56 protein-coding genes and 1 tRNA gene (2 of these 57 cut by a window edge) are annotated in these 55,111 nt (G+C 60.7%); 40 read left to right on the top strand and 17 right to left on the bottom strand.

Annotated elements, in window-relative coordinates:
- Both QMZ29_RS19415 and QMZ29_RS19410 read left to right on the top strand, forming a co-directional pair.
- Positions 1-243: the end of a DMT family transporter gene (locus tag QMZ29_RS19415; RefSeq protein WP_197834040.1), read on the top strand. The gene continues 681 nt to the left of window position 1, outside the view; the window shows 243 of its 924 coding nt (coding positions 682-924); its start codon lies off the left edge, out of view; it ends in the stop codon at positions 241-243.
- Positions 244-246: 3 nt separating this feature from the next.
- Positions 247-549 carry a hypothetical protein gene (locus QMZ29_RS19410; protein WP_141967486.1) on the top strand — a complete coding sequence of 101 codons (303 nt, stop codon included), beginning with the start codon at positions 247-249 and terminating at the stop codon, positions 547-549.
- An 11-nt stretch (positions 550-560) separates the two neighbouring features.
- Here the strand turns inward: QMZ29_RS19410 and dsdC are convergent, their stop codons facing one another.
- The 3 genes from dsdC to QMZ29_RS19395 all read right to left on the bottom strand — a co-directional run bounded on the left by dsdC (position 561) and on the right by QMZ29_RS19395 (position 3,814).
- Entirely contained in the window at positions 561-1,490 is a 930-nt protein-coding gene (dsdC, locus tag QMZ29_RS19405; RefSeq protein ID WP_173889255.1) for a DNA-binding transcriptional regulator DsdC, read from the bottom strand.
- 441 nt (positions 1,491-1,931) lie between these two features.
- Positions 1,932-2,183, bottom strand: a complete 252-nt coding sequence (locus QMZ29_RS19400) for a CsbD family protein (protein WP_261426147.1) — start codon at positions 2,181-2,183, stop codon at positions 1,932-1,934.
- A 134-nt stretch (positions 2,184-2,317) separates the two neighbouring features.
- Positions 2,318-3,814 carry a helix-turn-helix transcriptional regulator gene (locus tag QMZ29_RS19395; protein ID WP_261426149.1) on the bottom strand — a complete coding sequence of 499 codons (1,497 nt, stop codon included), beginning with the start codon at positions 3,812-3,814 and terminating at the stop codon, positions 2,318-2,320.
- A gap of 228 nt (positions 3,815-4,042) precedes the next feature.
- On the opposite strand from QMZ29_RS19395, the gene QMZ29_RS19390 reads away from it, so the two are divergent.
- From QMZ29_RS19390 to QMZ29_RS19375, 4 genes are all read left to right on the top strand, one after another.
- A complete protein-coding gene (locus QMZ29_RS19390) occupies positions 4,043-5,014 on the top strand; it encodes a TIGR04086 family membrane protein (RefSeq protein ID WP_261426152.1) in 972 nt (323 codons plus the stop codon).
- Between the two features lies 1 nt (position 5,015).
- A complete protein-coding gene (locus QMZ29_RS19385) occupies positions 5,016-5,237 on the top strand; it encodes a hypothetical protein (RefSeq protein ID WP_043140211.1) in 222 nt (73 codons plus the stop codon).
- A gap of 684 nt (positions 5,238-5,921) precedes the next feature.
- Positions 5,922-6,722: a helix-turn-helix domain-containing protein gene (locus tag QMZ29_RS19380; RefSeq protein ID WP_049207364.1), complete on the top strand. Its 801-nt coding sequence runs from the start codon at positions 5,922-5,924 to the stop codon at positions 6,720-6,722.
- A gap of 20 nt (positions 6,723-6,742) precedes the next feature.
- Positions 6,743-8,017 carry a lactonase family protein gene (locus tag QMZ29_RS19375; RefSeq protein ID WP_254599072.1) on the top strand — a complete coding sequence of 425 codons (1,275 nt, stop codon included), beginning with the start codon at positions 6,743-6,745 and terminating at the stop codon, positions 8,015-8,017.
- Positions 8,018-8,110: 93 nt separating this feature from the next.
- Here QMZ29_RS19375 and QMZ29_RS19370 read toward each other — a convergent pair.
- Both QMZ29_RS19370 and QMZ29_RS19365 read right to left on the bottom strand, forming a co-directional pair.
- A tRNA-Arg gene (locus QMZ29_RS19370) sits at positions 8,111-8,185 on the bottom strand.
- Between the two features lie 129 nt (positions 8,186-8,314).
- Complete coding sequence (locus tag QMZ29_RS19365) at positions 8,315-9,241, bottom strand: formate/nitrite transporter family protein (protein ID WP_049294898.1); 927 nt, start codon at positions 9,239-9,241, stop codon at positions 8,315-8,317.
- 229 nt (positions 9,242-9,470) lie between these two features.
- On the opposite strand from QMZ29_RS19365, the gene ccmA reads away from it, so the two are divergent.
- The 10 genes from ccmA to mlaA all read left to right on the top strand — a co-directional run bounded on the left by ccmA (position 9,471) and on the right by mlaA (position 17,324).
- The gene (gene ccmA / locus QMZ29_RS19360) at positions 9,471-10,103 is read left to right on the top strand and encodes a cytochrome c biogenesis heme-transporting ATPase CcmA (RefSeq protein ID WP_015378626.1); all 633 of its coding nucleotides are present in this window, start codon (positions 9,471-9,473) and stop codon (positions 10,101-10,103) included.
- Positions 10,103-10,762 carry a heme exporter protein CcmB gene (gene ccmB, locus QMZ29_RS19355; RefSeq protein ID WP_025303731.1) on the top strand — a complete coding sequence of 220 codons (660 nt, stop codon included), beginning with the start codon at positions 10,103-10,105 and terminating at the stop codon, positions 10,760-10,762. Before ccmA ends, ccmB begins: the two co-directional genes overlap by 1 nt.
- 120 nt (positions 10,763-10,882) lie before the next feature.
- On the top strand, positions 10,883-11,620 hold the full coding sequence (locus tag QMZ29_RS19350; RefSeq protein WP_261426163.1) for a heme ABC transporter permease: 738 nt from the start codon (positions 10,883-10,885) through the stop codon (positions 11,618-11,620).
- Positions 11,617-11,853: a heme exporter protein CcmD gene (gene ccmD, locus QMZ29_RS19345; RefSeq protein ID WP_025303729.1), complete on the top strand. Its 237-nt coding sequence runs from the start codon at positions 11,617-11,619 to the stop codon at positions 11,851-11,853. The genes QMZ29_RS19350 and ccmD overlap by 4 nt, the downstream gene beginning before the upstream one ends.
- The gene (gene ccmE / locus QMZ29_RS19340; RefSeq protein WP_004936264.1) at positions 11,850-12,344 is read left to right on the top strand and encodes a cytochrome c maturation protein CcmE; all 495 of its coding nucleotides are present in this window, start codon (positions 11,850-11,852) and stop codon (positions 12,342-12,344) included. Before ccmD ends, ccmE begins: the two co-directional genes overlap by 4 nt.
- Positions 12,341-14,311: a heme lyase CcmF/NrfE family subunit gene (locus QMZ29_RS19335; protein ID WP_025303728.1), complete on the top strand. Its 1,971-nt coding sequence runs from the start codon at positions 12,341-12,343 to the stop codon at positions 14,309-14,311. The genes ccmE and QMZ29_RS19335 overlap by 4 nt, the downstream gene beginning before the upstream one ends.
- A complete protein-coding gene (locus QMZ29_RS19330) occupies positions 14,308-14,859 on the top strand; it encodes a DsbE family thiol:disulfide interchange protein (RefSeq protein ID WP_015378623.1) in 552 nt (183 codons plus the stop codon). The genes QMZ29_RS19335 and QMZ29_RS19330 overlap by 4 nt, the downstream gene beginning before the upstream one ends.
- Positions 14,856-15,323, top strand: coding sequence for a cytochrome c-type biogenesis protein (locus QMZ29_RS19325; RefSeq protein ID WP_025303727.1), 468 nt, complete (start codon positions 14,856-14,858; stop codon positions 15,321-15,323). The genes QMZ29_RS19330 and QMZ29_RS19325 overlap by 4 nt, the downstream gene beginning before the upstream one ends.
- Complete coding sequence (gene ccmI / locus QMZ29_RS19320) at positions 15,323-16,537, top strand: c-type cytochrome biogenesis protein CcmI (RefSeq protein WP_043140192.1); 1,215 nt, start codon at positions 15,323-15,325, stop codon at positions 16,535-16,537. The genes QMZ29_RS19325 and ccmI overlap by 1 nt, the downstream gene beginning before the upstream one ends.
- A gap of 28 nt (positions 16,538-16,565) precedes the next feature.
- Positions 16,566-17,324, top strand: a complete 759-nt coding sequence (gene mlaA, locus QMZ29_RS19315; protein ID WP_025303725.1) for a phospholipid-binding lipoprotein MlaA — start codon at positions 16,566-16,568, stop codon at positions 17,322-17,324.
- A 116-nt stretch (positions 17,325-17,440) separates the two neighbouring features.
- Here mlaA and fadL read toward each other — a convergent pair whose 3' ends face one another.
- Positions 17,441-18,763 (bottom strand): long-chain fatty acid transporter FadL, encoded by a 1,323-nt coding sequence (fadL, locus tag QMZ29_RS19310; protein ID WP_004936243.1) that lies wholly within the window; start codon positions 18,761-18,763, stop codon positions 17,441-17,443.
- A 405-nt stretch (positions 18,764-19,168) separates the two neighbouring features.
- Between fadL and QMZ29_RS19305 the strand changes: the two genes are divergently transcribed.
- The 4 genes from QMZ29_RS19305 (at position 19,169) to sixA (ending at position 24,007) form a co-directional block, all read left to right on the top strand.
- On the top strand, positions 19,169-19,465 hold the full coding sequence (locus tag QMZ29_RS19305; RefSeq protein WP_072145088.1) for a YfcZ/YiiS family protein: 297 nt from the start codon (positions 19,169-19,171) through the stop codon (positions 19,463-19,465).
- A gap of 195 nt (positions 19,466-19,660) precedes the next feature.
- A complete protein-coding gene (gene fadI / locus QMZ29_RS19300) occupies positions 19,661-20,971 on the top strand; it encodes an acetyl-CoA C-acyltransferase FadI (RefSeq protein ID WP_025303722.1) in 1,311 nt (436 codons plus the stop codon).
- Positions 20,971-23,136: a fatty acid oxidation complex subunit alpha FadJ gene (fadJ, locus tag QMZ29_RS19295; protein WP_025303721.1), complete on the top strand. Its 2,166-nt coding sequence runs from the start codon at positions 20,971-20,973 to the stop codon at positions 23,134-23,136. Before fadI ends, fadJ begins: the two co-directional genes overlap by 1 nt.
- A gap of 388 nt (positions 23,137-23,524) precedes the next feature.
- Positions 23,525-24,007, top strand: coding sequence for a phosphohistidine phosphatase SixA (sixA, locus tag QMZ29_RS19290; protein ID WP_004936230.1), 483 nt, complete (start codon positions 23,525-23,527; stop codon positions 24,005-24,007).
- A 69-nt stretch (positions 24,008-24,076) separates the two neighbouring features.
- Here the strand turns inward: sixA and smrB are convergent, their stop codons facing one another.
- Positions 24,077-24,607 (bottom strand): endonuclease SmrB, encoded by a 531-nt coding sequence (gene smrB, locus QMZ29_RS19285; protein ID WP_025303720.1) that lies wholly within the window; start codon positions 24,605-24,607, stop codon positions 24,077-24,079.
- 170 nt (positions 24,608-24,777) lie between these two features.
- Between smrB and prmB the strand changes: the two genes are divergently transcribed.
- The 6 genes from prmB to QMZ29_RS19255 all read left to right on the top strand — a co-directional run bounded on the left by prmB (position 24,778) and on the right by QMZ29_RS19255 (position 29,456).
- Positions 24,778-25,710, top strand: coding sequence for a 50S ribosomal protein L3 N(5)-glutamine methyltransferase (gene prmB / locus QMZ29_RS19280; RefSeq protein ID WP_028127753.1), 933 nt, complete (start codon positions 24,778-24,780; stop codon positions 25,708-25,710).
- Positions 25,711-25,775: 65 nt separating this feature from the next.
- On the top strand, positions 25,776-26,861 hold the full coding sequence (gene aroC / locus QMZ29_RS19275) for a chorismate synthase (RefSeq protein WP_004936219.1): 1,086 nt from the start codon (positions 25,776-25,778) through the stop codon (positions 26,859-26,861).
- Positions 26,862-26,866: 5 nt separating this feature from the next.
- Positions 26,867-27,694, top strand: a complete 828-nt coding sequence (gene mepA / locus QMZ29_RS19270; protein WP_043140182.1) for a penicillin-insensitive murein endopeptidase — start codon at positions 26,867-26,869, stop codon at positions 27,692-27,694.
- A 3-nt stretch (positions 27,695-27,697) separates the two neighbouring features.
- A complete protein-coding gene (locus QMZ29_RS19265; protein WP_025303718.1) occupies positions 27,698-28,504 on the top strand; it encodes a sulfite exporter TauE/SafE family protein in 807 nt (268 codons plus the stop codon).
- An 80-nt stretch (positions 28,505-28,584) separates the two neighbouring features.
- Positions 28,585-29,142: an elongation factor P hydroxylase gene (locus QMZ29_RS19260; protein ID WP_043140178.1), complete on the top strand. Its 558-nt coding sequence runs from the start codon at positions 28,585-28,587 to the stop codon at positions 29,140-29,142.
- A gap of 32 nt (positions 29,143-29,174) precedes the next feature.
- A complete protein-coding gene (locus QMZ29_RS19255; RefSeq protein ID WP_016926855.1) occupies positions 29,175-29,456 on the top strand; it encodes a YfcL family protein in 282 nt (93 codons plus the stop codon).
- Between the two features lie 41 nt (positions 29,457-29,497).
- Here the strand turns inward: QMZ29_RS19255 and mnmC are convergent, their stop codons facing one another.
- Positions 29,498-31,519: a bifunctional tRNA (5-methylaminomethyl-2-thiouridine)(34)-methyltransferase MnmC2/FAD-dependent 5-carboxymethylaminomethyl-2-thiouridine(34) oxidoreductase MnmC1 gene (mnmC, locus tag QMZ29_RS19250; RefSeq protein WP_197770107.1), complete on the bottom strand. Its 2,022-nt coding sequence runs from the start codon at positions 31,517-31,519 to the stop codon at positions 29,498-29,500.
- Positions 31,520-31,689: 170 nt separating this feature from the next.
- Here mnmC and fabB point away from each other — a divergent pair, with 170 nt between their 5' ends.
- Both fabB and QMZ29_RS19240 read left to right on the top strand, forming a co-directional pair.
- Positions 31,690-32,910: a beta-ketoacyl-ACP synthase I gene (fabB, locus tag QMZ29_RS19245; protein ID WP_016926857.1), complete on the top strand. Its 1,221-nt coding sequence runs from the start codon at positions 31,690-31,692 to the stop codon at positions 32,908-32,910.
- A gap of 212 nt (positions 32,911-33,122) precedes the next feature.
- Entirely contained in the window at positions 33,123-33,344 is a 222-nt protein-coding gene (locus QMZ29_RS19240) for a putative periplasmic lipoprotein (RefSeq protein WP_004936201.1), read from the top strand.
- A 51-nt stretch (positions 33,345-33,395) separates the two neighbouring features.
- On the opposite strand, the gene apbE is transcribed toward QMZ29_RS19240, so the two are convergent.
- Positions 33,396-34,427 (bottom strand): FAD:protein FMN transferase ApbE, encoded by a 1,032-nt coding sequence (gene apbE / locus QMZ29_RS19235; protein ID WP_261426172.1) that lies wholly within the window; start codon positions 34,425-34,427, stop codon positions 33,396-33,398.
- Between the two features lie 154 nt (positions 34,428-34,581).
- Between apbE and QMZ29_RS19230 the strand changes: the two genes are divergently transcribed.
- A complete protein-coding gene (locus tag QMZ29_RS19230) occupies positions 34,582-35,694 on the top strand; it encodes an SLC13 family permease (protein ID WP_147824073.1) in 1,113 nt (370 codons plus the stop codon).
- Here QMZ29_RS19230 and pepT read toward each other — a convergent pair.
- Complete coding sequence (gene pepT / locus QMZ29_RS19225; RefSeq protein ID WP_261426176.1) at positions 35,691-36,938, bottom strand: peptidase T; 1,248 nt, start codon at positions 36,936-36,938, stop codon at positions 35,691-35,693. The two genes, QMZ29_RS19230 and pepT, sit on opposite strands and share 4 nt — an antisense overlap.
- A gap of 217 nt (positions 36,939-37,155) precedes the next feature.
- Here pepT and QMZ29_RS19220 point away from each other — a divergent pair, with 217 nt between their 5' ends.
- A complete protein-coding gene (locus QMZ29_RS19220) occupies positions 37,156-38,052 on the top strand; it encodes an endonuclease/exonuclease/phosphatase family protein (protein ID WP_261426177.1) in 897 nt (298 codons plus the stop codon).
- Between the two features lie 27 nt (positions 38,053-38,079).
- Here QMZ29_RS19220 and pdxR (QMZ29_RS19215) read toward each other — a convergent pair whose 3' ends face one another.
- Positions 38,080-39,513 carry a MocR-like pyridoxine biosynthesis transcription factor PdxR gene (gene pdxR / locus QMZ29_RS19215; RefSeq protein WP_261426179.1) on the bottom strand — a complete coding sequence of 478 codons (1,434 nt, stop codon included), beginning with the start codon at positions 39,511-39,513 and terminating at the stop codon, positions 38,080-38,082.
- A gap of 93 nt (positions 39,514-39,606) precedes the next feature.
- Between pdxR (QMZ29_RS19215) and QMZ29_RS19210 the strand changes: the two genes are divergently transcribed.
- Entirely contained in the window at positions 39,607-40,062 is a 456-nt protein-coding gene (locus QMZ29_RS19210; protein WP_147824069.1) for a rhodanese-like domain-containing protein, read from the top strand.
- A gap of 4 nt (positions 40,063-40,066) precedes the next feature.
- Here QMZ29_RS19210 and flk read toward each other — a convergent pair whose 3' ends face one another.
- Positions 40,067-41,095, bottom strand: coding sequence for a flagella biosynthesis regulator Flk (gene flk / locus QMZ29_RS19205; RefSeq protein ID WP_261426182.1), 1,029 nt, complete (start codon positions 41,093-41,095; stop codon positions 40,067-40,069).
- A gap of 205 nt (positions 41,096-41,300) precedes the next feature.
- Between flk and QMZ29_RS19200 the strand changes: the two genes are divergently transcribed.
- The 4 genes from QMZ29_RS19200 to QMZ29_RS19185 are packed head-to-tail and all read left to right on the top strand — an operon-like array spanning position 41,301 to position 44,955.
- Entirely contained in the window at positions 41,301-41,663 is a 363-nt protein-coding gene (locus QMZ29_RS19200) for a hypothetical protein (RefSeq protein ID WP_033639760.1), read from the top strand.
- Positions 41,664-41,712: 49 nt separating this feature from the next.
- Positions 41,713-43,749: a protein-disulfide reductase DsbD family protein gene (locus QMZ29_RS19195; protein WP_043140150.1), complete on the top strand. Its 2,037-nt coding sequence runs from the start codon at positions 41,713-41,715 to the stop codon at positions 43,747-43,749.
- On the top strand, positions 43,746-44,462 hold the full coding sequence (locus QMZ29_RS19190; protein WP_025303706.1) for a DsbA family protein: 717 nt from the start codon (positions 43,746-43,748) through the stop codon (positions 44,460-44,462). Before QMZ29_RS19195 ends, QMZ29_RS19190 begins: the two co-directional genes overlap by 4 nt.
- On the top strand, positions 44,455-44,955 hold the full coding sequence (locus QMZ29_RS19185; protein WP_173889226.1) for a protein disulfide oxidoreductase: 501 nt from the start codon (positions 44,455-44,457) through the stop codon (positions 44,953-44,955). Before QMZ29_RS19190 ends, QMZ29_RS19185 begins: the two co-directional genes overlap by 8 nt.
- On the opposite strand, the gene pdxR (QMZ29_RS19180) is transcribed toward QMZ29_RS19185, so the two are convergent.
- Positions 44,952-46,418, bottom strand: coding sequence for a MocR-like pyridoxine biosynthesis transcription factor PdxR (gene pdxR / locus QMZ29_RS19180; protein WP_197770116.1), 1,467 nt, complete (start codon positions 46,416-46,418; stop codon positions 44,952-44,954). The two genes, QMZ29_RS19185 and pdxR (QMZ29_RS19180), sit on opposite strands and share 4 nt — an antisense overlap.
- Positions 46,419-46,590: 172 nt before the next feature.
- Here pdxR (QMZ29_RS19180) and QMZ29_RS19175 point away from each other — a divergent pair, with 172 nt between their 5' ends.
- Together QMZ29_RS19175 and QMZ29_RS19170 are read left to right on the top strand one after the other, a co-directional pair.
- The gene (locus QMZ29_RS19175; protein WP_197759461.1) at positions 46,591-47,586 is read left to right on the top strand and encodes a DMT family transporter; all 996 of its coding nucleotides are present in this window, start codon (positions 46,591-46,593) and stop codon (positions 47,584-47,586) included.
- A 156-nt stretch (positions 47,587-47,742) separates the two neighbouring features.
- Complete coding sequence (locus QMZ29_RS19170) at positions 47,743-48,372, top strand: CatB-related O-acetyltransferase (protein ID WP_261426184.1); 630 nt, start codon at positions 47,743-47,745, stop codon at positions 48,370-48,372.
- A gap of 34 nt (positions 48,373-48,406) precedes the next feature.
- Here QMZ29_RS19170 and QMZ29_RS19165 read toward each other — a convergent pair whose 3' ends face one another.
- From QMZ29_RS19165 to QMZ29_RS19155, 3 genes are read right to left on the bottom strand one after another with little or no spacing between them, the layout of a single operon-like run.
- Positions 48,407-49,924 (bottom strand): tripartite tricarboxylate transporter permease, encoded by a 1,518-nt coding sequence (locus QMZ29_RS19165; RefSeq protein ID WP_016926872.1) that lies wholly within the window; start codon positions 49,922-49,924, stop codon positions 48,407-48,409.
- A gap of 11 nt (positions 49,925-49,935) precedes the next feature.
- Positions 49,936-50,367 (bottom strand): tripartite tricarboxylate transporter TctB family protein, encoded by a 432-nt coding sequence (locus tag QMZ29_RS19160; protein WP_025303701.1) that lies wholly within the window; start codon positions 50,365-50,367, stop codon positions 49,936-49,938.
- A 15-nt stretch (positions 50,368-50,382) separates the two neighbouring features.
- On the bottom strand, positions 50,383-51,363 hold the full coding sequence (locus QMZ29_RS19155; RefSeq protein ID WP_049203699.1) for a Bug family tripartite tricarboxylate transporter substrate binding protein: 981 nt from the start codon (positions 51,361-51,363) through the stop codon (positions 50,383-50,385).
- Between the two features lie 386 nt (positions 51,364-51,749).
- Between QMZ29_RS19155 and QMZ29_RS19150 the strand changes: the two genes are divergently transcribed.
- From QMZ29_RS19150 to QMZ29_RS19140, 3 genes are all read left to right on the top strand, one after another.
- Positions 51,750-51,968 (top strand): hypothetical protein, encoded by a 219-nt coding sequence (locus QMZ29_RS19150; RefSeq protein ID WP_230201402.1) that lies wholly within the window; start codon positions 51,750-51,752, stop codon positions 51,966-51,968.
- 167 nt (positions 51,969-52,135) lie between these two features.
- Positions 52,136-52,810 carry a transcriptional regulator TctD gene (gene tctD, locus QMZ29_RS19145; protein WP_025303698.1) on the top strand — a complete coding sequence of 225 codons (675 nt, stop codon included), beginning with the start codon at positions 52,136-52,138 and terminating at the stop codon, positions 52,808-52,810.
- Complete coding sequence (locus QMZ29_RS19140) at positions 52,797-54,215, top strand: sensor histidine kinase (protein ID WP_043140131.1); 1,419 nt, start codon at positions 52,797-52,799, stop codon at positions 54,213-54,215. Before tctD ends, QMZ29_RS19140 begins: the two co-directional genes overlap by 14 nt.
- Here the strand turns inward: QMZ29_RS19140 and QMZ29_RS19135 are convergent.
- On the bottom strand, positions 54,212-55,111 hold the 3' portion of the coding sequence (locus tag QMZ29_RS19135; RefSeq protein ID WP_049207333.1) for a DMT family transporter. It continues 21 nt past the right edge of the window; the window shows 900 of its 921 coding nt (coding positions 22-921); its start codon lies beyond the right edge, outside the window; it ends in the stop codon at positions 54,212-54,214. The two genes, QMZ29_RS19140 and QMZ29_RS19135, sit on opposite strands and share 4 nt — an antisense overlap.

The following is a 55,111-nucleotide window of genomic DNA, read 5'->3' as shown; positions in this document are numbered from 1 at the left end:
GTGATCGTGTCGTTTTTCAGCTACCTGATCTGGTTTTCACTGCTGCGCCGTTATCAGGCCTCCTCGCTGGGCATTCTCACCTTTATGACGCCGGTATTCGGCATCCTGGCGGGGGTCGTCATTCTCGGCGAACCGCTGCAAATTGAGTTTGTATTGGGGGCCGTGCTGATCGTGCTGGGGTTAATCGTGGTGAGTTGTTCATATCTTATTTATTTTGACCGAAGGGTGGCACCAAAAATATAAATTATGGATGTTGATGTACAGAACTACCAAATAAGCTGCGAAAGCCAATTCATTATTCAGTTGCAAATATCCCGCTATGCCTGGGGCGTGCCGCTGATTACGCTCAGCGATAACGGTGATTTTACCGTGATAAGAAGCCGAGGCTGGTCGAGGTTGGCGAATGGGATGCAATTGGAGGTTTATTATTTTGCCAATAACTCCCTGCTGGCTTGGGATAAAAGCCGCAAATACATCTCTTATTCAAAGGCCGGCCGGCTCTACGCCTGCGCGCTGCATTTTTCTTATTCCCCCAAAGTAGAGCGCTAACCCTCTGGCCATCAGACCAGAGGGGAGATTTTCATGATCCACTGCTTAAATGCGAGGATCTTGGGCCACTGCCGCTCGGAAATGGTCGAGGTAAAATAGCAGTGCTCGCAGGGCACGGTCATATCGGTGAACGGAATGATCAGCTCGCCGCTTTTGATCCAGTCCTGCACCAGATTAAGCCGCCCCATGGCGACGCCAAGGTGCCGCGTGGCGGCCAGCACCGCGAGATCGGAACGGTCGAACTCCATGCTTTTACTGTCGGTATCCAGCCCCAGCGCAAAGTGTTGCGACCAGGTTTGCCACTCATCTTCGCCCGAGTTGTAGCGATCGTGCAGCAGCGTGCAGTGGGCCAGGTTTTCCGGCGCATCGTACAGGTTATGTGCGGCGGCGTACTGCGGCGTGCAAATCGGCACCATCGATTCCTGCATAAAGGCCTCGTCCAGATGCCGTCCCGAGGGCAGTTTGCCGAAGTACATCGCCAGATCCACGCCGCGGTTGGCCAGGTTGATGATTTCCTGCCCGGTCAAAATGTTGAGGTGAATGGTGGGGTGCTGGGCGATAAAGTCACCGATGCGCGGCAACAACAGACATTGCACCAGAGACGGGTGCGAGTAGAGGGTCAATGTCCCCGTCAACTCGCGATTTTTGATGTCCAGAATTTCCTGGTTCAAGGTGTTGAACGAGCTGTTCAGCGCCCATTGCATGCGCTCGCCCTCCGGCGTCAGGGTAATTCTGCGATGAAAGCGCTGGAATAGCAGAAAGCCCAATTCTTTTTCGAGCAAATTAATGCGGTGGCTTACGGCGCTCGGGGTGATCGACAATTCTTGCGCCGCCAGCGCAAAAGATAAATGGCGGGCGACGCATTCGAAAGTATGCAGCCGAGAAAATTGATAGCTGGTGAGCGGGGTGGCCCGCTGTGAATGTTTTTTACTGGGGAACATGCTATTTCTCCGTGCGCACAATCTGGCAATATTAACATTTAATGGCGCGGAGGATAAACCCAGCCTGATTGATCTATTCGGTTTTTATACCGAGGGATTTCGATATGTTGAAGAGAATTGCATAACAACCGGAAATAACAGACGGTGGGGGCGATGATAATCAGCAATAGGACGAATATAATAAAAAGAGGTGCCGTTAAGCAGCGAGTAAAGGCGGTGTACCGCAGCCTGAACGATAAAAGCTCATATTCCCTGCGGGATATAACGGTTTCGCCATAATCATCCGTCGCATGGCGACGTTGAGTACGCGTTAAGCCCGGATGCCAACGAGATGGAGGTAGCAATCGATAACGCTGAGCCCCGCCTGGCCAGAGAACCGTGCCCAGTGGTTACCCACTGGGCACAACATTCAGGGAAAAGCAGGTTGATCGTCGGCGCTAATCAACGGCGACGCAGCAGCAGGCCGGCCAACAAACCTGCGCCGGCAACGAGTGCCAACGCGGCGAGGGGGGTTTTCTTCATCATACTGCCGGCGCAGCTCAGGGCGTCGCCGTATTTTTCTTGCAGCGCGCCCACTGCCTGGCGCGTGACGCCTTCGGCCTGCCAACGTTCGTTACCGCTGACGTCGCCTGCGATTTCCTGCGCTTTGCCCGCCACTTTGTCCATCATGCCATTGGCTTTTTCGCTGTTCATTATGATGTGCTCCTAAGGTTCGATCCGTTTGGCGTTCGCACAGAGCGAAAGCCTGCATTTGCACCGCCATGTTATGCACTTCACTCTGCGCTCATAAGGGGCGTTTGCATCGGTGCGGGTAGTGCATTTGCAGGCTACTTGCCGTTCCTGGAGGCCGCTCCGCCGGTAAACAGCCCGCGCTCTCTGGCCCAGACGATGGCTTCGCTGCGGCTGTGCACGCCGAGTTTGGAATAGACCGTCGCGACATGATTGCGGATGGTGTTGAGCGCCAGATTGAGACGCGCCGCGATTTTCTTGTCCGGCAGCCCCTCGCAAATCAATTCCAGCACATCGCGCTCGCGCGGCGTGAGATCGCTGGCGGCAAACCCGGCCTGGTCGGGCCGGTTGATGCTTTTCACGTTGGCCAGTTTTTCGATCAGGGTTTGGCTGAACCACGAGGCATCCTGCATCACTTCTTCGATGGCATTCACCAGCTCCAGCTCCGATCGTTTACGCTCAGTAATGTCCATGAGCACCAACAGGTAGCAGGGCGCATTATGGATACTGACGGCATCCGCCGAGGCCACGCAGTCGATTAGCTCGCTCCCTTTCTTTCGCACCTGGATATCCAACCCTTCGACGTTGCCGCTTTTTTCCAGTGCGGCAAACAAACGGCGGTTCGCCTCGGGATCGTCAATAAACTGGATCTCATCGACCGTTTTGCCGATCAACACTTCGGCGTCGTACTCGGTGGTGCGGGTGAACGCTTCGTTGACGTCCAGCACGTGCCGCTCGTCTGCGGTACACACCAACGTCGGCACCGGGCTCAGGCGAAATGCCTTGGCGAACCGCTCTTCACTTTCTCGTAGCGCCGATTCCGCCAGGCGCCGGGGTTCGAGATCGGTAAACGTGAACAGCATGCAGTCGTCTTCATTGATATCCAGCGGTTGACCGGCAACCACCACCAACTTGCTTCCTCCGCCGGGCAGTTTCAGCTCGGCCTCCATCTGCGGAATGGTGGCGCCTTCCCCTAGGCGCTGAACCGCCAGCTCTTTGTGCTCTGCCTGTTCCAAGACGTCGAGTTCATAAACCGAACGCCCCATGACCTGTTCACGCTGGTAACCGGTCATATCGAGGAACCCCTGGTTGACCTTGACGTAACGCAGGTCGCTTAGCCGACAAATGACCGCCGGCGCCGGATTGGCGTTGAAGGTTTTTTCAAAGCGCTGTTCGGCGCTGGCCCACTCCGTTGCGTCGCTCAGGATCAGCGCCAGCAGCTCCGGCTGCCCCTGCGCATCGGTGATGATCAGGCTCCGCAGGCGGTGCACCCAGAAGCTCTCCGGATCGTCGACCTGCCGAACCTCCACCACCACATCGGTGAAGGTTTCGCCATCGGCAACCCGGCTCAGCGGGTACTGTTCCAGCGCCAGCGGGTGGTTGTTGCGATAACGCAGTGCAAAACGCGCCGCGTACTCGCCGGCATCAGCCCCCAGGGCTTTCTGGTGGCTCACGCCGTGCATGGCCAACGCGGCTTCGTTAGCCCAGAGAAGCGTTTGATCGGTATCCGTCAGGATCACGCCGTCGGACAAGCCGGAGATGATTTGCTGCAGGTGGCCGCGGTGGGTTTCGCTGGCCAGGACGGATGGGTTCATGTGCTCTCCGCTAGACAGAAGGGGAGCGGCCTCTGATCGAGGCCGCGGGTTACGCTACTCGCTGAGCAGCTTAGTGCATAACGTGCGTATTCGCAGGGTGTGAATGCACTAGGCATTCTGGCGCAAATGAACTGGGACGGCCGACGCCGCCGCGCGGCAGACTGAATTTGTCTGCGCGGTTATCCACCGTGCGTGCAATCACTTGTCCAGAAAATATAAGGAACAACGATGACCACTGTCTATGAATCAAATCGCTTTGCGTTTCAGGTGTCATGGGGCTCGATATTGGCCGGGAGTGCCGTGGCGCTGGTGACTTATCTTATCTTCAGCGTGCTGGGTACGGCTATCGGTGCCCAGGCCGTGGATATGATGCAAAAGGGCAATCCGCTGAGCGGTTTTGGCACCGGCACCGGGATCTGGCTGCTGGTTTCCACGCTGGCATCGCTGGCCGCCGGTGCGTTCGTCGCCGGACGCACTGCGCCGAACCGCGGCGGTTTGCATGGCCTGCTGAGCTGGGCGATCACCACCTTGCTGACCACCTGGCTGATGGTTTCATTAGCAAGCGGCGTGGTGGGGCTGGCGGGCAGCGCGGTGGGTAAAGGGCTCTCGCTGGCGGGCAGCGGCCTGGCGGCGGCAGCGCCAAACGTGGGTGAAGGCCTCAAGCAACAGCTGGATAAAAAGGGTATCAGCCTGGACTGGGGAAGCCTGGAGAATCAGTTGAACGCCACGCTCAAGCAGACCGGCAAGCCGGAATTGGATCCGGCTCGGTTGGAACAGAAGGCCGATAGGGCGACCGCCGACGGCAAGCAATCAGCCATGGACGCGGCTGCCGATCCGGCGCAGGCCGCTACCGAGCTTAAGCAGTGGTTCGAACGCGTCAAGCAGTCCGGTGAGCCGACGTTGAGTGCGGCCGACAAGGATGCGTTGGTGAATATCGTTGCGGCACGCACCGGCAAGAGCCGTGATGAAGCGAGCCAAATCGTCGATAACTACGCCCAGGCTTATCAGCAGGCGGTGCAGAAGGTGGAAAAACTCAAGGCCGAGGCCGAGCAGAAAGCGCGCGAAGCGGCTGATGAAGCGGCCAAACAACTGTCTCGCGCCGCATGGGGCTCACTACTGATACTGCTGTTGGGCGCTGCGCTGAGCGCCGGCGTGGGGCGGATTGCCGAATCAACCCGCTGTACCGTCGCGGTAAGTTGAGATGAGAAAAAACCTGTCGTGCATCTCGCTGAACTATCGAAAAGTGGCGGGAGCGTCTGCTCCCGTGCTCGTCATCGATTTTTGCAACGAGAACAACGAGCGCTACACCTTGCGCTACAACCTGCCGCCGGATACCCCGGAACGCACCGAGCGGCGGGTATCTTTGCTGCTGTATCTGTTGCGCAAGCACCGATCGGCAGAGATCGACAACCTGGCTGATTAATCAGTCCGTTAATGAAAAGCCCGGCCTGGCGAGCCGGGCTTTTTGCCGTGCTGTGGCAACAAAGCACAGCGTATGCAGACATGGCACTGTTACGAGGGAAGAGCGAGGCATAAATGGCGCCCCAATTGGCGTGGAGGGTAACGTAGGGCATCGAACAAGGTTTGTTGAAACATCGATTCTGCTTTGTATGGGAAAAGATAAAAAAGAAACGCACTATGAAGCTCTGCGATTATCTGGCCCGAGGTTAAGGCCTTGCGTTTATCCACCGCATCCTCCCTCGACATTGTTCCTACTTCTTCGCATTAGGTTCAATAATTTTATCAGCCGACCAAACAATAAATTCACGATTTAATTTGTGATGATGAAATTCCTATTCGGCCATGCCAGTGGAGTATAAAAAAACACGTTAAGATAAAACAATTGGCAAAAAGTGTGATTCTCCCTAGAGATGTAAATGCATCTTTGACGGGAACATTTTATGTGGGTTGTTTTTGTTTTGCCGTTTTTTTGCGGGTGGATTTATATAACATGATCATTTTCAGTTATTTAAGTAATGGCTTTTCCTATGCCGCAAAAATGGCGCTGCCAAGGTGATTTTTTTTAGGATTAATCTTAATGACTTGGTTTGGTTGGTTAACGATTTTAATGAAAAGGACACAATTTTTATAAAGGCAGGGAGCGCACATGGACTATCGGAAAGATATTCTTTTACAGGTATTAGAGTATATGGAGAAGAATATTATAGAGGGGCTTTCCGTCGAGAAAGTGTCTATTATCTCAGGGTATTCTAAATGGCATTTGCAACGGCTGTTTAAACATTATTTTGGTATGACGCTCGGAACTTATATCAGGCACAGAAAGCTGAGCCGATCCGCAATTTTGCTTAAACAACATCAAGGGAACATACTGGATGTCGCCTTGGCATCGGGCTTTGCCTCTCAGCAATGTTACACGCGGGCATTCAAACGTTTCTTTGGCGAAACGCCCAACAGCTTTAGAAACAGCCGGGGATGGGATTTCTCCATCCAGATCCCACCGTATGGCAATGACAATAAGCCCTATTTTTATCACACGGTCATGCCGGATGATATTGAGTTGTTAAAGCAGTACAAAGCATTGATTTTCCATTCCATAAGGAAATACAGAGATGCCAGTGACATTACGCAGACTAATGAAAAATGGTTAAGCAAGAATGGAAAAGCTTATGGTGTGGAAAAAACCAGAGCGGGTAAATGGCATTCAAATGGTAAGGAACAAGAGGTTTTCCACTCTATTTTTAACTTCTACATACCCAGAGGGAAATATATTGTTATTCCCTTTATGGGAGCGTTGCCCGAGTACATTGATTTTTTTGAAAGCATCTATGACGCTTACCTGCCGGCCATTAATGTCAAGATGAGGGAAAGCTTTTTTATTGAGCTATATAGAAACGAGCATTTAAACAGCGAAGTTGTTAATGTCGATATACTGATTCCTGTGGTGTAGCGTTGAGAAAAGGAGACATCATGAGTGTAGAGAAATCCCCCGGTTCAATGAATAAACACCATTACGCTTTCGGTATGCTACCTTTAACGTTGTCTGTGTCTGGCAGGGTGAACGTTGCCGGTTTAGGCTGGCAGGTCATTCAATTAATGCTGGCATTAACTCTCTTCATGTTTTCAGGAAATGCGATGGCCAATAATCGGGAGCATCAACAAATAGCGTTAGTCGGTACCTGGACCCATATTCCGGATGCGCCCGCGGTGCAGAAACCGGCGTTCCCCAGTGAAGGGCTCTATCGTCTGAGGGTAAATGTCGACGGCACGTTAACGCTGCTCAATGTCATCAAGATGAAAAGCCCGTCATGGATCGCAAAATCTCGCGATGGTCGTTTCGCCTATGTCACCAATGAAGAGGATGCGGGAACGGTGACCGCCTTGGCAATAGACGACGCAGGCAGCGTGCGGGTGCTGAATACGGTGAGCAGTGCGGGCCAGCAGCCGACGCATGCCACACTCAGCCCGGACGGTAAGTTTCTGTTTGTCGCCAACTACTCCGTCGCCAAAGGCGGCGCGGGGGTGACGGTATTGCCGATTCGCAGCGACGGCACACTGGGTGAACGAGTGCAGCATTACCCGTTTATACCCGGCTCCGGCATCGTGCAGGGGCGCCAGGAAGGCGGGCATGCGCACTCCACCACCTTCAGCCGCGATGGCCAATACCTGTACGCGGCGGATCTCGGCGGCGATAAGTTGCACGCCTACCGCTATCGCCCGGATAACGCGCAGCCGCTGCAGGCGGATGCTTCGCGCGATGTCGGCTTTGCGCCCGGCGCCGGTCCACGGCACATGGTGTTCTCGCCAGAAGGCGAATATGCGTATGTCATCACTGAAATGGCGGGCGAGATCGAGGCGTTTGCCGTTAACGACAATCGATTGACTCTGAGAGGGAAAGTGAAACTGAACGGCGGCCTCGATTCGGCGGAGGAGAGAAGCGGCGGGGCTATTATCCTGAGCCCGAGCGGCAGATATCTTATTGCCACCCATCGCGGTACCGATAACCACCTGCTGGTATTTAAAATAGGCAGGGACGGTCTGCCAGGCGTGCCGACGCGCTATGAGGCCGGCGGCATTGAACCGCGGGCGCTCGCTTTTGATGCCGACGGCAACCGCCTCTATGTCACGAATGTGTTCACCAATAGCGTTACGCTGTTCGATTTCGATGATGAGAAGGGTGAGTTGCAGGCCAGAGGTGAAGCGGCGGCGATTTCAACGCCGACGGATATCAAGTTTTTCAATTAATGCCCATCATAAGGCGCGGGAGAAACCGGGTCTGAACAGGGGAAAAGGGGAATTGCGGGTGCAGATGATGGGGAATGGCTTGATGAGAAAGAATGGTGTCCCCGACTGGAATCGAACCAGTAACTAGCCCTTAGGAGGGGCTTGTTATATCCGTTTAACTACGGGGACGCTGCGGACCGGCAACCGAAGCTGCCGGGGCATTATACCTTTTTTTACCCGCAGAATAAGCGCTTAGCGGCGCGTTTGCTCAATACCTCGCCAGTTCGCGCCGAAATTTCCTCGGCTAACCGACCGCGATCACGGTTTTTCTCCGTCGTGGCGCCGTTTTTCCTCTTGCAGCCGCGCTGCCTTATTTTTGGCGCTCAAATCGTTGCGGATTTGCGCGTGGCTGATCAGCGCAAAGATAAAGGTGCCGCCGATGATGTTACCCGCCAGCGTCGGCAGGGCGAACGGATAAACGAATGCTTGCCAGCCAATCGCGCCGTTGAACACCAGATACAGGATCTCCACCGAGCCGACCACGATATGCGTCAAATCGCAAATCGCCACCAGGTAGGTCATCAACACGATCACCCAAATTTTCGCCGCGCCGGCGGCCGGGAACATCCATACCATGGTGGCGATGATCCAGCCGGCCAGGATGCCGTTGGCGAACATTTCTCCCGGCGTATGGCGCATCACCTCTTCGCCCAGGCTGATGAAGGCGCGGCGCGTTTCGGCGTCGAACAGCGGCATATGGGTAAACGCCAGCGCCGCCAGCGCGGTGCCGATCAGATTGCCGAGCAGCACCACGCCCCACAGGCGCAGCAGGATAAGCAGGTTGCGCGGCGTGGGTTTATGCATAATGGGCAGCACCGCCGTGACGGTGTTTTCGGTAAACAGCTGCTGGCGCGCCATGATGACAATGATAAAACCGAAGGTGTAGCCGAGGTTCTCAATGAAAAAGCGGCTGGGATCGTCCGGCAAGCGGGCGTGGAAAATGCCTTTCGCCGCCAGCGAGGCGCCCATCGACAGCCCGGCGGCAATCGCCGACCACAGCAGCGCCAGCCCGTCGCGCTCCAGCTCTTTTTCGCCTTCCATTCGGATCTGTTCATGCACCGCCGCCGCGCGTGACGGCAGATTCTCTTCCCTGACTTCGATTTCGCGTTTGCCCTGTTCCTGCTCTTCGCTCTCTACCTGCATTGTCTCATCCGGCTCGTGCTGCTGGCGTTGCTGGTCGTTCATGCTGTCGCTCCTGCTCAATAAGGGTGAGGTCACGTCATTAAGCGTAGTTGCCCGGCCAAAATGCGGCGAAATACAGAAAAAGGTAACAAGAGTTAAAATCCGCCGATTTTTTCCACGCATTCTTGATCCTGCTCGCCATATTGGCCCCTCGGCGCGCCCGCCGCAGGCTGCGTGTGGGGAAAGGCTTATGCTATGATTCGCTATCCCAAAGAAAAATATGAGTTCCCTGATGCTGGAAGCCAAAAGTCTGAGTTGCGTGCGCGATGAGCGCATCCTGTTTAGCGAGCTAAGCTTTTCAGTTCAGCCGGGCGATATCATTCAGGTAGAAGGGCCGAACGGCGCGGGCAAGACCAGTTTGCTGCGCATCCTCGCCGGTCTGGCGCGGCCGGACGGTGGTGAGGTGTGCTGGCGCGGGCGCAACACGCTGCGCGATCGCGCGGCGTATCAGCAAGATTTGCTGTTTATCGGCCATCAACCTGGCATCAAAGCCGTATTGACACCCTTCGAAAATCTGCAGTTTTATCAGGCGGTGCGCGGCGCGGCCGAGCATCAGGCCATCTGGCGCGCGCTGGAGCAGGTCGGGTTGGTGGGGTACGAGGATCTGCCGGTGGCGCAGCTTTCGGCCGGGCAGCAGCGGCGGGTGGCGCTGGCGCGATTGTGGCTCAGCGCGGCGCCGCTGTGGATCCTCGATGAACCCTTGACGGCGATCGATAAACAGGGCGTGGCCGAGTTGATTAGCCTTTTTGAACAACATGCGCAGCGGGGCGGCATGGTATTGTTGACCACGCATCAGGATTTGGCCGGCGTCAGCCAAACGGTGGGCAAAATTCGTTTGGCGGAACACGACGCGGGGAGTTTGTGATGTTTTTGACTCTGGTGCGTCGCGAATTGAAGATCGCCTGCCGTAAAGGGTCGGAGATCGTCAACCCGCTGTGGTTTTTCCTGATTGTGATCACGCTGTTCCCGCTGGGGATTGGCCCTGAACCGCAGCTGCTGGCGCGCATTGCGCCGGGCATCGTGTGGGTGGCGGCGCTGCTGGCCTCGCTGCTGTCGCTGGAGCGGCTGTTTCGCGACGACTTTCTCGACGGTTCGCTGGAGCAGCTGTTGCTGCTGCCGACGCCGCTGCCGATGACGGTGCTGGGCAAAGTGTGTGCTCACTGGGTCGTGACGGGATTGCCGCTGCTGATCCTGTCGCCGCTGGTGGCGCTGCTGTTGTCGCTCGATATGCAAACCTGGCTGGCGGTGGCGGGTACGCTGCTGCTCGGCACGCCGACGCTGAGCCTGATCGGCGCTATCGGCGTGGGGTTGACCGTCGGCTTGCGCAAAGGGGGCGTGCTGCTCAGCCTGCTGGTGCTGCCGCTGTATATCCCGGTGCTGATCTTCGCCACCGGCGCGATCGACGCCGCCTCGATGGGCATGCCGATCGACGGTTACCTGGCGATACTCGGTGCGATGCTGGCGGGCAGCGTGACATTGGCACCGTTTGCCACCGCAGCGGCGCTGCGAGTGAGCGTGCACTAGCTAACGTATTGAATGAACAGACGGGGCAAGGCCGACAAGAGCGTACCCTGCAGAAGATTTTCGCCGTTTCGATCGCTCGGGGCGGCCGAGGCATAAAAATTACCGTGAGCACTGACGACAATGTGGAAATGGTTACATCAACTGGCGCGGCCTGAACGGCTGTATCACGTCTGCGGCCGCTTTACCCCCTGGCTGGGGCTGGCGGCGGCGGCCTGCCTGCTGCTTGGCTGGGCATGGGGCTTTGGTTTCGCGCCGAAGGATTATCAGCAGGGCGACAGCTTCCGCATCATTTATATTCACGTGCCGGCGGCCATGTGGTCGATGGGCATCTATGCCTCGATGGCGGTGGCGGCGTTTATCGGCCTGGTGTGGCAGATGAAAATGTCCGATACCGTGGTGGCGGCAATGGCGCCGATCGGCGCGGTGTTCACCTTTATCGCGCTGGTGACCGGCTCCGCCTGGGGCAAGCCGATGTGGGGCACCTGGTGGGTATGGGACGCGCGTCTGACCTCCGAGCTGGTGCTGCTGTTCCTCTATATGGGCGTCATCGCGCTGTACAACGCCTTTGAAGACCGCCGCCTGGCGGGCCGCGCCGCCGGGATTCTGGTGCTGGTGGGCGTGGTGAATATCCCGATCATTCATTTCTCTGTCGAATGGTGGAATACGCTGCATCAGGGCTCGACCAACATGCAGCAATCCATCGCGCCAAGCATGCGCACCCCGCTGCGCTGGGCGATCCTCGGTTACCTGTTGTTGTTCATTACGCTGACGCTGATGCGCCTGCGCAATCTGATCCTGTTCCAGGAGCGCCAGCGCCCGTGGGTCGCCGGGCTGGTGAATAAGGAGCGTCAGTCATGAATGCCGCGTTCGATTCCTGGCCGGCGTTTTTCGCCATGGGCGGTTATGCCTTCTATGTTTGGCTGGCGGTCGCCGTCACGCTGATTTCGCTGTTGGGGCTGGTGGCGCACACCGTCTGGCAACGGCGGCAGTTGCTCGCCGAGATCGGCCGCCGTCAGGCGCGCGAGCGGCGCATTCGTCATGCGCAACAATCAAAACAAAAATCCGCCGCACCGCGGGAGAAATCATTGTGAATCCACGTCGTAAAAGCCGCCTTTATCTGGCGATCGTTGTGCTGATCGGCATCGCGCTGACCGCAACCCTGATGCTGTACGCGCTGCGCTCCAACATCGATCTGTTCTATACCCCGGGTGAAATCCTGCAGGGCAAGGGCGAAAATCATGAGAAGCCCGAGGTCGGCCAGCGGCTGCGTATCGGCGGCATGGTGATGCCCGGCTCGGTGAAACGCGATCCCAATACGCTGCAGGTCAGCTTCAAGATTTACGACGCGCGCGGCGCGATCGGCGTGACCTACACTGGCATTCTGCCGGACCTGTTCCGCGAAGGGCAGGGCGTGGTGGCGCAGGGCGTGCTGGGCGAGGGCAACGTGGTCAATGCGCGCGAAGTGCTGGCCAAGCACGACGAGAAATACACGCCGCCAGAAGTGGCCGACGCGATGAAAGAGAATCACAAAGGGCCGGCGGAAGCGTATAACGCGCCGCAGGCGGAGGGTGCCAAGTCATGATGCCGGAACTGGGCAGTTTTCTGCTGTGCCTGGCGCTGGCGATCGCGCTGTTGCTGAGCATCTACCCGCAGTGGGGCGCGGCGCGGCAGGACAGCCGCATGATGGCGGTGGCCCGGCCGCTGACCTATGGCATGTTCGCGGCGATTGCGCTGGCGTTCCTGTGCCTGGTGCATGCCTTCGTGGTCAACGACTTTACCGTCGCCTACGTGGCCACCAACTCCAATACCCAACTGCCGGTGTATTACCGCATCGCCGCCACCTGGGGGGCGCACGAAGGTTCGCTGCTGCTGTGGGTGCTGCTGCTGAGTTGCTGGTCGCTGGCGGTGGCGTTGTGCAGCCGGGCGATGCCGCAGGACGCGGTGGCGCGGGTGCTGTCGGTGATGGGCATGATCACCGCCGGTTTCCTGCTGTTCATCATCATGACCTCCAACCCGTTCACCCGCACGCTGCCGAACTTCCCGATCGACGGCAGCGATCTCAACCCGCTGCTGCAGGATATCGGCCTGATCTTCCACCCGCCGCTGCTGTACATGGGCTATGTCGGCTTCTCGGTCGCCTTCGCGTTCGCCATCGCCTCGTTGATGGCCGGCCGGCTCGACACCGCCTGGGCGCGCTGGTCACGCCCGTGGACTACCGCCGCCTGGGTGTTCCTCACGCTGGGCATCGTGCTCGGATCGGCCTGGGCCTACTATGAGTTGGGCTGGGGCGGTTGGTGGTTCTGGGATCCGGTGGAGAACGCCTCCTTTATGCCGTGGCTGGCCGGCACCGCGCTGATGCATTCGCTGGCGGTGACCGAGAAACGCGGCACGTTCAAAGCCTGGACGGTGCTGCTGGCGATCACCGCCTTCTCGCTGTGCCTGCTCGGCACCTTCCTGGTGCGCTCCGGCGTGCTGGTCTCGGTGCACTCCTTCGCCTCCGATCCGGCGCGCGGCATGTTTATTCTCGCCTATCTGGTGATCGTGATCGGCGGTTCGCTGCTGCTGTACGCGGTCAAGGGCGGCCAGGTGCGCAGCCGGGTGCAGCACGAAACCTTCTCGCGCGAGACCTTCCTGCTCGGCAACAACGTGCTGCTGATCGCCGCCATGCTGGTGGTGCTGTTGGGCACGCTGCTGCCGCTGGTGCACAAACAGCTGGGGCTGGGCAGCATTTCGATCGGCGAGCCGTTCTTCAATACCATGTTCACCTGGCTGATGGCGCCGCTGGCGCTGCTGTTGGGCATTGGGCCGCTGGTGCGCTGGCGCCGCGATGAGCCGCGCAAGCTGTGGCGGCGCCTCGGCGTAGCGCTGCTGGCGACGCTGGTGCTGTCGATTCTGCTGCCGTGGTTGCTGCAGGACAGCATCGCCGGCATGACGGTGGTGGGCCTGATCATGGCACTGTGGGTGATCATCCTGACGCTGATGGAGCTGCATGAGCGCGCCACCCATCGTCACGGTTTCTGGCGCGGCCTGCGACAGCTGTCCCGCAGCCACTGGGGCATGGTGCTCGGCCACCTCGGCGTGGCGGTGACGGTGATCGGCATCGCCTTCAGCCAGAACTACAGCGTGGAGCGTGACGTGCGGATGAAGGCCGGCGACAGCGTGGATATCCACAATTATCATTTCGTGTTCCGCGACGTGCACGACATCCGCGGCCCGAACTACAGCGGCGGCGTCGGTATCATCGACGTGACGCGCAACGGCAAGCCGGAGGCGACGCTGCATGCGGAGAAACGCTACTACAGCGTGGCGCGCAGCATGATGACCGAGGCGGCGATCGACGGCGGGTTCAGCCGCGATCTGTACGCGGCGCTGGGCGAGGAGCTGGAAGACGGCTCCTGGGCGGTGCGCCTGTATTACAAACCCTTCGTGCGCTGGATCTGGTTCGGCGGCGTCTTTATGGCGATCGGCGGCCTGCTGTGCATTCTCGACCCGCGTTATCGCATGAGCAAAAAGCTCAAGCGCGAAGGCAAGCTGGAGGCGCAATCATGAAGCGTAAGCTGCTGTTTATCCCGTTGGTGCTCTTCCTGCTGCTGGTGGCGGCCCTGATGGTGCAACTGACGCGCAACGCCGGCGGCGAAGATCCGACCATGCTGGAGTCGGCGCTGATCGGCAAACCGGTGCCGACCTTCAGGCTGGAATCGCTGGATCAGCCCGGCAAAACCTACGATCAGGCGGTGCTGCGCGACGGCAAGCCGATATTGCTCAACGTCTGGGCCACCTGGTGCCCGACCTGCCGCGCGGAGCACCAGTATCTCAATACGCTGGCGGCGCGCGGCGTGCGGGTGGTCGGCCTGAACTATAAAGACGATCGTGCCAAGGCGGTGACCTGGCTTAATTCCCTCGGCAATCCCTATGCGCTCAGCCTGTACGACGGCGACGGCATGCTGGGGTTGGATCTCGGGGTGTACGGCGCGCCTGAGACCTTCCTTATCGACGGCCAGGGGATCATTCGCTATCGCCACGCCGGCGACATGAACGAGCGCGTCTGGCAGCAGGAAGTGCTGCCGCTGTATAAAAAGTACGGGGGTGAGGCATGAGGCTGATTGTTCTGCTGTGTGCCGCACTGCTGAGCTGGAGCGCCGCCGCGGCGATCGATACCTATCGCTTCAACTCCGTCGAGCAAGAGCAGCAGTATCGCGAGTTGACCGAACAGCTGCGCTGCCCGAAATGTCAAAACAACAGCATTGCCGATTCCAACGCCATCATCGCCGCCGACATGCGCACCAAGGTGTACGAACTGATGATGCAGGGGCAAAACAAGCAGCAGATTATCGATTACATGGTGGCGCGTTATGGCAACTTCGTCACCTACGAGCCGCCGGTAACGCCGGCGACGCTGATCTTGTGGATCGGCCCGCTGCTGTTCGTATTGATCGGCGGGGCGGTGGTGATCCTGCGCACCCGTCGGCGGCCCGATGCAGCGGCGGATGATGCATTCTCCGAACGGGAACGGCAGCGCCTGGCGGCGCTGTTGCAAGAGACTGACAGGAAGAAACCCTAATGGCTTTTTGGCTGATTATTTGCGTGTTGTTGGCCGGCGCCGCCGCGTTGCTGGTGGTGCCGGCGATGCGCCACGGCAAGCAGAGCGCCGCCACGCGCGATGCGTTGAACAAAGCGTTTTATCAGGATCGCCTCAGCGAGCTGGAGCAGGATGAGCAGCAGGGCGTGGTGGCCGAGCGCCCGGAGCTGGTCAAAGAGCTGCAACAGAACCTGTTGAACGACATCCCGGCCGAGCAGATGGTGCAGGCGAAGCCGATCAACCGCTGGGCGCTGGTGCCGGGCGTGGTGTTACTGCTGGCGGTGACCGTTGGCTTTTATCTGAAAACCGGCGGGTTGGCGCAGGTGCTGGACTGGCGTCTGGTGCAGGCACAAATGCCGGAATTGCGCGAGCGCGTCGCCAACGAGCGCGCCAAACCGCTGAGCATGGAAGAGATTGCCCGTCTCGGACTGGGGCTGCGCACCGCGCTGCAGCAGGACGATCGCAATATCAACGACTGGATGATGCTGGGGCGCGTCGGCATGGCGTTGAACAATGCCACTACCGCCACGCAGGCCTTTGCTCATGCTTATCAATTGGATCCGAATAGTCTGGAAGTGCGGCTCGGCTATGCCGAGGTCTTGACGCGATCCAACGATCCGGAGGATAACAAGCAGGCGACGCAGCTGTTGCGGCGCATGATCGCGGAAAACCACAGCGATCCGCGGGTGCTCAGCCTGCTGGCGTTCAATGCCTTCGAACAGGGCGATTTCAAGCAGGCGATCGGCGCCTGGCAAGTGATGCTGCAGCTGCTGCCGGCCAACGATCCGCGCGCGGAAGTGATAAAGCGCAGTATTGCACAAGCAAAAGCCCAGGCCGGCGGAGAAACTGTTAAACTGAATGTGACCGTTGCGCTGTCACCGCAGGCGGCGAAAGCCATGCCGCCGCAGGGGACGCTGGTCATTTCGGTCACCGACGGCGTCAGCCCGGTGCCGGTCGCAGTAAAACAATTGCCGTTGAGCCGTTTTCCGCTGTCTTTCTCACTGGATGACAGCAACGCCATGATGCCCGAGCGTCTGCTCTCGGCGCAGCATCAGGTGCAGGTGCGTGTGCGCCTCTCACAGGACGGATTGGCCACGCCGCAACCGGGGGACTGGTTCGGCGAAAGCTCGCTGCAGACATTCAGCGGTAAAGAGCAGGTTAGCGTTCAGATAAACAAGCAGGTCCCTGAAAAATAAGACCGAACGTGTTTTTATGGAGAAAAATATGAACTTTCGCCTGACTGGGGTGGCATTCGCAGCGGCATTACTGGTGGGCTGTGCCAGCGCGCCAGACAATGAGCCGCAAGGGCGTTCTGATCCTCTGGAAGGATTTAACCGGACGATGTTCGACTTCAACTACAACGTCCTGGATCCTTATATCTTGCGTCCGGTCGCGGTGGCCTGGCGTGACTACGTGCCGATGCCGGCGCGTAACGGCATCAGCAACTTCACCTCCAACCTGGAAGAGCCGGCCAGCATGGTCAACGCCTTCCTGAAGGGCGATCCTTACCGCGGGATGATCCACTTCAACCGTTTCTTCCTGAACACCCTACTCGGGATGGGCGGCCTGATCGACGTGGCCGGCATGGCCAACCCGAAACTGGCGCGCGAAGAGCCGAATCGCTTCGGCAGCACGTTGGGGCATTACGATGTGGGTTACGGCCCGTACGTGATGTTGCCGGGCTACGGCAGCTTCACGCTGCGTGACGAAGGTGGCGACTTTGCGGATACGCTGTATCCGATGCTGAGCTACCTGACCTTCTGGATGTCGGCGGGCAAATGGGTGGTCGAGGGTATCGAAACCCGCGCTCAACTGCTGGATTCCGACGGTCTGCTGCGCAATTCCTCCGATCCTTACATCATGGTGCGCGAAGCTTACTTCCAGCGCCACGATTTCATCGCCAACGGCGGTTCGCTCAAGCCGGAAGAGAACCCGAACGCCAAGGCGATTCAGGGCGAACTGGACGAGATCGACTCGCAGTAATCCCGGGCATTATGCCAATGAAAACCCGCCGTCAGGCGGGTTTTTTTATGCCCGCGCGAGCGACAGGCAAAGAAAAAGCGCCCCAGGGGGCGCTTTGGCATCCATCTCAAGTGAGATTAGAAGCGGTAGTTGAAGTTGGCGCCGTACAGCCAGGCCTTGCCTTCGGAGGTGAAGGTATAAGGACCTTCGTTGATGGTGACTTTCTGGCCGTGCATGTAGGACACGCCGACGTCGACCGAGGCGTCTTTGTTGAACGCATAGGTAGTACCGGCACTCAGCCAGAAACGGTCCTGATCGGGAATGGAGATCGAACGGTTTTGGGCAGGCACCGGGCTGTCATCGAAGGCGATACCGGTACGGAAGGTCCAGTTATCGTCGTAGAAGTAGGTGGTACCCAGCGCGATGCGGTAAGCGTCTTTGAAGCCTTCATGCTTCTGGAACAGGGTCTGGCCGTTGTTGCCGGTGGCTTTCAGCTCCTGGAACTGGCTCCAACTGGTGTAGGCCAGGCTGTAGTGGATGGCCCACTGCGGCGCCACTTTGTTATAGCCGGACAGTTCCCACATTTCCGGCAGGTGCAGGCTCAGAGAACCCGGAATGGTGGTGCCGTTGGTGCCCCACGGAAGACCTTGAGAGGCCAGCAACGGGTTGAAGGCTGAAGGCAGGCTGCTCTTGTAATCGCCGTCGAAGTCGATTTTCACTTCTGAGCGATAGGTGAAGCCGTAACGGTTGTTTTCATCCACTTCGTAGAGAATACCGGCGTTCCAGCCGAAGCCCCATTCGTCGCCTTTCAGATGAGAAATTTGGGTATCTGCCGGGATCTGCGAAACCGGGCCGGCCAACTGTGGCGGCAATTTGCCTGAACCGGCGATCAATTTTGGCAGATCGCCGGCGTAACGCTCGAGTTTAGCCTTGGCGTAGACGGCGTCAAAACCCAGACCGAAGCTGAAGTTTTTGTTCAGGCGATAAGCGCCGCTCAGGTTCAGGTTCAGGGTTTCCAGATCGGTTTTGCCGCCCATGGAACCCGCCGCGTAACCGTCGTTATATTCGGTCGCCAAACCGAAGTTGCTGGTGACCGAGCCGCCTACGGCGAATTGATCGTTAATTGGGTGAACATAATGCAGGTTCGGCACCCAGGCTGTCGGTGCGATGTTTTTCGCATCCAGGCTGGCGCCGGAAGGAGATCGGCCACTGATATCGACGTCCGGATCGATGAAGACTGCGCCGAAAGAAAGTTCCGGGCGGGTATACATCATCAGCAATGCCGGGTTGCGGCTTGCGGAGGCCGCCGTATCCGCCATGGCGCCTTCGCCAGAATACGAACGTCCTAAACCAGCTGATGAGAACTCATTCAGCTGGAATCCTGCGGCAGACACGTTTGAAGAAATAATTGCCACTGCAGCTGCGAGAGCTGATTTAGTCAATAGGTTTTTCTGGCTCATGACCAAAACCTCATTATGTGTTTATTATTTAAACTATTGTTACACGAAGTAACAAGGAGCGCGGGATTGTAGGGTCCGTTATCGTTCAGACAAATCAGACCAGTGGCTGAAGTATAGGTCTGACCTGTGAAAATGTTGCAAGTTTGTTTTTGAAATATTTCCAACCTGATATCAAAAAAGAGATCTGCTTAACAAAAAGCCAGCGGTAAATAACAAAATTCTTACCATTCCTTAGCAGACGCTCATTTTTATTTGTGATTTCCATCACTTAAAACACCCAGTAAAAGTAAGTGCTAGTGATTGCCGGCGTGGAAGCGTAAAATACCCGCAGAATTTTGTGGCTTTGTGCCGGTGAGTGAAACGGCAATTTGGGCTGATAACAGAGGCCCTTGAGGAGAACCAATCATGTCAGATGCAATTAATAAATGCAGCGCCCAGGAAACCGCCGCGTGTTGCTGCGTGGATGTCGGCACCGTGATGGATAACACCGATTGCACCGCGTCCTACAGCCAGGTGTTCAGTAATCAACAAGATGCGGAAGCGATGCTGGCCGCCCTGAGCGAAAAGGCGCGCGCGGTCGAATCCGATCCTTGTGACATCAGCAGTAGCATTAAACCGGTTGACGGTGGCGTGCAGTTGGAGGCCGATTTCACCTTCGCCTGCCAGGCGGAAACCCTGATCTTCCAGCTCGGCCTGCGTTAATCCCCGCTTTACCCCCGGCGCCGCCTGCTGCGCGCCGGGGATTTCCTTCCCCGTGCCGCCCCGATAGAAAGTGCGCCTGCTCGCAGTTTTGATCTCTGCCGGTTTGCCAAATGTAACCGTTTGGTTAACAATGACCTCATCAGGTCAGACCTCTTTCTGCCCATTGCGCTGACGTTATTTTCTTCAGGAGCATTTATGAGTAAGGCACTGCCGTTGGTGACCCGTCATGGTGACCGCATTGCGATTGTGAATGGACTGCGTACCCCCTTTGCCAAACAGGCAACTGCCTATCACGGCATTCCGGCGGTGGATTTAGGGAAAACGGCGGTGAGCGAGCTGTTGGCGCGTAGCGGCATCGATCCGCAGCTGATCGAACAGCTGGTGTTCGGCCAGGTGGTGCAAATGCCCGAGGCGCCGAACATCGCGCGTGAAATCGTGCTCGGTACCGGTATGAGCGTTCATACCGACGCTTACAGCGTGTCGCGTGCCTGCGCCACCAGCTTCCAGGCGATCGCCAACGTGGCGGAGAGCATCATGGCCGGCAGCATCAGCGTCGGTATCGCCGGCGGGGCGGACTCTTCTTCCGTCTTGCCGATCGGCGTCAGCAAGGCGTTGGCGCGCACGCTGGTGGACGTCAACAAGGCGCGCACGCTGTCGCAGCGTCTCAAACTGTTCAGCCGGCTGAAATTCCGCGATCTGATGCCGGTGCCGCCGGCGGTGGCGGAGTATTCCACCGGTCTGCGCATGGGCGATACCGCTGAGCAAATGGCGAAAAGCCACGGCATCACCCGCGAAGCGCAGGATGCGCTGGCGCACCGTTCCCATGAACTGGCGGCCAGGGCCTGGCGTGAGGGGTGGCTGCGCGATGAGGTGATGACGGCCTACGTGCCGCCTTACCGCGCGCAGCTTTCTGAAGACAACAATATCCGCAAAGACTCCAGCCTGGCTTCCTACGCCAAGCTGAAACCGGCGTTCGATCGCAAACACGGCAGCGTCACTGCGGCCAACAGCACGCCGTTGACCGACGGCGCGGCGGCGGTACTGATGATGAGCGAATCGCGCGCCAAAGAGCTGGGGCTGCAGCCGCTCGGCTATCTACGCAGTTTCGCCTTCGCCGCCATCGACGTGTGGGAAGACATGCTGCTGGGGCCTTCCTACGCTACGCCGCTGGCGCTGGATCGCGCCGGCATCGGTCTGGCCGATCTGACGCTCATCGACATGCATGAAGCCTTCGCTGCGCAAACGCTGGCCAACCTGAAGATGTTTGCCAGCGAAGCGTTCGCCCGCGAGAAGCTTGGCCGCAGCCAGGCGATCGGTGAGGTGGACATGGACAAATTCAACGTCTTGGGTGGTTCCATCGCCTATGGCCACCCATTCGCCGCCACCGGCGCGCGCATGATCACCCAGACGTTGCGCGAGCTGAAACGCCGCGGCGGCGGGCTGGGCCTGACCACCGCCTGCGCCGCCGGCGGGTTAGGGGCCGCGATGATCGTGGAGGTGGAATGATGAGTGCCGAAAACGCATTGCACGAACAGCGGGCCAAACCGTCGGCCTTTCAGCTGACGATTCGCCCCGACAACATCGGCGTGATCACCATCGACGTGCCGGGCGATAAGGTCAATACGCTCAAGGCTGAGTTCGTCGAACAGGTGAACGACGTGCTGATCCGGGCGCAGCAGCATACCGCGCTGGAAGGATTGGTGATCGTTTCCGGCAAGCCGGACTCGTTTATCGCCGGCGCCGACATCACCATGATTGCCGCCTGCACCAGCGCCAAAGAGGCGGAAACGCTGGCCAAGAAAGGGCAGAGCACGCTAGCGCAGATCGCCGCCTTCCCGGTGCCGGTGGTGGCCGCCATTCATGGCGCCTGCCTGGGCGGCGGCCTGGAATTGGCGCTGGCCTGCCACGGCCGCGTCTGTTCGTTGGATGACAAAACCGCGCTCGGTCTGCCGGAAGTGCAGCTGGGCCTGCTGCCGGGCTCCGGCGGCACTCAGCGCCTGCCGCGCTTGGTTGGCGCCGCCAAGGCGCTGGACATGATCCTGACCGGCAAGCACATTCGCGCCCGCCAGGCGCTGCGCATGGGGCTGGTGGACGACGCCGTGCCGCAGTCGATCCTGTTGCAGACCGCCATCGAGCGGGTGAAACAGGGCTGGAAGCATCAGCGCGAGCTGCCGTGGCAGGATCGCCTGCTCAATGGCCCGCTGGGCAGAAATCTGCTGTTCAGCATTGTGCGCAAAAAAACGTTGGCGAAAACCCACGGCAACTACCCGGCGGCGGAACGCATCATTCAGGTAGTGCGCACCGGGCTGGATCACGGCAGCGCCAGCGGCTATGAAGCCGAAGCGCGCGCCTTTGGCGAACTGGCGATGACGCCGCAGTCGGCGGCGCTGCGCAGCCTGTTCTTCGCCTCCACTGCGCTGAAAAAAGAGCGGGGCGGCAATGCCAAGCCGCATGCCCTGCATCGCGTCGGCATTCTCGGCGGCGGCCTGATGGGCGGCGGCATCGCCTGCGTCACCGCCACGCGCGGCGGTTTGCCGGTTCGTATCAAAGACATTAATGAAACCGGCATCAATCACGCGCTGAAATACAGCTGGGACGTGCTTGGCAAACGGGTACGCAGCAAGCGCATGCGCCCGGCGGAACGGCAAAAACAGATGATGCTGATCTCCGGCTCTACCGATTACACCGGCTTTGAGCAGGTGGATATCGTGGTCGAGGCGGTGTTTGAGGATCTGGCGCTGAAGCAGAAGATGGTGGCCGAGGTCGAAGCGAACTGTGCGCCGCATACCGTGTTTGCCTCCAATACTTCCTCGTTGCCTATCGGCCACATCGCCGAAAAAGCCCAGCGGCCGCAGCAGGTGATCGGTCTGCACTACTTTAGCCCGGTGGACAAAATGCCGCTGGTGGAAGTGATCCCGCACGCCGGCACCAGCGAAGAGACTATCGCGACCACCGTGGCGCTGGCGCACAAGCAGGGCAAGACCGCTATCGTGGTGGGCGACAGCGCGGGTTTTTATGTCAACCGCATCCTGGCGCCGTACATCAACGAAGCGGCCCGTTGCCTGCTGGAAGGCGAGCCGATGGAGTCGCTGGACAAGGCGCTGGTGGACTTCGGTTTCCCGGTCGGCCCGATCACCCTGTTGGACGAAGTGGGCATCGACGTCGGCACCAAGATCATTCCGGTGCTGGTCGAGGCGCTGGGGCCGCGCTTCGCCGCGCCGGCTGCGTTCGATGCGGTGCTGAAGGACGGGCGTAAAGGGCGCAAGAACGGCCGCGGCTTCTATCTTTACCCGAGCGAAGGGCAGCAGCGGCAGCGGCGTAAACGTGCGGATACCTCATTGTATACATTGCTCGGCGTCACGCCGAAGGCGCACATGCTGCCGGCGACCGTCGCCCAGCGCTGCGTGATGATGATGCTGAACGAAGCGGCGCGCTGCCTGGATGAAGGCGTGATCCGCAGCGCGCGCGACGGCGACATCGGCGCGGTGTTCGGCATCGGCTTCCCGCCGTTCCTCGGCGGCCCGTTCCGCTATATGGACGAGCTCGGCGCCGAAAAAGTGGTGAAAACGTTGGAATACCTGCGCCAGCAGCACGGCGAACACTTCGCGCCGTGCGAACGCTTGCAGCGCATGGCGCAGCAGGGCGAGCGTTTTTATCCGCTGGGGAGCTGAACGCAGGGCGGCCCGATTTGCACTATAGTTGCAACAGGGCCGCGTTGTGATCGCCATCACTCCTTGTAACAGCGTCAGCCGGTGAGGCTGTACAGCAAGGCGTAGGCAGCGGTAAGTTAGCTTGACCGTCATCAATAAATTTCATGGCGGTAAGGTTAAAATTTAACCCGTTGAATTGATTGTTCTGTGAGCAATCGAGGTTTGCCAGGGGAGGGTTGCTGTAAAAAACAGCATTTTCTTTAGGCAAACTTTCAGGCAAAATGCCCGGCCGCCATAAAGAGACGGCGCGTTATCGTTTTAAAGCTTTGGCTTTGGGTTGTAAAACTCGGCGGTACAGCACGCACGGCGTTTCTGTATAGCGTTACTTTGTCAACAACAGCGGTGCAATATGCAAGTTTTGATTATGCGTCACGGAGAGGCGGCGCTCGAGGCAGCCAGCGATGCGGTAAGGCCCCTTACCCTGTGCGGCCGCGACGAGTCCCGTCAGATGGCGGCCTGGTTGAACACCAAGTCTGTGGATATTGAACGCGTGCTGGTCAGCCCCTATCTGCGGGCCGAACAGACGCTGGCGACGGTGCGTGAAGCCTTGACGCTGCCGGAGGGCGAAGAAGTGCTGCCCGAGCTGACGCCGGGCGGCAACGCCGAACAGGTCGGCAGCTATCTGCAGGCGCTGGCGATGCAAGGGGTGAGCTCGGTGCTGATCGTGTCGCACCTGCCGCTGGTGGGCTACCTGGTGGCTGAACTGTGCCCGGGCGAGTGCCCGCCGATGTTCGCGACCTCGGCGATCGCTAACGTCGATCTGCCGGCGGACGGCAGCTACGGCAAATTTGAATGGCAGGTCAGCCCGTCGCAGGTGATGGCCAAAGTGTGAGCCGCGGATGCGGTGCGGAATAAACTCAGGGCGATGTCTGACATCGCCCTGAGTCGTTTCTGCGGGGGGCTATTCTGCCAGCTCCACCAACAGCAGGACGGCGGCGTTGCCGCCCCATTCCTTCGGCGCCTGATGGAACGCCAGCACGTCGGGATGCTGCGCAAGCCACAGCGGCGTTTGCTGTTTGAGAATGTGTTTGCCGTGCCCGTGCATCACGCAGGCGCAGTGCACGTGCTCGCGTTTGCAGGCGGCGATCAACGCCCCCAGCTCCTGCTTGGCCTGCAGCTGGGTCAGGCCGTGCAAATCGAGAAACAGCTCCGGCGAATAATCGCCGCGTCGCAGCTTCTTCAGCTCATACGGGCTGCTGCCGGGGCGCACGTAGCGCGTCGGGCCTTCCTCTTCCAGCTGCGGCTGATATTCATCTGAAAAATAATAGCTGGCATCGACCTGCTCCTGCAGCAGCCGCTGCGGCGCAACCTGTTTGACCTTGAGCTTCGGCGGGCGGTGGACGATGGTGTCCTGGCGCAGCTTTTTTGCGCCCGCCACCGACTCTCTGAAGAGCTGTTGTTCGTCTTTGCTCAGAGGGGGCTTGTTCTTCATGCTTCATTCACCGGAAATCGTTTATTTCGCTAGTTTACCTTGTGAATGAGCGCTGTCGACGCAAAACTCGGGCCAGAGTGAAAAGCGCGAGGGGCGCGCGTGATTTGTCGCGGGCTTCATGGCAAACTATGCGGCTAAATCATGAAACACAGCGCCTGCCGGAGGGCAAATTGGACAAAATTTTCGTCGACGAAGCAGTGAACGAACTGCACACCATTCAAGATATGCTGCGCTGGACGGTAAGCCGCTTCAACGCCGCCAATATCTATTATGGTCACGGAACCGACAATCCGTGGGACGAAGCGGTGCAATTGGTGCTGCCAAGCCTGTTCCTGCCGTTGGACATTCCGGAGGACATGCACACCGCCCGTCTGACCTCCAGCGAGCGCCATCGCATCGTTGAGCGCGTGATCCGCCGCGTCAACGAACGCATCCCGGTCGCTTACCTGACCAACAAGGCCTGGTTCTGCGGCATGGAATTCTACGTCGACGAACGCGTGTTGGTGCCGCGCTCGCCGATCGGTGAGCTGATCAACGATCGTTTCAGCGCGCTGATCCCGCACCCGCCACGTCATATCCTCGACATGTGCACCGGCAGCGGCTGCATCGCCATCGCCTGCGGCTACGCTTTCCCGGAAGCGGAAGTGGACGCGGTGGACATCTCCAGCGAAGTGCTGGCGGTGACCGAGCGCAATATTCAGGCGCACGGCGTCGAGCACCAGGTGATCCCGATCCGTTCCGATCTGTTCCGCGACGTTCCCGCGATCCAGTACGATCTGATCGTCACCAACCCGCCGTACGTCGATGCGGAAGACATGTCCGATCTGCCGCAGGAGTTCCGCTTTGAGCCGGAACTGGGGCTGGCGGCGGGCAGCGACGGCCTGAAGCTGGTGCGCCGCATCCTAGCCTGCGCGCCGGACTACCTGACTGACGACGGCGTGCTGATTTGTGAAGTGGGTAACAGCATGGTACATCTGATGGAACAATATCCGGATATTCCGTTCACCTGGCTGGAATTCGAAAACGGCGGCGACGGCGTGTTCATGCTGACCAAACAGCAGCTGGTGGATTGCAAGGAACACTTCAGCCTCTATCGCAGCTAAACCGCATTTCCAGGGCCCGCACGGCGGGCCTCATAACGATAAAAGACTAACGGTAAGGAGCCGTGATGGCAGGAAACAGTATTGGGCAGATTTTCCGCGTCACCACCTTCGGTGAATCTCACGGGGTGGCGCTGGGTTGTATCGTCGATGGCGTACCGCCCGGCATTCCGCTCACCGAAGCCGATTTGCAACACGATCTGGATCGTCGTCGTCCGGGCACCTCGCGTTACACCACCCAGCGTCGCGAACCGGATCAGGTGCGCATTCTCTCCGGCGTATTCGAAGGCGTGACCACCGGTACCAGCATCGGTCTGATCATTGAAAACACCGATCAGCGCTCGCAAGACTACAGCGCCATCAAAGACGTGTTCCGTCCGGGGCATGCCGACTACACCTACGAACAGAAATACGGTCTGCGCGACTATCGCGGCGGTGGCCGCTCTTCGGCGCGCGAAACCGCCATGCGCGTTGCGGCGGGCGCCATCGCCAAGAAATACCTGCAGCAGAAGTTCGGCGTGCAGGTGCGCGGCTATCTGGCGCAGATCGGCGACGTGACCTGTGAGCTGAAAGACTGGGATCAGGTCGAACAGAACCCGTTCTTCTGCCCGGATCCGGACAAGCTGGAAGCGCTGGACGAACTGATGCGCGCGCTGAAAAAAGAGGGCGACTCCATTGGCGCCAAGGTCAGCGTGATTGCGGAGAACGTGCCGGTTGGCCTGGGCGAGCCGGTGTTTGATCGCCTCGACGCCGATCTGGCGCACGCGCTGATGAGCATCAACGCGGTGAAAGGCGTGGAGATCGGTGACGGATTTGCTGTCGTGACCAAACGCGGCAGCGAAAACCGCGATGAAATCACCCCGGAAGGCTTCCAGAGCAACCATGCCGGCGGCATTCTCGGCGGCATCAGCAGCGGCCAACCGGTGATCGCGCATCTGGCGCTGAAGCCGACCTCCAGCATCATGGTACCGGGCCGCACCATCAATCGCCAGGGCGAAGCGGTGGAAATGGTGACCCGCGGTCGCCACGATCCGTGCGTGGGCATCCGCGCCGTGCCGATCGCCGAAGCGATGATGGCAATCGTGTTGATGGATCACCTGCTGCGCCAGCGTGCGCAAAACGGTGATGTGGTTTCCGACGTACCTCGCTGGTAATCGCCATGAAAAACTGGATGTTGGGCCTGGTGGCCTTGACGGCCTCCGCTTCCGCCATGGCGCTGACGCCGTGGCAGAAAATCGACCATCCGGTGGCCGGCGCGCCGCAGGCGGTGGGCGGTTTCGCCAACGGTTGCGTCATCGGCGCGCAGCCGTTGCCGCTGAATTCACCGGACTACCAGGTGATGCGTACCGACCAGCGCCGCTATTTCGGCCATCCGGATCTGCTGGCGTTCATACAGCGCCTCAGCAGCCAAGCGAACCAGAAAGCGCTGGGCACGGTGCTGATCGGCGACATGGCGATGCCGGCCGGTGGGCGCTTCAGCAGCGGCCACGCCAGCCACCAGTCGGGGCTCGACGTTGACATCTGGCTGCAGTTGCCGCGCCAACGCTGGAGCGCGCAGCAATTGCTCAAACCGCAGCCGATCGACCTGGTGTCAGGGGATGGCAAGCAGGTGGTGGCGAGCCAATGGCAGCCGCAAATTGAGTCGCTGATCAAACTGGCGGCGCAGGACGCGGACGTGACGCGCATCTTCGTCAACCCGGCGATCAAGCAGCGTCTGTGCCTGGACGCCGGCGCCGATCGCGCCTGGCTGCACAAGGTGCGGCCGTGGTTCGGCCACCGTGCGCACATGCACGTGCGTCTGCGTTGTCCGGCCGGCAGCCTGGAGTGCCAGGAGCAGGATACGCCGCCGCCGGGCGACGGCTGCGGCGCCGAGCTGGCGAGCTGGTTCGTGCCGCATCAGCCGAACGCGAAGCCGGGCAAACCCGTGCCGCCGCCGTTACCGCCGACCTGTCAGGCATTGCTGGATCACCATTTCTCAGCGGAATAACACATGGACTGGTTCGTCATTGGCCCCGAGATGCTCGGGGTGTTGTTTGCGGTAGCGCTGTTGGCGGGGTTTATCGACTCCATCGCCGGCGGCGGCGGATTACTGACGGTGCCGGCCCTGCTGGCGGTGGGGGTTCCTCCGGCGCAGGCGCTGGCGACCAATAAGTTGCAGTCGGTCGGCGGCTCCTTCTCCGCCAGTCTGTACTTCATTCGTCGGCGAGCGGTGAATCTCAACGACCAGAAGCTGACGATTTTTCTGACGCTGATCGGCTCGATCGCCGGCGCCATTTTGGTGCAGCATATGCGCGCCGATTTGCTGCGGCAGATGTTGCCGCTGCTGGTGATCGGCATCGGTCTCTATTTCTTGTTGATGCCGCGACTGGGTGAGGAAGATCGTCAACGCCGTCTCGGGGCCTTGCCGTTCGGGCTGGTGGCCGGCGGTTGCGTCGGGTTTTACGACGGTTTCTTCGGCCCCGGCGCCGGGTCATTCTACGCGCTGGCCTACGTGACGCTGTGCGGTTTCAACCTCGCCAAGTCCACGGCGCACGCCAAGGTGCTGAACTTTACCTCCAACGTCGGCGGGCTGGCGCTGTTCATCATCGGCGGCAAGGTGGTGTGGAGCATTGGTCTGGTGATGTTGGTGGGGCAGGTGTTGGGGGCGCGTTTGGGCGCGCACATGGTGCTGACCCGCGGCCAGAAATTGATTCGGCCGATGATCGTGATCGTCTCGCTGGTGATGAGCCTCAAGCTGCTGTACGACAATCACGGCGCGGAAATTCAGCAGTGGTTGACCGCCTTGGTGCACGGTTAAAGATGAAGAGGGGGCGTTGCTTACGCGCCCTGTCTTATCGGGTATAATGGCCTCTTTATTTTTGTGGTTATAGAGTTTTTATGTCAGACATGCAGACCCGCCATCACTATGAGCAGCTGATCGAGATCTTCAATCGGTGCTTCAGCGATGACTACAACACCCGCCTGGTGAAGGGCGACGACGAACCTATCTACCTGCCGGCCGACGACGAATTGCCGTATCACCGCATCGTGTTCGCCCACGGCTTCTACGCCAGCGGCCTGCATGAAATCTCGCACTGGTGCATCGCCGGTGAAGCGCGCCGCCAACTGGTGGACTTCGGTTACTGGTATTGCCCGGACGGGCGCGACGCGCAAACCCAGAGTGAATTCGAAGCGGTGGAGATCAAACCGCAGGCGCTGGAATGGATGTTCTGCGTGGCGGCCGGTTTCCCGTTCAACGTCAGCTGCGACAACCTGAACGGCGACTGCGAGCCGGATCGCATCGCGTTCCAGCGCAAGGTGCGCGCCCGGGTATTGATGCTACTGGAGCAGGGAATACCCACACGGCCTGCGCGCTTTATTCAGGCGTTGCAATCGTTCTACAATACGCCACCGCTGGCGGCCGAGCATTTTCCGTATCCGGAAGATCTCAACTGACGCCACAGCCCGTTATTTAATGAGGAAATTTGATGATCGCAGAATTTGAAGCGCGCATTTTGGCGCTGATTGATGACATGGTAGAGCACGCCAGCGATGATGAACTGTTTGCCGGTGGCTACCTGCGCGGTCATCTGACGCTGGCGGTGGCCGAAGCGGAAGAGCAGGGCGAGCATACTGCCGAAGCGCTGAAAGCGCGGGTGGAAGAGAGCCTGCACAAGGCGATCGCCGCTGGGGAACTCTCGCCGCCGGATCAGATTTTGGTGCGCGGCATGTGGGAAAACCTCTATCAGGCTGCCACCCCAGCCGCCTGACCGCCATGCCGGGGCGCGTCGCCGCGCCCCTCATCCATGAATTAAACCGCACGTCCTTTCAGTAACTTTCGCACCCACATTCGATTCGGATTCAACGCCGCCAGCAGGCGCGCGTCGCCCGGTAACGGTTCACCGAACAGCTGCGCCGCCAGAATTTCCGCCGCCAGCGGCGCCGAACACAGCCCGCGCGATCCCAACCCACCGATAGCGAACAGGCCGGGATAGACCGGCGCATCGGCGACGGTTTCGCCGCGCTGGTTCTGCCGCTGCAAATCCTGATACTGCGTCAACGTGGCCTGATAGTCCGGCAGCGCGCCGACCATCGGTAAATGATCGCGGGTGGCGCTGCGCACGCCGCAGCGCGCCTGATGAGCGCTGACGTCCACCTGCTGCGGCCAGGCCTGCTCCGGCAGGCAGCGCAGCAGGCGTTCACGGTTTTCCTGTTGCTCCTGCTCGCGGTAGTCGGTGGTGATGTCGCCGCGCTGGTAGCTGGCGCCAATGCAGTGGTGGCCGTTGTTGGCATTAACCGGCGTCAGGTAGCCGTCGTAACACAAGACCTGTTTCAATTGACCGAGGGCCGGCGAGCTTGGGATATGCGACACCTGTCCGCGTACCGAATACAGCGGCAGGGCTTCCGTCGGCGCCAGTTCGGCCAGCCGATGGCCATTGGCCAGGATCACCGTCGCATGGCTGCGGCTTTCGCCGTGGGCGAAGTCGATGCGCCAGCCGTTTTCTTCCTGCGTCAGCCTCTGTGCATCGTGCCGGTAGTGGCAGACCAAGCCCTGGCGCTGCGCCAGCGCGAGAGCGCCGCGCGTCAGCTCGGCCGGACAGAGCCAACCGCCTTGGGGGTAGGTGATGCCGCCGAAGCTGGTATCGACGCCGCACAGTCCGCTGAGCGTCTCGCGGTCGGCCGCCATCGCCAAGGCCTGCGGCCAGTCGGTTTTCAGCATATTGGCGATCTTAGCGCCGCTCTTGTCGTCATAGGCCAACTGGCTGACGCCGCACCACTGATGATCAAAGGCGACGCCTTGTTGCAACAGCGCGTCGTACTGGCGGCGGGCGAAGGGAAACGCGGCGCTGAAGAAGCTCTCCAGCGCGTCGCCGCTGCCGTTCAGCAACGGATAAATCGCCCCCTGGCGATTGCCGGATGCCCCCTCCGCCGCCTGCTCATCGGCGCAGTACAGCGTGACGGTGGCACCGCGCCGCAGCAAGGCCAGCGCGGTGAGCGCGCTGGCGACGCCGCCGCCGATCAGGGCGATGTCGGCGGTGTTGTCCGCCGCCGGGCGCCGATACCAGGGCGCCGGATGTGCGGCGGGCTGCGCATCGGCCGGGAGCTCGCCGGCGAGCATCTCACGCTTTTGGCCGAAGCCTTTGCAGCGGTTGACCTGAAAACCGGCCTGTTGCAAGCCGCGGCGCACAAAACCGGCGGCGGTAAAGGTGGCGAAGCTGCCTCCCGGCCGGGCGAAACGCGCCATGGCGGCGAACAGTTGATCGGTCCACATGTCGGGATTTTTTGCCGGCGCGAAACCGTCGAGGAACCAGGCATCCACCTGGTTATTCATGCTGGCGTCAAACTGCGGCAGCAGGTCGTTGACGTCGCCGAACCACAGATCGAGCGTAATGCGGCCTTCGGCCAGCAGCAGACGATGGCAGCCCGGTAGCGGCAGCGGCCATTGGGCGCGCAGCTCGTCGGCATAAGGCGCCAGCTCCGGCCAGCGCGCATGCGCCGCCGCCAGGTCAGCCTGCTGCAGGGGGAATTTTTCGAAGCTGATAAAGTGCAGGCGTTGCAGCGCGGCGTCCGGCTCGGCCTGGCGGAAGCCGGCGAAGGCCTGCCACAGCGTGAGGAAATTGAGCCCGGTGCCGAACCCGGTTTCCGCCACCACCAACAACGGACGCGGGTGGGTGGCGAAACGTTGCGGCAGCCGATTGCCGTGCAGGAAGACGTAGCGGGTTTCTTCCAGCCCATCCTGATTGGAAAAATAGACGTCATCAAACTGTTTCGAAACAGGTGTACCCTGTTCGTTCCAGGTTAGCGTTGCGGTTTGGATGGGGGCGTGATTCACGGTCAATGGCTCGAAATTCAAGGGATGCCGCGAATTCTAACGGCGCTGGCGCCCCGGCGCAAACTGGACAACAATAAAGCTGAAAAACGCTGATCGGACTTGTTCGGCTTACATCTGTACGCTAAAGTGCGATGCAAAATCCCGTAGGTAAATAGTGGAAGAGGTATTGAATGAAACGTGCAGTGATTACTGGCCTGGGAGTTGTCTCCAGCATTGGTAATAACCAGCAGGAGGTCCTGGCAAGCCTGCAGGAAGGACGTTCTGGGATCACTTTCTCCCAGGAGCTGAAAGATTCCGGCATGCGTAGTCACGTATGGGGGCAAGTTAAGCTCGACACGACCGGCCTGATCGACCGCAAGGCAGTGCGTTTCATGAGCGATGCTTCCATTTATGCCTTCCTGGCGATGCAAGAAGCGATCGCGTCTTCCGGCCTGAAGGAAGAAGAGTATCAAAACAACCCGCGTGTAGGCCTGATTGCCGGTTCCGGCGGCGGTTCTCCGCGCTTCCAGGTGTTCGGCGCCGATGCGATGCGCAGCCCGCGCGGCCTGAAAGCGGTTGGCCCGTACGTGGTGACCAAAGCCATGGCTTCCGGCGTTTCCGCCTGCCTGGCAACGCCGTTCAAAATCCATGGCGTGAACTACTCCATCAGCTCCGCTTGCGCGACCTCCGCGCACTGCATCGGCAACGCGGTTGAGCAAATTCAGTTGGGCAAACAGGACATCGTGTTCGCCGGCGGCGGTGAAGAGCTGTGCTGGGAAATGGCCTGCGAGTTCGACGCGATGGGCGCGCTGTCCACTAAGTACAACGACACGCCGGAAAAAGCCTCCCGCACCTACGACGCCGATCGTGACGGTTTCGTCATCGCCGGCGGCGGCGGCATGGTGGTGGTTGAAGAACTGGAGCACGCGCTGGCGCGCGGTGCGCACATCTACGCAGAAATCGTTGGCTACGGCGCGACTTCCGACGGTGCCGACATGGTTGCCCCTTCGGGCGAAGGCGCAGTGCGCTGCATGAAGATGGCGATGCAGGATCTGGATGCGCCGATCGACTACATCAACGTGCACGGCACCTCTACGCCGGTAGGCGACGTGAAAGAGCTGGGCGCTATTCGTGAAGTGTTCGGTGACAATACCCCGGCCATCTCCTCCACCAAGGCGATGACCGGTCACTCGCTGGGCGCCGCGGGCGTGCAGGAAGCGATTTACAGCCTGCTGATGCTGGAGCACGGCTTTATCGCGCCGAGCATTAACATCGAAACCCTGGATGAGCAGGCGGCCGGCATGAACATCGTGACCCAGCCGACTCAGCGCGAGCTGACCACCGTGATGTCCAACAGCTTCGGTTTCGGCGGCACCAACGCCACCCTGGTGATGCGCAAACTGGCGAAATAATTCCGCCGGCGCGTCACTTCGCTATCAAGCCCGCGTTTTCGCGGGCTTTTTACTGCTCAAAGCCCGCCGGGCGAGCGCTCGGAGTTTTCCCAAATCACATCCCCTGACACATCATTACCTCGCCATTATACGCGTTGGGCATACAATAGCCAGGTAGCGTGATTATCGCTCGGCGTAGCTTTCTAAAGTGATCGAACATTGAGGCAAGAAGTATGAAAAAGTTAATTGCGGTTGGGTTACTGTCGGCCGTGTTGGCCGGATGCGCCACCGATTCTCCCTGCGTGCCGGTCTACGATGACCAGGGGCGTCTGGTGCACACCAACACCTGTATGAAGGGCACCACTCAGGATAACTGGGAAACCGCGGGCGCGATCGCCGGCGGCGCGGCGGCGGTTGCCGGTCTGACCCTCGGTATCATCGCGCTGACCAAGTGATCGGCGCGGAACAGGAATAAGCCCGGCCATTGCGCGCCGGGCTTTTTTATCTCACTGCACTAAAAACGCCTTGAACTGCGGCGTCATCACGGCGCTAAAGCTCTCGTCGGTTTTGCTGATCAGGTAGACCGCCAGCCCTTTCTCTTCTGCGAGCTGCAACGCTTTCTCCGGGCCCAGCACCATCAAGCCGGTATCCCAGCCGTCGGCCTCGAGCGCAGTGGGGGCGATCACCGTGGCGGAAACCAGCCGGTGGTTGATCGGCCTGCCGGTGGTCGGATCGATGACATGGGAGTAGCGCTGGCCGTTTTGTTCAAAGTAGTTGCGGTAGCTGCCGGCGGTGCTGATGCCGTAACCGTGCAGATCCACCAGCGCCTGCACCGCATTTTCACGATCGGTCGGCTTTTGGATCGCTACCCGCCAGGGTTTGCCCTGGCCGTTGACGCCGCGTGAAGAGACCGCGCCACCGACCGATACCAGGTAGTTGGTAATGCCGTGACGGTTCATCAGGCGCACCAACTCATCCGCGCCATAGCCTTCGCCCAGCGTCGAGAGATCGACATACATGCCCGGCAGATCTTTTTGCAGCCACTCCCCGCGACTGTCGCTGATCAGCTTCAGGTGTTGCAGGCCGATGTTCTGCTTCGCCGCGTCGATCTGCGCCTGTTCCGGCACCTTGACCGGATGCTTGTCTGGGCCGAACCCCCACAGGTTCACCAGCGGGCCGACGGTGATGTCCATGGCGCCGCCGGTATCGCGGCCGATACGCTGGGCCATCAACACGATGTCCGCCATGCCGCGCGGGATAGGCTGCGGCTCGAGGTTGGCGCTGCGGTTAAACCGCGACAGCACCGAATCGGCGCGGTAGGTAGAGATATCGTCGTTGGCCCGTTCGAGCACCGTGTCGATCTGCCGCTGCAACTCTTGTTTGCCGATCGCGACGTCACCGCTGACCTTAACGCTGTAGAAGGTGCCCATGGTCTTGCCGTCGATATCGATTTGCGGGCGAGAGGCTGCATCGTCGCAGGCGGCGAGCAGGGCGCATAAGGCGCTGAGCAACGCCCCTTTGGCGAACAGGGAAGCCATAACATGTCCTTTGAAAACGAGAAAGCCGCTACAAATAAAGTAAAGCGCGGCAAATGGAAAGCGGATAAAGGTAAAATAGCATTTTGCTGGCGTTGCGGCTGCGCCTGAGCTAACGTCTCGCTCATGCTTTTCGCTGAGGTTTCAAGCTGCCACCATGAGTGCAACCGCCATTTCCCGGCTTATCCATCCCTTTGTCAAAGATCGCTTCTTGCATGTATTGCTGCTGGCCGGCGTGGCGATGTTCGTCTTTCATCCGCAGCCATTGGCGGCGTTGGGCGGCTTTATCGACGGCCGTACCCTCATCACCCTGCTGGGGCTGATGCTGCTGACCAAAGGCGTTGAGGTTAGCGGCTACTTCGATTTTGTCGGCCGCAAGATTATCAACCGCTTGCACAGCGAACGACGGCTAGCGCTGTTCCTGGTGTTTTCCGCCGCGCTGCTGTCGTCGTTTCTGACCAACGACGTGGCGCTGTTTATCGTCATTCCGCTCACCATCACGCTGAAAAAGCTGTCGGCGCTGCCGGTTGGCCGCTTGATCATCTTCCAGGCGCTGGCGGTGAACGCCGGTTCGTTGCTGACGCCGATCGGCAACCCGCAAAATATCCTGCTGTGGAGCCGCTCCGGCCTCTCTTTCCTCGGTTTCATCGGCCAGATGGCGCCGTTTGGCGCCGCAATGATGTTGAGCCTGCTGGCGCTGACCTGGTTCAGCTTCCCGGCGCGCGACATCGTGAAAACGCCGAATACCGAGGGGTATCCGTACCAGCGGCCGCTGTTGCTGAGCTGCGTAGGGCTGTATGCAGTTTTCCTGCTGTGTCTTGATTTCGATCTGCCGTTGTACGGGCTGCTGGCGGTGTTCGCCGGTTTCTTGCTGCTGGCGCGCCGGGTACTGTTGCAGATCGACTGGAGTCTGATTTTCGTGTTCGCCGCCATGTTCATCGATGTCGGCCTGTTTACCCGCTTGCCGCCGCTTCAGCCGGCATTTGCCGCCATCGCCGGGCTGAGCGAGGGGAGCGTGTATGCGTTGGGGGTTGGGCTGTCGCAGATCGTCAGTAACGTGCCGGCCACCATTTTGTTGCTCAACTATGTGCCTTCCAGCCCGCAGCTGGCGTATGCGGTTAACGCCGGTGGCTTCGGGTTGGCCATCGGATCGCTCGCCAACCTGATTGCGCTGCGCATGGCGGGGGAGCGCAAGATCTGGTTGCGCTTCCACTATTACTCGCTGCCGCTGCTGGCGTGGGCTGCGCTGGTCGGCTGGCTGTTGAGCTAACTCTGATTACCGCTCTGCCGGGCGGCCAACAGGCAAATGCTGCGGGTCACCTGGTAGGATTTCACGAAGGCGCTGACGGGTAAAAACTCGAAGCGCGAGTGGAAGTTATGCGCGCCGGTGAAGTAATTGGGCGTCAGGATGCCGCGGCTGGAGAGCGCCGCGCCGTCGGTGCCGCCGCGCATCGGGATCACCTTCGGCGGGATGCCGTGGGCGGCAAGGGCGCCGAAGATCAGATCGATGGCGCGCCGATCTTCGCCGATGGCATTGCTGATGTTGCTGTAGATGTCGCTGACGTTGCAGCTAACGTTGGCGCGCGGATAGTTGGCCGCCACCTGGCGCACCGTCTCCTCAAGGCGGGCCTTGCGCGCCTCGAACGCCGCGCGATCGAAGTCGCGAATCGACACCTTCAGCGTCGCCTGATTGGCGTTGGCGGCCAGATCGGTGAACCAGAAATAGCCCTCGCGCCCTTCGGTGTGCTCCGGGGTATCCAGTACATCGAAACGGTTAATGATGTCGTTGGCGATGCGTATCGGGTTGATTAATACGTTTTTCGCCGACATCGGGTGGGCGGTCACTCCCTCGATGCGGATCTCCGCCGCTGCCGCGTTGAAATTCTCGTACACCACTTCACCCAGTTCGCAGCAGTCGATGGTGTAGGCGAAATCGACGGGGAAACGCTGCAGATCCAGCGCCTTGGCGCCGCGCAGGCCGATTTCTTCGTCCGGTACGAACGCCACCACGATATCGCCGTGGCGATCGGCCGCGGTCAGGTTGGCCAGCAGCGTCATCACCACGGTGACCGCCGCCTTATTGTCGGCGCCCAGCACGCTGGTGCCGTCGCTGAACAGGATCTCTTCGTTGCGGTAGGGCAGGATCTCCGGATGCTCGGCGGTACGCAGCCAGATGTCCTGCTCGGCGTTCAGGCATAAATCCTCGCCGGTGAAGCGCAGGCGCTGCGGGTGAATCTCGGGCGATAGGCCGACGTCCACGGTGTCGATATGCGTGATGAAGCCGATGCGCGGCGCGCCGGGTTGGGTGCCGGGCTTGCGGGCGGTGACGGTGGCGTGCTCGTCGATTTGCACGTCGGCCAGGCCGAGCCGGCGCAGCTCGTCCGCCAACAGTTGCGCCATCTCATGCTGCCCCGGCGTGCTGGGCAGGGCGGTTGCGGCGGCGTCGCTCTGGCTGGTCACCGCCAGATAGCGGAAGAAACGTTCGGTAAGCTGTTCGGCAATCGGGCTGGTCATCGGAACTCCTCGCGGTTGGCAATCTACCGGTTTTAAAACGAAATCAGCCGATTGTCCAACGGCGCAATGCGTAAACCGCCAGAATGCGAAGCATCGCGCAGAAACGAAAAATAGCGGTGCAACTAGGAAATAGTCGCAGGTTTCTGCGGCAAAATCGGTGTTAGCTGTGGGTCGGGAAGCGCCTACATAACACTTATCTGTCCCTCAAGGAGAATTCATGCACACCGGTCACGCTCTGCTTATCACCTTATTGTCCCTTGGCCTTTCTCACAGCGCCTGGGCGTCTGCCGATACCGGGCATGCCAACAGCAACGCCAACAGCCGCGAAGTGGCCAGCGCGCTGGGCGGCCTGAAAAACAAAACCTACGAGCTGGAGCAGGCGCCGAAGATCCGCGTCGCCAGCTTCAATATCGCCGCCGGCAAGGTCAGCGACATGACCGCCATCGCCAAGGCGATTCGCGCGATGAACGTCGACGTGGTGGCGCTGCAAGAGGTGGATAAACTCACCGCCCGCAGCGGCCGGGTCGATCAGGCGGCAGAGCTGGCGAAGCTGACCGGCATGCAGGCGGTGTTCGGCCGGGCGATCGATTTCGACGGCGGTGAATATGGCCTGGCGTTTCTCTCGAAATATCCGCTGCACGATGCGGTGATCTATCCGCTGCCGTCCGGCCAGCGTGAACAGCGCATCGCCTTTAGCGCCAAGGTCGACGTGCCGGAGTTCCCGACGCCGATCACCCTGTTCAACACCCATCTCGATACCAAGGAAGATCCGACGATGCGTCTGGATCAGGTGCGGGAGCTGAACGATCGCACTATCGAAGTGCGCGGCATCAAGCTGCTGTTCGGCGACATGAACGACGTGCCGGGCAGCGTCACCTGGCTGGAGCTGAGCCGCTATTGGAACGACATCATGCCCAACGGGCAGGACGGTCGCAGCTGGCCGGCGGAAAACGCCGAGATCAAGGTGGATTATATCTTCACCGGCAATGCGCAGCGTTGGCATCTGGACAGCCTGACGGTGCCGAACGCCAGCGGCGATTGGAATGGCGTGCACTGGCCGGCGGTGAGCGATCACCTGCCGCTGGTGGCGGAGATGCGCCTGACCGAGCAATAAGCCGGCCGGCGTCTTTCCAGGGCAGGGCTAAGCCACAACGATCCGCGCCAGCCGCTCGACGGCGCTGCGGATCTCGCCCGGTGTCAGGGCCGAAAAGCCCAGCAGCCATCCGTCGCGCTGGGCCTGAACCGTTTGGTATTGCGCCGTTAACCCGGGCGTAAGGACGCCGAGCCGCCGCGCCTGTTGGCTGAGTGCCGCCTCCCGGCCGGGCTGCAGCCAAACGCTGAGCTGCAGACCGCCGGCGGCAGGGGCGGGTGTGGCGAAGTGGCCGAGTTTTTCGCGTACTTCCGTCAGCAGCACATCGCGCCGGCTGTGGTAGAGCTGGCGCATATAGCGAATATGCGCGGCGAAGTGCCCCTGACGGATGAATTCGGCGGTGATCGCCTGCATCAGCTGCGCGCTATGGCCGTCATAGACCGTGCGCGCGGTGACGAACGGTTCGACCAGCGCGGGTGGCACGATCAGGTACGCCAGCCGCAGCGAAGGGAACAGCGATTTGGAGAAGGTGCCGAGGTATAACACCCGGCCACGGCGATCCAGGCCCTGCATCGCCGGTATCGGCAGGCCGTCGTAATGAAACTCGCTGTCGTAATCGTCCTCAATGATCCAGGCCTGCTGCCTTTCCGCCAGCGCCAGCAACGCTAACCGGCGCGCCAGGCTGAGCGCCGCGCCGGTCGGGTATTGGTGCGAGGGCGTCAGATAAATCAAACGCGGATCGGGCAAGGAAGGTTCTGCTCGCAGGCCGTCGGCGTCTACCGCTACCGGCGTCAGCGCGGCGCCGGCGCTGATGAAGGCATTTCTCGCCCCGGCGTAACCCGGCTCTTCCATCCAGACGCTGTCGCCGCTGTCCAGCAGTAACGTGGCAATCAGTTGCAGCGCCTGCTGCGAACTGGTCAGCACGATAACCTGGTTTGCATCGCAGATTACGCCGCGCGTTTGGTTGACGTGGGCGGCAATCGCTTCACGCAGCGGCAAATAGCCCTGCGGGTCGCCGTAGCGCAGCAGGCTTTCTCCCTGCAGGCGCAGGCGTTGAGCGGTCAGCTGCTTCCACAAGGCCAGCGGAAACGCCCGCAGATCCGGCGAACCGGCAGCGAAGGCTTGAGGATGCTGCGGATCGCGGCAGCCGCCGGTTTGCACGATCTGTTGGCCGCGCAGCGAAAGGCGCGGCATGGCGGTGAGGGTCGCCGGCGGCGGCGATTTGGCGATGCGGATAGCCACAAATGTGCCCTGGCCGACGCGGCGCTGCAAATACCCCTCCGCCTCCAACTGGCCGTAGGCTGCTTCGACGGTCACCCTTGAGAGGCTCAGATCCCCAGCCAGCACTCGGCTGGAGGGCAGGCGTTGCCCAATGCTCAATGCGCCGTGGTGGATGGCTTGCCGCAATGCCGCGCACAAACGATCGCGCAGTGTGCCGACGGCCTGGGGCGATTGCTGAAACAGCGTGATCAGCGTGTGCCGCATAATGGGTCTTATCATCTGTGGATAATGGGTATCAATCATAAGACCAAAATGGGGCACTATTGTCATCTGTCTTGATGCACGGGAGTAAGTGATATGTCGAAAGAATCATTGGTGCTGGCTTTTCCGCCGGCGGCGCCGGAAGAGAGTTTGGCCTACCTGGCGGCTAAACTGAGCCGCTATGCGGATGCCTGGGACGTGGCGGAAGATTTGCGCAATGGCGTGGACGGGATGGTGGTGATCGACACCCGTGCGGAGGCGCTGTACGCCGCCGGGCATATCCCCGGCGCATTCAGCTTGCCGCATCGCCTGATGGATGAAGCCGGCACGGCGCACCTGGATCGCCAAAAGGTGTATGTGACCTACTGCGACGGCATCGGCTGCAACGGTTCCACCAAAGGCGCCTACAAGCTGGCGAAGTTGGGGTTTAGGGTGAAGGAGTTGATTGGCGGGCTGGATTTCTGGCTGCGCGACGGCCATCCGTTGGCCATCGGCGAACTGCCGGGGTCACTGCGCGATCGGGCGGCCGCAGCGGACTGCGGCTGCGCCTAAGGCGTTAAAACACCAGCGCCAGCACCACGGCCAACGCCAACAGCAGCAGGATCAGCGCCACGGCGGGCTTACTCAGCGCTTTTTGCAGCGGCAGAGGCAGGGCGGCGATCAGCGGGTTGAGCAGCGGCTGCGGTTCGATAGGGGGGCTGGCGATCGGCTGTGCCTGGCCGGCTTTCTCCAGACGGCGGGCAAACAGCTGATGAATGGCGTCGCTCATTTGCGGATGCGTCAGCGGCGCGTTGGCGCCGCAGTTGAAGCGCGTCTGGCAATAGTCGTTCATCTGCTGCAGTTCTTGCTCATCCGCCGGCTGTTTGAGCGCCGCCAGCAGGTTGTTCAGCGTTGGCGCGCTCTGCGGGCTGAGCGCCACCTTCACCTGTAAAAACTGGTTCAGCAGCTGGAAGTGGCGCGCCGGCAGCGGATCGTTGGTTTTCACACCCGCCAGATCGAACAGCGTTTGCCAGATTTTAGCCGGCGCTTCGCCGGTGGCGGCACTGAGTTTGGTGATCTGCTGCTGCAGGCTTTGATGCTCTGCGGGCAGCAGCGGGCGATCGCTGGTGGCGGTTTGCTGCGGTTGGGGAATGGTCAGGCCGCCGGTCTGCAACAGATTCAGCACCTGCTGCAGCTGTGGTGGGCTTAACTGGCTCAACACCGTATGGCCGAACCGTTGACGAATAAAGTCGCTGACCGCCTGGCGATTATTGCCCTGCGGCAGCAACTCGGCCAGCTGTTGCAGCAGTTGGCGCCCGGCATGGTTTTGCTGCGCCTGCGTCAGGCGCGTTTGCAGCAGCTGTTCCGCCGGTTGAAAATGGCGCGCCAGCAGTTCGCCGCCTTTGTCGGCGCCGAGATCGTGACGCAGAGACGCCCAGATCTCCGCCGATTTTACCGGGCTGAGCGTCATGATTTTCACGATCAGTTTTTCCAGCGTTGTGCGCTGCGCCGGAGAGAGGGGTTGATCGTCAGTGGCCGCCGTTTTGCCCGGGGAAGGGGGGCGCTCGCCGGCGATTGGGGTGCCCGGCCCACTCAAAGGTTGCATATCACCAGTCCTTCGCTGTGTATCCCCGCAGTGTGCCTGGAGGAGAGAATCGTCATCGTACCCGGCGAAAAGCGCAGGCTTACCCTCTATGATACCTGTAATTCGCCGCCATCAATACCGCCGCTCAGACATTTCTTTACCGACAAAACGTTGCTAATCGCGTCTGCGCCGCTAAGATAACCCCAGATCTGAACATGAGGATGGCATGGTTAAACGGCAGCGGATTGCAAAATGGTTTTTATGCCTGGCTTGCCTGGTGGTGCTGACGTGCATGACCCAGCGCATGGCGGGCCTGCATGCGCTGCAGCAAACGCTGGGGATCCCGGCCGCTACCGCCGTTCAGTCCAGTGATGCCGCCGCCGAAGCGCAGCCGACGCCCTGTGAACTGAGCGCCAAATCATTGCTGGCCGCGCCGCCGGTAATGTTCGAAACCGTGCTGTTCGGGCTGGGTCTGCTGCTGGCTCTGTTGGCGCCGACCATTGCCGCGCGTCTGCGCATTCCTCCTCCTCGCGCCATTTCTCCGCCCACCCTCAGGGTGCACCTTCGATTATGCGTCTTCCGTGAATGAGTTAATCGCCCGTTTTTCGCGGTGAATTAATCATTTATGGAGAATTAACATGTTGAAAATTATCAGGCTGGCCTGCGCTTGCCTGTTTATGCTGTGGCTGCCCGCCTTGCAGGCGGCGGACAGCGGCTGGCTGCAAAATCCGGCCAACGATCATGCCAAGGTGCGGCTGCGCGCCGACACGTCACAGCCGGGAGAGACCCGTCTGCTGCTGTCGGTCGAGCTGCAAAAAGGCTGGAAAACCTACTGGCGCTCTCCAGGCGAAGGCGGCATCGCGCCGGCTATCGTCTGGCAGGGCAACCCGCCGCCCGCAACCTGGCACTGGCCGACGCCGCAGCGTTTCGAGGTGGCCGGCATTTCCACCCAGGGCTATCACGATCGGGTCACGCTGCCGATCGTGATGCCAGGCCAGGTGTCCGGCCCGCTGGCGGGCACCCTGACGCTGTCCACTTGCAGCAATGTCTGCATTCTGACCGACTACCCGTTCAGCCTGGATCTGACTACGCCGAACGATCCGCTGTTTAACCACGATTTCGCGCAGGCGATGGGGCAGGTGCCGATCGCCGCTGGGTTGGCGGAAAGCGTCAAGGCCGGTTACCGCAGCGGCGAGCTGCAGATTTCCGCCGAACGCGCCGCCGGTTGGCAGCAACCCGCGCTGTTCTTCGATACGCTAGCGGATGCCGATCTCGGCAAGCCGCAGGTCGAGACCGACGGTGCTCAGCTGTTGGCGCGAGTGCCGGTCAGCGACGGTTGGGGCGATGCGGCGCCGGATCTGCGCGGCAAAACGCTGACGTTGGTGATTGACGACGGCGGCATGGCGCAGCAGATTACGCTGCCGATTGGCGATCCGCTGGCCGCGCCTGCCGGTGCGGCGTTCCCGTTATGGCAAGCGGTATTGATGGCGCTGGCGGGTGGGTTAATCCTCAACCTGATGCCGTGCGTGCTGCCAGTGCTGGGCATCAAGCTCGGTTCTATCCTGCAGGTGGAGCATCGCGATCGGCGCAGCGTTCGTTTGCAGTTCCTGGCGTCGTCGCTGGGTATCGTCGCCTCGTTTATGGCGTTGGCCTTGCTGATGACGCTGCTGAGACTCGGCAACCACGCGCTTGGCTGGGGCATTCAGTTCCAGAATCCGTGGTTTATCGGCTTTATGGTGCTGGTGACGCTGCTGTTCAGCGCCAACCTGTTTGGCCTGTTCCATCTGCGCCTCTCATCCGATCTGAATACCTCACTGGCCACCCATAACGGGCACGGTCTGAGCGGCCATTTCTGGCAGGGCGCGTTCGCTACGCTACTGGCGACGCCGTGCTCGGCGCCGTTTCTCGGCACGGCGGTGGCCTTCGCGCTGGCGGCGTCGCTGCCGGTGCTGTGGGGCATGTTCATCGCACTCGGCATCGGCATGAGCCTGCCGTGGCTGCTGATTGCCGCCTGGCCTTCGCTGGCGCTGCGCTTGCCGCGCCCCGGCCACTGGATGAATACCGTCAAGCTGGCGATGGGGTTGTTGATGCTGGCGTCGTCGCTGTGGCTGCTGAGCCTGCTGAGCAATCATATCGGCGTGCAGGCCACGCTGTGGCTGGGGGCGCTGGCGCTGCTGGCGTTGCTGCTGGCAGTATGGCGTCAGCAGGGAGCACGGTTAGCGGCCAAGCTGGCGGCGGGCACGTTGGTGCTGGCTGGCGTGGCCTTGTTGGCCGGCTCGCTGACCGCCGGCCTGTGGCGCCAACCGTTGCAGGATCGGGTGCAGTGGCAACCGCTGAGCGAACAGGCGATTGCCGAGGCGCTGGCCCAGCATAAGCGGGTGTTCGTCGACGTGACCGCCGACTGGTGCGTGACCTGTAAAGCCAACAAATTCAATGTGCTGCTGCGCGATGACGTACAGCGCGCGCTGAGCGCCGACGATGTGGTCGCGCTGCGCGGCGACTGGAGCCGCCCGTCGGCCGACATCAGCGCCTTCCTGCAAAAGCGCGGCAGCGTCGCCGTGCCTTTCAACCAAATCTATGGCCCCGGCAGCCCGGACGGCGAGGTGTTATCCCCGCTGTTGACCCGTGACGCCGTGCTGCAAACGCTCTCCCATGCCAAAGGAACCGAACAATGAAAAAGCTACTGATTTTACTGATGATCATCGCCGCCCCGGCGTGGGCCGCCGAGCCTTTCACCCCGGCGCAAGAGGCGCGCATTAAAGAGATGATCCGCGAAACGCTGGTGTCCAACCCGGACATTCTGGCGCAGGCGGTGGACGCCTGGCAGCAGCAGACCGCAGGCCAGCAAATCAGCCAGGCTATCAAGCAGAATGCCAAAACGCTGTATCAGGATCCGGCCAGCCCGCGCCTGGGCGCCGCCAACGCCAAACTGACGCTGGTGACCTTTACCGACTATAACTGCCCGTACTGCAAGCGGTTTGATCCGATGCTGGAGAAGATCGTCAAGCAATACCCGGATGTGGCGCTGGTGGTGAAGCTATTGCCGTTCAAGGGCGAAAGCTCGGTCAGCTCGGCGCGCGTGGCGCTCACCACCTGGCAGCAGCATCCGGATCAATTCTGGGCTTTGCACCAGCGGCTGATGGCGAAAAAGGGCTTCCACGACAAGGCCAGCATCGCCGCCGCGCAGGAGAAAACCGGCGTCAAGGCGGTGGCTCCGAGCGAACAAAGCATGACCACGCTGCGCACCAATATGGAATTGGCGGAACAATTGGGCGTACAAGGGACGCCGGCGACGCTGATCGGCGATCAAATGCTGCCGGGGGCGGTGTCCTATGAAGAGCTGGAAACGATGGTGAAGCAGCAGCTGGCGAAGGCCAACCATGGCTAAGCTCAAGCGCTGGGGGCGCGAGTTGCTGCTGCTGGCGCTGATCGTACTGGCGGTGGTCACGGTAATGGATTGGCTGAACGCGCCGCAGGCGCCGCCGGCCTTCGATGCCCAGACGCTGACCACGTTGGACGGTGATCGCGTATCGTTGGCGCAGCTCAGCCATGAACGGCCGCTGCTGGTTTACTTCTGGGCCAGTTGGTGCGGCGTCTGCCGTTTCACTACGCCGGACGTCGCCCGTTTGCAGGCGGCGGGCGGCAACGTGCTGACCGTCGCGCTGCGCTCGGGCGACGATACCCAGGTGAAACAGTGGCTGGCACGCAAACGGCTGGCGCTGCCGGTGGTCAACGATCCGGCTGGTACGCTCTCGGCGCAGTGGCAGATTGGTGTGACGCCGACCTTCGTGGTGATCTCGCAGGGCAAAGTGGTGCAGAGTACCACCGGCTGGACCAGTTACTGGGGGATGAAGCTGCGGCTGTGGTGGGCCGCCGTCTAACCGGCGTTTTTCTCTGTTATCACTTCCTCAATCGCCCGGCCCAGCCGGGCGATACCTTCTTCAATCTGCGGCGGCGAGTTGGCGGCGAAGTTTAGCCGCAGACTGTGCGCGCCCAGCTGTTCCTGGGCATAAAAGCATTCGCCGCGCGCGAAAGTGACGCCGTGTCGCCAGGCCACCGGCATCAGTTCGGTGGTGGTTACCGTCGCGGGCAGCGTCAGCCAGATAAACAAGCCGCCTTGTGGCGTTTCGAAACGGCACCCCGGCGGCAACCGCCGTTGCAACGCGTCGATCATCACTTCCAGATGGCGGCGGTAGACGCGCCCGGCGCGCCGCAGCTGCTTGTCGTAACGGCCGACGGTGACGAACGCGTCCAGCGCGCGCTGGATCAGACTGGAGCTGGTGAAGCTGTCGACGTGTTTCAGCCTGGCGAAACGCTGATAGTGTTCGCTGTCCGCCACCAGATAGCCGATGCGCATGCTGGGCAGCAGCATCTTGGAGAAGGTGCTGACGTAGATCACCGCGCCCGGCTGCGCCAGCGCGCGCAGCGACGGCAGCTGCTTGCCCTGGTAACGCAGATCGCCGACGAAATCGTCCTCCAGGATCACCACGCCGGCCTGTTGGGCGATCGCCAGTAGGCGTCGCCGACGCGCCTCGCTCAGGCAGCGGCCGGTCGGGTTGTGGAAATTGGGGATGGTGTAGATCAGTTTGGGGCGGTGGCGTTCTAACAATTCCGGCAGCAAATCCACCCGCATGCCGTGGCGGTCGCCCGGTACGGTGACGATATTGATGCGGTGCTGGCGCAGCAGGCCCAGCGCTTCGGCGTAGGTCGGTTCTTCGACGATCACCGTATCGCCCGGCGCCAGCAGGCTTTGCACCACCAGGCTGATGGCATGCTGCGAGCCGTTGGTGATCAGCACCTGTTCCGCCTGCGTGGGGATGCCCTGCGCGCTGAGAATGCGGCTCAGCGTATCGCGCAGCGGGTAGTAGCCGCAGTATTCCCCGTAGCTGAAGGCCTCTTCCGCATGGCGGCTGAGCACCGACAGCAGCACTTTGCGAAACGCCTCCAGCGGAAACACCTTAGGGCTGCCGACGCCGGCGGCGAAGTTGATCAGCCCCTCCGGCAGCGGGGCGTCGGCGTAGCCGTCCAGCCGCGAGGTGAGGGTGGTGAAGCTCTCCAGCGGGAAGGGGGCATCGCTGCTCGGCCGGGCTGGGCGCGTTTGCGCCTGCGGGTGCGCAACATAGGCGCCGCTGCCGCGCCGCTGATGCAAAAAGCCCTTGGCCGCCAGTTCGGCGTAGGCGTTGTCCACCGTTAAACGGCTGACCGCCAGTTCGGCCGCCAGCATGCGCGTCGAGGGCAGCTTGTCGCCATCGACGAACACGCCGGTGAGGATGGCGCGCCGCAGCGCTTCTTCGATCTGTAAATAGAGCGGAACGTCCTGCTCGCGATCCAACGGGATATGCATGCGAAATTGGCCCGGTTATGGAGAGTGATTTTTACTATACCCCATGTCAACAGGGCTTCAAGCGCAGAAAAGTGGCCTGCATGACAACGCCGTAAAGTGGCTATAGTGAGAAAAAATGGCCGCGTTACACTGTCCGCCTGAGCATTTACGTCGCCATTTTTCCGAGGATCTCATGTCATTACCGTCAGGTGTTTCCGCCCGGCCGGCGCTGCCCGGCGCGCGCCTCTTTCAGGGCAGCCACCAGGGTTACGTCATCGCCATGATCAGCGCCATGCTGCTGGCCTTTACCGCCATCATCATCCGCGCGCTGACCGAGTACTATCACCTGCCGACCTTCGTGCTGGCGTTCTGGCGCGCGGCGCTGGTGGCGCTGGTGCTGTTGCCGCTGCTGTTATTGGTGAAACCGCAGTGGGCGCGCCTGCGCCGTGAACAGGTGGTGTTCTACGCGCTTTACGGGTTGCTGCTGGCGCTGTTCAACAGCCTGTGGACGCTGTCGGTGGCGCTGAACGGCGCGTCGGTGGCGACCATTCTGACCTACTGCTCGGTGGGCTTTACCGTGTTCCTCGGCTGGGTGATGTACAGCGAACGCCTGACGCTGCGCCAATTGCTGGTGATCGCCATCAGCCTGGGCGGCTGCTTCCTGGTCAGCAACGGCGACAGCATGGGGAACAGCCACTTCGACCTGCTGGGGCTGCTGGTCGGGATGCTGTCGGGCATCGGTTATACCCTGTATACCCTCGGCGGGCGGGTGGCCAGCGAACGCGGCTATCCGGTGTGGAACACCATCCTGTACGTGTTCGGGTTTTCGGCGCTGTACCAGCTGGTGTTCAACGCGGCGCTGACGGCGTTCCCGCTGGCGGCGTTCCACGGCATGGCCGGCTCTCTGTGGTTCCTGTCGCACGGCGCACAGGGCATCCAGTGGAGCGGCTGGCTGTTGCTGCTGGCGCTGGCCGCCGGGCCGACGCTGCTGGGCTTCGGGCTGTACAATATCAGCCTGAAAACGCTGCCGCTGGCGGTGGCCAACCTGATCCTGTCGCTGGAACTGGTTTTCACCGCGGTGATCGCCTATTTCCTGCTGGGGGAAAACATGAATCAGCTGCAGCTGCTGGGCAGCGCGCTGGTGATGGGCGGAGTGCTGCTGTTGAAAAGCAAGACCGCCGAGGCGTGATCGGCTACCATTACGCCTCGCAAGAGAGGCGGTAATGATGAATAACCCGAGATTGAAACGAGCGCTTATCGCTTGAATGGCCGTGTTGAGTGAACGACAACACGGCCACAGACATTCCGTTCCGTGGCTTTTATTCCCGTAACAAGAGAATACGCCATGTCCGAAAAACATTGGTCCAAAACCGAGCTGCTGCATCAGACGGTGACCAACCCGAATATCATCGTCAAAGGCACCCACAGCTACTACAGCGACTGTTGGGATAACGGCTTCGAACGCTCGGTAGTGCGCTATCTGCACGGCGACGCGGTCAGCCGGCAATGGCAGCCGCTGGGTGACATAGATCGCTTGCTGATCGGCGATTATGTGTGCATCGCGGCCGAAGCGGTGCTCCTGATGGGGGGCAATCACACCCACCGTATTGACTGGTTGAGCCTGTACCCCTTTATGGAAACCATCAAACGGGCGTACCGCCCCAAAGGCGACACCCGGCTGGGGGACGGTTGCTGGATTGGCATGCGGGCGATGTTGATGCCAGGGGTATCGATAGGCGAAGGGGCGATCGTCGCCGCCGGCAGCGTGGTGGTCGGCGATGTTGAGCCTTATGCCATCGTCGGCGGTAACCCGGCGAGGTTTATCCGTTGGCGATTCGCGCCGGAAGTTATCGCGCGGTTGCTTGCGTTACGCCTCTATGACTTGTCCGAGGCGGACTTTGCGGTGATTCAACCTCTGCTCGCCGATGACGATATCGATGCGTTGGAAAGGGGAATTGCGGCCTTGCGCCGTTAACCATAACGGGCGGGGGAGCCCCGCCCGTTTCGCATTACTCGGCCTTGGCCTCGGCCGCCGGTTGGCGGCGTTTACGCATCAGGCGCAGCAGCGGCGGCAGCGCCAGTACCGCGACCGCCAGCACCAGCAGCGTTTGCGCGATGCTGCTGCTCCACAGGATGCCGAATTCGCCGTTGCTGATCGACAGCGCGCGGCGCAGGTTCTGCTCCAGCATCTCACCCAGAACAAAGCCCAGAATCAGCGGCGACATCGGGAAGTGCATTTTCCGCAGGATATAGCCGAACACGCCCAACCCCACCATCAACAGCAGGTCGAAGGTGGTGCTGTGCACCGCATAAACCCCCACCGCGGAAACTGCGGCGATCGCCGGCACCAGGAACCACAGCGGAATGGTCAGCATGCGGGTGAACAGGCCGACCAGCGGCAGGTTCATGATCAGCAGAATGACGTTAGCGATCAGCAGTGCGGCGATCAGCCCCCAGACGATATCCGGCTGTTCGGTGAACATCGCCGGGCCGGGGGTGATGTTGTACAGCGTCAGCGCCCCCATCATCACCGCCGTGGTGCCGGAACCCGGCACCCCCAGCGTCAGCATCGGAATGAATGAGCCGCAGGCCGAGGCGTTGTTGGCCGCTTCCGGCGCCGCTACGCCGCGGATGTCGCCCTTGCCGAAGGTGTCGCTGTTACCGCTGATTTTCTTCTCGGTCATGTAGGTCAACGCGCTGGCGATGGTGGCGCCGGCGCCCGGCAGAATGCCGACGAAGAAACCGATCACCGACGAGCGCAGGGTCGGGCCGGCGCACTGCGCCGCCTCTTTGCGGTTGAACAGCAACCGGCCGGTTTTACGCACCAGCTTTTGCCCGGCGCTGGTGCTTTCCAGCATCAGCAGGATTTCGCTGACCGAGAACAGGCCGATCACCACCACGATAAACTGCACGCCGTCGGAGAGGTGCACACTGTCGAAGGTAAAGCGGTAAACGCCGGTGTTGGCGTCGACGCCCACCGTCGCCAGCCCCAGGCCGATCAGCGCCGCCAGCAGCGATTTCAGCGGGTTTTGGCTCATCATGCTGCCGAGGCAGGCGATGGCGAACACCATCAGGGCGAAATATTCTGCCGGGCCGAAGGCCAGCGACCAGCGGGCCAGCAGCGGCGCGAACAGGATGATGCCGCCGATGGCGATCATCGATCCGACGAACGAACTGACCGCCGAGATGGACAGCGCCACGCCGGCGCGCCCCTGCTGCGCCATCGGGTAGCCGTCCAGCGCGGTCATGATCGCCGCCGCGTCGCCCGGCACGTTGAGCAGAATCGACGAGATGCGGCCGCCATACTCGCAGCCGATATACACCGTCGCCAGCAGGATTAGCGCCGATTCGGCCGGCAGCTTGAGGGCAAATGCCAGCGGCAGCAGGATCGCCACGCCGTTGATCGGCCCGAGGCCCGGCAGCAGGCCGACGATGGTGCCGACGAAGCAGCCGATCAGGGCGATAATCAGGTTCTGCGGCACCAGCGCCACTTCGAACCCTTGGGTCAAATACATCCAGGTATCCATCATCGCTCCCGTTAGCTCAGCCAGATGCCGAGCGGCAGTGTGACATCGAGAAGTTGGTCAAAGGCGTAGTACAGCGCTGCGCCCATGACGACGCCGGAGAGGGCCGCCGCCGGCAGGCTGGCCTGAAACAACAGGCCGATGCTGAACGTCAGCAGCGCGGTCGCCAGCGGAAAGCCCAGCCATTCAAAGCCCCAGGCATACAGCACCAGGGTGATCACCAGCACCAGCAGCCGCTGCAGCACCTTGTGGTGCGGCCAGTCCACCGCCTGTGGGCGGCGCAGCAACAACAGGGCCGCGCACAGCGCCATCAGGCTGAGGATCGCCAGCGGGAAAGGGCGCGGCCCCAGCGGTTCATAGCTGTATTCGCTTTGAATGCCCCAGCCGATGAACAGCCCGCCGATACACAGCAGCAGCCAAAAGCCGGCAAAAATACGATCGCTCATGGTTTTCCCCTGCGGTTATTTGGCCAGGCCGAACACTTTCGCCTGCTCACGGTATTGGGCAACCTGATTCTTCACGTAGGCGTCCAGCTCTTTGCCGGTCATGTTGAATTCGAACAGGCCGCGCAGATCGCGTTGCTGCTTGAATTCCTCGGTCGCCATCATTTTCTGGAAGGTGTCGATCCACCACTGATACTCTTCATCGCTGACTTTCGGCCCGACGTAGAAGCCGCGAATGATCGGCCACACCAGGCTGTACCCCTGTTCTTTGGCGGTTGGAATGTCGGCCAACTGGCCAGGCAAACGTTGCTCGGCATACACCGCCAGCACGCGGATTTTGTCGCCCTGCAGGTAAGGCACCATCTCGCTCAGATCACCGGAAACCGCCTGAATATGATTGCCCAACAGCGCGGTGACCGGCTCGCCGCCGCCTTCGAACGCCACGTAGCGCATCTTGCGCGGATCCACGCCGACTTCGCGCGCCAGCAGCGCAGTTTTCATCCAGTCCTGGCTGCCGATGGAGGCGCCGGCGCCGAACACCACGCTGTTGGGATCTTTTTGGAAGGCGTCCATCAGGTCTTTCAGGGTCTTGTAAGGCGAGTCGGCGCGCACCGCGATCATGCCGTAGTCGGTTCCGACCGCCGCCAGCCATTTCACGTCGTCCACGTTGTAGCGGCCGAACTTGCCCTGGGCCAGATTGAGCAGCGAGCCGCCGGAGAAGGCCACCACGGTGCCGAACTCCGCCGGTCGCTGCGCGACGATGGCGTTGTAGGCCACCGCGCCGACGCCGCCGGGCATATAGGTGACGCGCATCGGTTTATCGATCGCCTTGGTGTCCTGCAACGACACCTGAATCAGCTTGCAGGTCAGATCGAAACCGCCGCCGGGCTTGGCCGGCGCAATACATTCGGTGCGTTTGGGCGCTTCCACGGCAAAGGCCTGAGAGGCTGCCAGCAACAGTGCGGCGGCGGTAAAGGTACGGGTCATTATTTTTTTCATTGTGGCTTGCCCTCGGTATTGTTCTGGTTGTGAATCCCGCAGAGCGCGGTTGCAGGATTGTTAAAACAACAACCTTTCATTTACCTTTCAGTGGCCGGAAAAGTTTCCAGTCTGTGATTAGGGTCTCTTGTCGCCAGTGAATCACGGGTGCGCTACCATAGAAATGCGGGCAGGAACAGGGCGCAAAACCGGCCAAAATCCTGCGTAATATCAGGTTTGCCGTTCTGCTTTCGCGATAAAATCATGATCAGTGAAATGAATAGAGACGCAGTGATATGTTTTCGTTAGGGAAATTATTTGGTGGTAGGGACAGCGCCAAAGTATGCGCGATTAAACGGTTGCCTGAGGTCTACGCGGAGATGGTCGGTGAAACCGGGCAGTGCCGTTTGAAGCGACTGCGTGCCGACGTTGGCGTGTTTGAACTGCATTTCGTCAACGCCGACGGTGAAAAGTATGCCTGCCAGATGACCGCCTGCGTGACCGGCATCGATCTGGTATTTGCCGCCAACAACCGCTCCGTGCTGGTTTCTTCGCCGTTTACCGCCGACAAGCTGCGCCCGGTACTGGACATTGCCGTGGCCGATAGCCCCATTCCGCTGATCTGACATCGTCCTGCGATCGCGCTCTATACGCATAATTGTGTGCCAGCTCCCAAAACTGGCGGCGCGGCGCTCTTTTATCCCCTTATTTTCCATGCCATTCTCTGTTATCGACCTGTTAACAAGCGCGATATTGGCGCCAGGTTGTTCAGATAAATCAATGGAATGGGAACATGCGACTGTTATTGGTTGAAGATCACCCCGAGCTGTCTCACTGGTTGCAAAAGGCGCTGACCGGCGCCGGCTTTGCCGTCGACGTCGCCCCGGACGGCGTGGCAGCGGATCACCTGCTGCTCAACGAACGCTATGCGCTCGCGGTGCTGGATGTGGCGCTGCCGCGTATGAACGGTCTGGATTTGCTGGCGCGCCTGCGCAAGCGCGGGCAGGATCTGCCGGTGCTGCTGCTGACGGCGCGCACCGACGTGGCCGACCGGGTAAAAGGCCTGAATCTGGGGGCGGACGATTACCTCACCAAGCCGTTCGAACTGGACGAGCTGGAAGCGCGTATTCGGGCGCTGCTGCGCCGCAGCGTCGGCGCTCCGCAGCCGGCGTTGCAGTACGGCGCGTTGACCTATCACGACGAAGGCTATTTTCTGCTGGAGAGCAAACCGCTGGCGCTGACGCCGCGCGAGCTGGCGGTGTTGACCGCGTTGATGCACCGGCGCGGCCGCCCGGTGGCCAAGCAACAGCTGTTCGAGCAGGTATTTACGTTGTCCGACGAGGCCAATCCGGAGAGCATCGAGCTTTACGTACACCGCCTGCGGAAAAAGCTGCAGGGCAGCGACGTGGCGATCGTCACGCTGCGTGGCCTGGGTTACAGCCTGGAGCTGTGCGATGCGGTGGTTTAACGCGCCGCGTTCGCTGTTCTATCAACTGCTATTGTTTTTTGGCCTGCCGCTGCTGGCGTTGGGCGGCATCTCTATCTACACCCACTATTTCAGCGCCATGAGCGCCGCCACCCTGGCTTACGATCGCACGCTGCTGGCGTCGGCGCGCACCGTAGCGGAGCGACTGGTGGTGCGCGAAGGCAAGCTGGCGGTTGATGTGCCCTATGTGGTGCTCGACAGCTTCGAGCGCAACATGAACGATCAGCTGTATTACGAGGTGATCTCGCCGCAGGGGAAAAGCATCTCGGGCTATGACGATTTGCCGCCTTTGCCGCCCCATATCCCGCGTTCCACGCTCTACCCGGCGCTGGTGCATTTTTACGATGCGGAATACCTCGGCAGGCCGATCCGCGTGGCGGCGCTGTTTCAACCGGTCAACGAGTCGGGCGTGAGCGGCATGGCGACCATTCTGGTGGCGGAAACCCTGGAGTCGCGCCGTTACCTGGCGCGGCAGATGATGATCGCGGCGCTGCTGAGCCAGGGCACGGTGGTGGCGTTAACCCTGATCCTGGCGTTCGCATTGCTCAAGCGGGTGTTGAAGCCGATGCGTAAGCTCTCCGGTATCATGCTGCGGCGCGATCCGGGCGAGCTGACGCCCTTGCCGCGGGTATTGCCATGGTCGGAGATGCAGCCGCTGCTGGTGGCGTTTAATCGTTACATCGAACGGCTGCGGCTGATGGTGGCACGTCAGGAGCGCTTCAGCGCCGACGCTTCGCACCAACTGCGCACGCCGCTGGCGGTGTTGAAGACTCAGGTAGGGGTAGCGCTGGCCAGTGACCGGCCGCAGCAGTGGCGCGAAAGCCTGCAGGCGATGAGCGCGACGCTGGATAATACCGTGTCGCTGACCGACCGCCTGCTGCATCTTTCACGCCTGAAGGCCAGCGAGCACCAGGCCGATCGTAAGTTGCAACCGGTCAACCTGGCGCAGGTGCTGCGCGACGCCTGCTTTTCCCGCTTGCCGCAGGCGCGCAGTAAACAGATCGATCTCGGGTTCGAAGGCGAGGCGGCGTGTCAAGTGGCGGGGGAGCCGCTGCTGTTGGCCGAGCTGTGCGCCAACCTGCTGGACAACGCGCTGAAATATACACCGCGTCAGGGCGTGGTGACCGCGCGCCTCACGCAGGATAAGGCGGCAGGGGAAGGCGTGCTGGAGATAGAAGACAGCGGCCCCGGCATCGCCTTGCAGGACAAGGCGCTGGCGCTGCAGCCGTTTCACCGGCTGGACAACGTGGGCGATCAGCCGGGCGCCGGATTGGGACTGGCGTTGGTGAAAGACATCACCGCGTATCACGGCACCCGCCCGGAGCTGTTGAGCTCTGCCGCGCTGGGCGGCCTGTTGGTGCGGGTGCGTTTCAGGCTGCTGCCTTAAGCCTGTTCTTTGCAGGACTCTGCGTTGGCCGCCGGGGCTTTGGCTTTACGCGTCAGCGGCGTGCGCAGCCGCTGCGACAGGATAACGCCCAGCAGGGTAATGCCGCCGCCGATCAGGTGGTAACCGTGCAACTGCTCATGCAGGAACAGCACGGCGATAGCGGCGGTAAACACCGGTGCCAGGTTCATGAAGATCGAGGCGGTGTTGGCGCCCAGGCGCATCACGCCCTGGATCCACAGGAACGGGGCGATGATCGAAGCCGGAATGCCGGCGAACAGCACCAGCGGCAGGTTATGGCCGTTCAAGCCGACATCCTCCGCCATCAGGAAATTAGGCAGTAACAACAGCACGCCGAACAGGATCTGCACGTACAACGATTGCCAGTTCGGCAGCGCGATGGCCCAGCGTTTGGTCAACACGCCATACAGCGCGTACGAGGCGGTGGCGAGCAGCATCATCAATTCCCCTTTGCCGATACCGTGCTGCAACAGCACGCCGGGCTGACCGCCGCTGACCAGCCAGATCAGGCCGCAGAAGGAGAGTATGCTGCCGAGCAGCACGCCGACGGTTGGCGCAATGCGCAGCAGAACGATGCTGATCAGGATGGTCAGCAGCGGGATCAGCGACACGATGATGCCCATAAACAGCGCGCTGACGCTGTGCGCGGCGTAATAGGCCAGGCTTTGGTACAGCACCATGCCCAGCAGGCCGAGGATCATCAGCTTCCACCAGTTGGCGCGCACCTGCGCCCAGTTGCGCAGCACGCCCGGCAGCACGAACGGCGTGAGGGCAATCAGCGCCAGCAGCCAGCGGTAGAGCGAGATGGCCGCCGGATCGATGGCGGTGGCGGAGAGTTTGCTGACGACGGCATTAATCGACCAAATCAGCACGGCCAA

Origin of the sequence: Serratia sp. PF-27, from assembly GCF_030053255.1 — a bacterium.
GTDB lineage: Bacteria > Pseudomonadota > Gammaproteobacteria > Enterobacterales > Enterobacteriaceae > Serratia > Serratia bockelmannii.
Note: the sequence above shows the minus strand (reverse complement) of the source record. Positions and strands in the feature narration are given on the sequence as shown.

Bases quoted from the DNA above. Each gene is read 5' to 3' on its own strand.
- QMZ29_RS19365 (WP_049294898.1), bottom strand. From the start codon at position 9,241: ATGAACGACCAGCAACGCCAGCAGCACGAGCCGGATGAGACAATGCAG.
- fabB (WP_016926857.1), top strand. From the start codon at position 31,690: ATGAAACGTGCAGTGATTACTGGCCTGGGAGTTGTCTCCAGCATTGGT.
- QMZ29_RS19325 (WP_025303727.1), top strand. From the start codon at position 14,856: ATGAGGCTGATTGTTCTGCTGTGTGCCGCACTGCTGAGCTGGAGCGCC.
- dsdC (WP_173889255.1), bottom strand. From the start codon at position 1,490: ATGTTCCCCAGTAAAAAACATTCACAGCGGGCCACCCCGCTCACCAGC.
- pdxR (WP_261426179.1), bottom strand. From the start codon at position 39,513: ATGCGGCACACGCTGATCACGCTGTTTCAGCAATCGCCCCAGGCCGTC.
- ccmI (WP_043140192.1), top strand. From the start codon at position 15,323: ATGGCTTTTTGGCTGATTATTTGCGTGTTGTTGGCCGGCGCCGCCGCG.
- QMZ29_RS19385 (WP_043140211.1), top strand. From the start codon at position 5,016: ATGAGAAAAAACCTGTCGTGCATCTCGCTGAACTATCGAAAAGTGGCG.
- ccmB (WP_025303731.1), top strand. From the start codon at position 10,103: ATGTTTTTGACTCTGGTGCGTCGCGAATTGAAGATCGCCTGCCGTAAA.
- QMZ29_RS19305 (WP_072145088.1), top strand. From the start codon at position 19,169: ATGTCAGATGCAATTAATAAATGCAGCGCCCAGGAAACCGCCGCGTGT.
- pdxR (WP_197770116.1), bottom strand. From the start codon at position 46,418: ATGCATATCCCGTTGGATCGCGAGCAGGACGTTCCGCTCTATTTACAG.
- QMZ29_RS19190 (WP_025303706.1), top strand. From the start codon at position 43,746: ATGAAAAAGCTACTGATTTTACTGATGATCATCGCCGCCCCGGCGTGG.
- pepT (WP_261426176.1), bottom strand. From the start codon at position 36,938: ATGACCAGCCCGATTGCCGAACAGCTTACCGAACGTTTCTTCCGCTAT.
- QMZ29_RS19265 (WP_025303718.1), top strand. From the start codon at position 27,698: ATGGACTGGTTCGTCATTGGCCCCGAGATGCTCGGGGTGTTGTTTGCG.
- QMZ29_RS19185 (WP_173889226.1), top strand. From the start codon at position 44,455: ATGGCTAAGCTCAAGCGCTGGGGGCGCGAGTTGCTGCTGCTGGCGCTG.
- QMZ29_RS19165 (WP_016926872.1), bottom strand. From the start codon at position 49,924: ATGGATACCTGGATGTATTTGACCCAAGGGTTCGAAGTGGCGCTGGTG.
- QMZ29_RS19220 (WP_261426177.1), top strand. From the start codon at position 37,156: ATGCACACCGGTCACGCTCTGCTTATCACCTTATTGTCCCTTGGCCTT.
- QMZ29_RS19390 (WP_261426152.1), top strand. From the start codon at position 4,043: ATGACCACTGTCTATGAATCAAATCGCTTTGCGTTTCAGGTGTCATGG.
- QMZ29_RS19195 (WP_043140150.1), top strand. From the start codon at position 41,713: ATGTTGAAAATTATCAGGCTGGCCTGCGCTTGCCTGTTTATGCTGTGG.
- QMZ29_RS19335 (WP_025303728.1), top strand. From the start codon at position 12,341: ATGATGCCGGAACTGGGCAGTTTTCTGCTGTGCCTGGCGCTGGCGATC.
- QMZ29_RS19395 (WP_261426149.1), bottom strand. From the start codon at position 3,814: ATGAACCCATCCGTCCTGGCCAGCGAAACCCACCGCGGCCACCTGCAG.
- mepA (WP_043140182.1), top strand. From the start codon at position 26,867: ATGAAAAACTGGATGTTGGGCCTGGTGGCCTTGACGGCCTCCGCTTCC.
- QMZ29_RS19410 (WP_141967486.1), top strand. From the start codon at position 247: ATGGATGTTGATGTACAGAACTACCAAATAAGCTGCGAAAGCCAATTC.
- QMZ29_RS19380 (WP_049207364.1), top strand. From the start codon at position 5,922: ATGGACTATCGGAAAGATATTCTTTTACAGGTATTAGAGTATATGGAG.
- apbE (WP_261426172.1), bottom strand. From the start codon at position 34,427: ATGGCTTCCCTGTTCGCCAAAGGGGCGTTGCTCAGCGCCTTATGCGCC.
- QMZ29_RS19375 (WP_254599072.1), top strand. From the start codon at position 6,743: ATGAGTGTAGAGAAATCCCCCGGTTCAATGAATAAACACCATTACGCT.
- QMZ29_RS19170 (WP_261426184.1), top strand. From the start codon at position 47,743: ATGTCCGAAAAACATTGGTCCAAAACCGAGCTGCTGCATCAGACGGTG.
- QMZ29_RS19350 (WP_261426163.1), top strand. From the start codon at position 10,883: ATGTGGAAATGGTTACATCAACTGGCGCGGCCTGAACGGCTGTATCAC.
- QMZ29_RS19175 (WP_197759461.1), top strand. From the start codon at position 46,591: ATGTCATTACCGTCAGGTGTTTCCGCCCGGCCGGCGCTGCCCGGCGCG.
- sixA (WP_004936230.1), top strand. From the start codon at position 23,525: ATGCAAGTTTTGATTATGCGTCACGGAGAGGCGGCGCTCGAGGCAGCC.
- smrB (WP_025303720.1), bottom strand. From the start codon at position 24,607: ATGAAGAACAAGCCCCCTCTGAGCAAAGACGAACAACAGCTCTTCAGA.
- QMZ29_RS19240 (WP_004936201.1), top strand. From the start codon at position 33,123: ATGAAAAAGTTAATTGCGGTTGGGTTACTGTCGGCCGTGTTGGCCGGA.
- ccmA (WP_015378626.1), top strand. From the start codon at position 9,471: ATGCTGGAAGCCAAAAGTCTGAGTTGCGTGCGCGATGAGCGCATCCTG.
- QMZ29_RS19200 (WP_033639760.1), top strand. From the start codon at position 41,301: ATGGTTAAACGGCAGCGGATTGCAAAATGGTTTTTATGCCTGGCTTGC.
- QMZ29_RS19160 (WP_025303701.1), bottom strand. From the start codon at position 50,367: ATGAGCGATCGTATTTTTGCCGGCTTTTGGCTGCTGCTGTGTATCGGC.
- fadI (WP_025303722.1), top strand. From the start codon at position 19,661: ATGAGTAAGGCACTGCCGTTGGTGACCCGTCATGGTGACCGCATTGCG.
- QMZ29_RS19330 (WP_015378623.1), top strand. From the start codon at position 14,308: ATGAAGCGTAAGCTGCTGTTTATCCCGTTGGTGCTCTTCCTGCTGCTG.
- QMZ29_RS19255 (WP_016926855.1), top strand. From the start codon at position 29,175: ATGATCGCAGAATTTGAAGCGCGCATTTTGGCGCTGATTGATGACATG.
- QMZ29_RS19140 (WP_043140131.1), top strand. From the start codon at position 52,797: ATGCGGTGGTTTAACGCGCCGCGTTCGCTGTTCTATCAACTGCTATTG.
- QMZ29_RS19155 (WP_049203699.1), bottom strand. From the start codon at position 51,363: ATGAAAAAAATAATGACCCGTACCTTTACCGCCGCCGCACTGTTGCTG.
- mlaA (WP_025303725.1), top strand. From the start codon at position 16,566: ATGAACTTTCGCCTGACTGGGGTGGCATTCGCAGCGGCATTACTGGTG.
- QMZ29_RS19210 (WP_147824069.1), top strand. From the start codon at position 39,607: ATGTCGAAAGAATCATTGGTGCTGGCTTTTCCGCCGGCGGCGCCGGAA.
- QMZ29_RS19260 (WP_043140178.1), top strand. From the start codon at position 28,585: ATGTCAGACATGCAGACCCGCCATCACTATGAGCAGCTGATCGAGATC.
- flk (WP_261426182.1), bottom strand. From the start codon at position 41,095: ATGCAACCTTTGAGTGGGCCGGGCACCCCAATCGCCGGCGAGCGCCCC.
- fadJ (WP_025303721.1), top strand. From the start codon at position 20,971: ATGAGTGCCGAAAACGCATTGCACGAACAGCGGGCCAAACCGTCGGCC.
- tctD (WP_025303698.1), top strand. From the start codon at position 52,136: ATGCGACTGTTATTGGTTGAAGATCACCCCGAGCTGTCTCACTGGTTG.
- ccmD (WP_025303729.1), top strand. From the start codon at position 11,617: ATGAATGCCGCGTTCGATTCCTGGCCGGCGTTTTTCGCCATGGGCGGT.
- QMZ29_RS19230 (WP_147824073.1), top strand. From the start codon at position 34,582: ATGAGTGCAACCGCCATTTCCCGGCTTATCCATCCCTTTGTCAAAGAT.
- fadL (WP_004936243.1), bottom strand. From the start codon at position 18,763: ATGAGCCAGAAAAACCTATTGACTAAATCAGCTCTCGCAGCTGCAGTG.
- QMZ29_RS19400 (WP_261426147.1), bottom strand. From the start codon at position 2,183: ATGAACAGCGAAAAAGCCAATGGCATGATGGACAAAGTGGCGGGCAAA.
- aroC (WP_004936219.1), top strand. From the start codon at position 25,776: ATGGCAGGAAACAGTATTGGGCAGATTTTCCGCGTCACCACCTTCGGT.